General features: G+C 53.2%; 54 protein-coding genes (1 of these 54 running past the window's edge). 29 read left to right on the plus strand and 25 right to left on the minus strand.

What is annotated here, in order from left to right; genetic code table 11:
• Window positions 1–86: 86 nt before the first annotated feature.
• From fusA to rpsL, 3 genes are all read right to left on the minus strand, one after another.
• On the minus strand, window positions 87–2,192 hold the full coding sequence (gene fusA / locus LPB67_RS17965; RefSeq protein ID WP_262838687.1) for an elongation factor G: 2,106 nt from the start codon (window positions 2,190–2,192) through the stop codon (window positions 87–89).
• Window positions 2,193–2,332: 140 nt separating this feature from the next.
• Complete coding sequence (gene rpsG / locus LPB67_RS17970; RefSeq protein ID WP_262838688.1) at window positions 2,333–2,803, minus strand: 30S ribosomal protein S7; 471 nt, start codon at window positions 2,801–2,803, stop codon at window positions 2,333–2,335.
• A 144-nt stretch (window positions 2,804–2,947) separates the two neighbouring features.
• On the minus strand, window positions 2,948–3,331 hold the full coding sequence (gene rpsL, locus LPB67_RS17975) for a 30S ribosomal protein S12 (RefSeq protein WP_110258019.1): 384 nt from the start codon (window positions 3,329–3,331) through the stop codon (window positions 2,948–2,950).
• A gap of 493 nt (window positions 3,332–3,824) precedes the next feature.
• On the opposite strand from rpsL, the gene LPB67_RS17980 reads away from it, so the two are divergent.
• From LPB67_RS17980 to LPB67_RS18035, 12 genes are all read left to right on the plus strand, one after another.
• Window positions 3,825–5,717: a phosphoethanolamine transferase gene (locus tag LPB67_RS17980; RefSeq protein ID WP_262838689.1), complete on the plus strand. Its 1,893-nt coding sequence runs from the start codon at window positions 3,825–3,827 to the stop codon at window positions 5,715–5,717.
• A gap of 96 nt (window positions 5,718–5,813) precedes the next feature.
• Entirely contained in the window at window positions 5,814–6,029 is a 216-nt protein-coding gene (locus LPB67_RS17985; protein WP_262838690.1) for a hypothetical protein, read from the plus strand.
• Window positions 6,030–6,048: 19 nt separating this feature from the next.
• Window positions 6,049–7,179 carry an MlaE family ABC transporter permease gene (locus LPB67_RS17990; RefSeq protein WP_410482761.1) on the plus strand — a complete coding sequence of 377 codons (1,131 nt, stop codon included), beginning with the start codon at window positions 6,049–6,051 and terminating at the stop codon, window positions 7,177–7,179.
• Entirely contained in the window at window positions 7,179–8,024 is an 846-nt protein-coding gene (locus LPB67_RS17995; RefSeq protein ID WP_262838691.1) for an ABC transporter ATP-binding protein, read from the plus strand. The genes LPB67_RS17990 and LPB67_RS17995 overlap by 1 nt, the downstream gene beginning before the upstream one ends.
• Entirely contained in the window at window positions 8,024–8,968 is a 945-nt protein-coding gene (locus LPB67_RS18000; protein ID WP_262838692.1) for an MlaD family protein, read from the plus strand. Before LPB67_RS17995 ends, LPB67_RS18000 begins: the two co-directional genes overlap by 1 nt.
• Window positions 8,969–9,017: 49 nt before the next feature.
• Complete coding sequence (locus LPB67_RS18005; protein WP_262838693.1) at window positions 9,018–9,647, plus strand: PqiC family protein; 630 nt, start codon at window positions 9,018–9,020, stop codon at window positions 9,645–9,647.
• Between the two features lie 22 nt (window positions 9,648–9,669).
• A complete protein-coding gene (locus tag LPB67_RS18010) occupies window positions 9,670–10,839 on the plus strand; it encodes a VanZ family protein (protein WP_316685295.1) in 1,170 nt (389 codons plus the stop codon).
• Between the two features lie 90 nt (window positions 10,840–10,929).
• Window positions 10,930–11,247 carry a (2Fe-2S) ferredoxin domain-containing protein gene (locus LPB67_RS18015; RefSeq protein ID WP_262838694.1) on the plus strand — a complete coding sequence of 106 codons (318 nt, stop codon included), beginning with the start codon at window positions 10,930–10,932 and terminating at the stop codon, window positions 11,245–11,247.
• 2 nt (window positions 11,248–11,249) lie between these two features.
• Window positions 11,250–11,903 carry an alpha/beta hydrolase gene (locus tag LPB67_RS18020; RefSeq protein ID WP_262838695.1) on the plus strand — a complete coding sequence of 218 codons (654 nt, stop codon included), beginning with the start codon at window positions 11,250–11,252 and terminating at the stop codon, window positions 11,901–11,903.
• Between the two features lie 36 nt (window positions 11,904–11,939).
• Window positions 11,940–13,109, plus strand: coding sequence for a D-alanyl-D-alanine carboxypeptidase family protein (locus LPB67_RS18025; RefSeq protein WP_262838696.1), 1,170 nt, complete (start codon window positions 11,940–11,942; stop codon window positions 13,107–13,109).
• A 275-nt stretch (window positions 13,110–13,384) separates the two neighbouring features.
• Window positions 13,385–14,230 carry a D-amino acid aminotransferase gene (locus tag LPB67_RS18030; protein WP_262838697.1) on the plus strand — a complete coding sequence of 282 codons (846 nt, stop codon included), beginning with the start codon at window positions 13,385–13,387 and terminating at the stop codon, window positions 14,228–14,230.
• 17 nt (window positions 14,231–14,247) lie between these two features.
• Window positions 14,248–14,538, plus strand: coding sequence for a DUF493 family protein (locus LPB67_RS18035; protein WP_262838698.1), 291 nt, complete (start codon window positions 14,248–14,250; stop codon window positions 14,536–14,538).
• Window positions 14,539–14,677: 139 nt separating this feature from the next.
• On the opposite strand, the gene gcvA is transcribed toward LPB67_RS18035, so the two are convergent.
• Entirely contained in the window at window positions 14,678–15,562 is an 885-nt protein-coding gene (gcvA, locus tag LPB67_RS18040) for a transcriptional regulator GcvA (RefSeq protein WP_262838699.1), read from the minus strand.
• 220 nt (window positions 15,563–15,782) lie between these two features.
• Between gcvA and LPB67_RS18045 the strand changes: the two genes are divergently transcribed.
• Genes LPB67_RS18045 through lipA form a run of 3 tightly spaced genes read left to right on the plus strand, consistent with a single transcriptional unit; the run spans window position 15,783 to window position 17,845 of the window.
• Complete coding sequence (locus LPB67_RS18045; protein ID WP_262838700.1) at window positions 15,783–16,121, plus strand: DUF2917 domain-containing protein; 339 nt, start codon at window positions 15,783–15,785, stop codon at window positions 16,119–16,121.
• Between the two features lie 59 nt (window positions 16,122–16,180).
• The gene (gene lipB / locus LPB67_RS18050; protein ID WP_262838701.1) at window positions 16,181–16,852 is read left to right on the plus strand and encodes a lipoyl(octanoyl) transferase LipB; all 672 of its coding nucleotides are present in this window, start codon (window positions 16,181–16,183) and stop codon (window positions 16,850–16,852) included.
• 12 nt (window positions 16,853–16,864) lie between these two features.
• A complete protein-coding gene (gene lipA / locus LPB67_RS18055) occupies window positions 16,865–17,845 on the plus strand; it encodes a lipoyl synthase (protein ID WP_262838702.1) in 981 nt (326 codons plus the stop codon).
• 644 nt (window positions 17,846–18,489) lie between these two features.
• Here lipA and LPB67_RS18060 read toward each other — a convergent pair.
• The 4 genes from LPB67_RS18060 to LPB67_RS18075 all read right to left on the minus strand — a co-directional run bounded on the left by LPB67_RS18060 (window position 18,490) and on the right by LPB67_RS18075 (window position 20,627).
• The gene (locus LPB67_RS18060; protein ID WP_262838755.1) at window positions 18,490–19,287 is read right to left on the minus strand and encodes a sulfite exporter TauE/SafE family protein; all 798 of its coding nucleotides are present in this window, start codon (window positions 19,285–19,287) and stop codon (window positions 18,490–18,492) included.
• A 55-nt stretch (window positions 19,288–19,342) separates the two neighbouring features.
• Window positions 19,343–19,759: a DUF6691 family protein gene (locus LPB67_RS18065; RefSeq protein WP_262838704.1), complete on the minus strand. Its 417-nt coding sequence runs from the start codon at window positions 19,757–19,759 to the stop codon at window positions 19,343–19,345.
• Window positions 19,759–20,208, minus strand: a complete 450-nt coding sequence (locus tag LPB67_RS18070) for a YeeE/YedE family protein (RefSeq protein WP_262838705.1) — start codon at window positions 20,206–20,208, stop codon at window positions 19,759–19,761. Before LPB67_RS18070 ends, LPB67_RS18065 begins: the two co-directional genes overlap by 1 nt.
• A 104-nt stretch (window positions 20,209–20,312) precedes the next feature.
• Window positions 20,313–20,627 carry an ArsR/SmtB family transcription factor gene (locus LPB67_RS18075; RefSeq protein ID WP_262838706.1) on the minus strand — a complete coding sequence of 105 codons (315 nt, stop codon included), beginning with the start codon at window positions 20,625–20,627 and terminating at the stop codon, window positions 20,313–20,315.
• A 90-nt stretch (window positions 20,628–20,717) separates the two neighbouring features.
• Here LPB67_RS18075 and LPB67_RS18080 point away from each other — a divergent pair, with 90 nt between their 5' ends.
• Window positions 20,718–21,578 carry an MBL fold metallo-hydrolase gene (locus LPB67_RS18080; RefSeq protein ID WP_262838756.1) on the plus strand — a complete coding sequence of 287 codons (861 nt, stop codon included), beginning with the start codon at window positions 20,718–20,720 and terminating at the stop codon, window positions 21,576–21,578.
• Between the two features lie 35 nt (window positions 21,579–21,613).
• On the opposite strand, the gene LPB67_RS18085 is transcribed toward LPB67_RS18080, so the two are convergent.
• Entirely contained in the window at window positions 21,614–22,915 is a 1,302-nt protein-coding gene (locus LPB67_RS18085; RefSeq protein ID WP_262838757.1) for a hemolysin family protein, read from the minus strand.
• A 191-nt stretch (window positions 22,916–23,106) separates the two neighbouring features.
• Here LPB67_RS18085 and LPB67_RS18090 point away from each other — a divergent pair, with 191 nt between their 5' ends.
• From LPB67_RS18090 to LPB67_RS18105, 4 genes are all read left to right on the plus strand, one after another.
• Entirely contained in the window at window positions 23,107–25,155 is a 2,049-nt protein-coding gene (locus LPB67_RS18090; protein ID WP_262838707.1) for a site-specific recombinase, read from the plus strand.
• Between the two features lie 32 nt (window positions 25,156–25,187).
• A complete protein-coding gene (locus LPB67_RS18095) occupies window positions 25,188–25,961 on the plus strand; it encodes a hypothetical protein (RefSeq protein WP_262838708.1) in 774 nt (257 codons plus the stop codon).
• Window positions 25,962–26,122: 161 nt separating this feature from the next.
• Window positions 26,123–27,118 (plus strand): tetratricopeptide repeat protein, encoded by a 996-nt coding sequence (locus tag LPB67_RS18100; protein WP_262838709.1) that lies wholly within the window; start codon window positions 26,123–26,125, stop codon window positions 27,116–27,118.
• Between the two features lie 826 nt (window positions 27,119–27,944).
• Complete coding sequence (locus tag LPB67_RS18105; protein WP_262838710.1) at window positions 27,945–30,764, plus strand: Ig-like domain-containing protein; 2,820 nt, start codon at window positions 27,945–27,947, stop codon at window positions 30,762–30,764.
• A 113-nt stretch (window positions 30,765–30,877) separates the two neighbouring features.
• Here the strand turns inward: LPB67_RS18105 and LPB67_RS18110 are convergent, their stop codons facing one another.
• Window positions 30,878–31,717 carry a phytanoyl-CoA dioxygenase family protein gene (locus LPB67_RS18110; protein ID WP_262838711.1) on the minus strand — a complete coding sequence of 280 codons (840 nt, stop codon included), beginning with the start codon at window positions 31,715–31,717 and terminating at the stop codon, window positions 30,878–30,880.
• A gap of 333 nt (window positions 31,718–32,050) precedes the next feature.
• Here LPB67_RS18110 and LPB67_RS18115 point away from each other — a divergent pair, with 333 nt between their 5' ends.
• On the plus strand, window positions 32,051–33,172 hold the full coding sequence (locus tag LPB67_RS18115; RefSeq protein WP_262838712.1) for a beta-ketoacyl-ACP synthase III: 1,122 nt from the start codon (window positions 32,051–32,053) through the stop codon (window positions 33,170–33,172).
• 251 nt (window positions 33,173–33,423) lie between these two features.
• Here LPB67_RS18115 and LPB67_RS18120 read toward each other — a convergent pair whose 3' ends face one another.
• Complete coding sequence (locus tag LPB67_RS18120) at window positions 33,424–34,800, minus strand: family 43 glycosylhydrolase (protein ID WP_262838713.1); 1,377 nt, start codon at window positions 34,798–34,800, stop codon at window positions 33,424–33,426.
• Between the two features lie 595 nt (window positions 34,801–35,395).
• Between LPB67_RS18120 and LPB67_RS18125 the strand changes: the two genes are divergently transcribed.
• Window positions 35,396–36,205 carry a GAF domain-containing protein gene (locus LPB67_RS18125; protein WP_262838714.1) on the plus strand — a complete coding sequence of 270 codons (810 nt, stop codon included), beginning with the start codon at window positions 35,396–35,398 and terminating at the stop codon, window positions 36,203–36,205.
• Between the two features lie 74 nt (window positions 36,206–36,279).
• Window positions 36,280–39,840 carry an EAL domain-containing protein gene (locus LPB67_RS18130; RefSeq protein WP_262838715.1) on the plus strand — a complete coding sequence of 1,187 codons (3,561 nt, stop codon included), beginning with the start codon at window positions 36,280–36,282 and terminating at the stop codon, window positions 39,838–39,840.
• 29 nt (window positions 39,841–39,869) lie between these two features.
• Here LPB67_RS18130 and LPB67_RS18135 read toward each other — a convergent pair whose 3' ends face one another.
• Window positions 39,870–40,391: a TlpA disulfide reductase family protein gene (locus LPB67_RS18135; RefSeq protein ID WP_262838716.1), complete on the minus strand. Its 522-nt coding sequence runs from the start codon at window positions 40,389–40,391 to the stop codon at window positions 39,870–39,872.
• A gap of 111 nt (window positions 40,392–40,502) precedes the next feature.
• Between LPB67_RS18135 and LPB67_RS18140 the strand changes: the two genes are divergently transcribed.
• Window positions 40,503–41,693, plus strand: a complete 1,191-nt coding sequence (locus tag LPB67_RS18140; RefSeq protein WP_262838758.1) for an MFS transporter — start codon at window positions 40,503–40,505, stop codon at window positions 41,691–41,693.
• 6 nt (window positions 41,694–41,699) lie between these two features.
• Here the strand turns inward: LPB67_RS18140 and LPB67_RS18145 are convergent, their stop codons facing one another.
• Window positions 41,700–42,143, minus strand: coding sequence for an Lrp/AsnC family transcriptional regulator (locus LPB67_RS18145; RefSeq protein WP_262838717.1), 444 nt, complete (start codon window positions 42,141–42,143; stop codon window positions 41,700–41,702).
• Window positions 42,144–42,272: 129 nt separating this feature from the next.
• Between LPB67_RS18145 and lysA the strand changes: the two genes are divergently transcribed.
• Window positions 42,273–43,517: a diaminopimelate decarboxylase gene (lysA, locus tag LPB67_RS18150; protein ID WP_262838718.1), complete on the plus strand. Its 1,245-nt coding sequence runs from the start codon at window positions 42,273–42,275 to the stop codon at window positions 43,515–43,517.
• Between the two features lie 73 nt (window positions 43,518–43,590).
• Here the strand turns inward: lysA and LPB67_RS18155 are convergent, their stop codons facing one another.
• Both LPB67_RS18155 and LPB67_RS18160 read right to left on the minus strand, forming a co-directional pair.
• Entirely contained in the window at window positions 43,591–44,013 is a 423-nt protein-coding gene (locus LPB67_RS18155; protein ID WP_262838719.1) for a GNAT family N-acetyltransferase, read from the minus strand.
• 81 nt (window positions 44,014–44,094) lie between these two features.
• On the minus strand, window positions 44,095–44,847 hold the full coding sequence (locus LPB67_RS18160) for a phytanoyl-CoA dioxygenase family protein (protein ID WP_262838720.1): 753 nt from the start codon (window positions 44,845–44,847) through the stop codon (window positions 44,095–44,097).
• 202 nt (window positions 44,848–45,049) lie between these two features.
• On the opposite strand from LPB67_RS18160, the gene LPB67_RS18165 reads away from it, so the two are divergent.
• Window positions 45,050–46,264, plus strand: coding sequence for a 6-phosphofructokinase (locus tag LPB67_RS18165; RefSeq protein WP_262838721.1), 1,215 nt, complete (start codon window positions 45,050–45,052; stop codon window positions 46,262–46,264).
• A gap of 34 nt (window positions 46,265–46,298) precedes the next feature.
• Window positions 46,299–46,946, plus strand: coding sequence for a YcbK family protein (locus LPB67_RS18170; RefSeq protein ID WP_262838722.1), 648 nt, complete (start codon window positions 46,299–46,301; stop codon window positions 46,944–46,946).
• Between the two features lie 18 nt (window positions 46,947–46,964).
• Here the strand turns inward: LPB67_RS18170 and LPB67_RS18175 are convergent, their stop codons facing one another.
• Window positions 46,965–48,083 carry a DUF1624 domain-containing protein gene (locus LPB67_RS18175; protein WP_262838723.1) on the minus strand — a complete coding sequence of 373 codons (1,119 nt, stop codon included), beginning with the start codon at window positions 48,081–48,083 and terminating at the stop codon, window positions 46,965–46,967.
• Window positions 48,084–48,277: 194 nt separating this feature from the next.
• On the opposite strand from LPB67_RS18175, the gene LPB67_RS18180 reads away from it, so the two are divergent.
• Complete coding sequence (locus LPB67_RS18180; RefSeq protein ID WP_262838724.1) at window positions 48,278–49,342, plus strand: 3-deoxy-7-phosphoheptulonate synthase; 1,065 nt, start codon at window positions 48,278–48,280, stop codon at window positions 49,340–49,342.
• A 150-nt stretch (window positions 49,343–49,492) separates the two neighbouring features.
• On the opposite strand, the gene LPB67_RS18185 is transcribed toward LPB67_RS18180, so the two are convergent.
• The 8 genes from LPB67_RS18185 to LPB67_RS18220 form a co-directional block, all read right to left on the minus strand.
• Complete coding sequence (locus tag LPB67_RS18185; RefSeq protein ID WP_262838725.1) at window positions 49,493–49,906, minus strand: DUF6157 family protein; 414 nt, start codon at window positions 49,904–49,906, stop codon at window positions 49,493–49,495.
• Between the two features lie 169 nt (window positions 49,907–50,075).
• Window positions 50,076–50,654 (minus strand): hypothetical protein, encoded by a 579-nt coding sequence (locus tag LPB67_RS18190; RefSeq protein ID WP_262838726.1) that lies wholly within the window; start codon window positions 50,652–50,654, stop codon window positions 50,076–50,078.
• A gap of 474 nt (window positions 50,655–51,128) precedes the next feature.
• Complete coding sequence (locus LPB67_RS18195) at window positions 51,129–51,596, minus strand: hypothetical protein (protein ID WP_262838727.1); 468 nt, start codon at window positions 51,594–51,596, stop codon at window positions 51,129–51,131.
• Between the two features lie 417 nt (window positions 51,597–52,013).
• The gene (locus LPB67_RS18200; RefSeq protein ID WP_262838728.1) at window positions 52,014–52,376 is read right to left on the minus strand and encodes a GFA family protein; all 363 of its coding nucleotides are present in this window, start codon (window positions 52,374–52,376) and stop codon (window positions 52,014–52,016) included.
• 35 nt (window positions 52,377–52,411) lie between these two features.
• Window positions 52,412–52,846, minus strand: coding sequence for a GNAT family N-acetyltransferase (locus LPB67_RS18205; RefSeq protein WP_262838729.1), 435 nt, complete (start codon window positions 52,844–52,846; stop codon window positions 52,412–52,414).
• A 124-nt stretch (window positions 52,847–52,970) separates the two neighbouring features.
• On the minus strand, window positions 52,971–53,378 hold the full coding sequence (locus LPB67_RS18210; protein ID WP_262838730.1) for a DoxX family protein: 408 nt from the start codon (window positions 53,376–53,378) through the stop codon (window positions 52,971–52,973).
• Window positions 53,379–53,432: 54 nt separating this feature from the next.
• Window positions 53,433–54,332, minus strand: coding sequence for a pirin family protein (locus tag LPB67_RS18215; RefSeq protein ID WP_262838731.1), 900 nt, complete (start codon window positions 54,330–54,332; stop codon window positions 53,433–53,435).
• A 45-nt stretch (window positions 54,333–54,377) separates the two neighbouring features.
• Window positions 54,378–54,989 carry an FMN-dependent NADH-azoreductase gene (locus LPB67_RS18220; protein ID WP_262838732.1) on the minus strand — a complete coding sequence of 204 codons (612 nt, stop codon included), beginning with the start codon at window positions 54,987–54,989 and terminating at the stop codon, window positions 54,378–54,380.
• 160 nt (window positions 54,990–55,149) lie between these two features.
• Here LPB67_RS18220 and LPB67_RS18225 point away from each other — a divergent pair, with 160 nt between their 5' ends.
• Complete coding sequence (locus LPB67_RS18225) at window positions 55,150–56,100, plus strand: LysR family transcriptional regulator (protein ID WP_262838733.1); 951 nt, start codon at window positions 55,150–55,152, stop codon at window positions 56,098–56,100.
• Between the two features lie 65 nt (window positions 56,101–56,165).
• On the opposite strand, the gene LPB67_RS18230 is transcribed toward LPB67_RS18225, so the two are convergent.
• Window positions 56,166–57,671, minus strand: the 3' portion of a protein-coding gene (locus LPB67_RS18230) for an alpha-amylase family glycosyl hydrolase (RefSeq protein ID WP_262838734.1). 372 nt of this gene lie beyond the right edge of the window; the window shows 1,506 of its 1,878 coding nt (coding positions 373–1,878); its start codon lies off the right edge, out of view — the gene reads right to left on this strand; its stop codon occupies window positions 56,166–56,168.

Consider the following 57,671-nt stretch of genomic DNA (forward strand, 5'->3'; position numbering starts at 1 on the left):
TTCTTCCTTCAAAAAGAACGATTTATCAATAATGCGCCCACCTCGGCATGAGGCGGGCTTTTCAGATACTTACTTATTCAGCTAAATTACTTCGCTTTTGCCGTCACGATTGCATCGATAACGTTTTTCGGCGCTTCGGAGTAGTGCTTGAATTCCATCGTGTAAGTTGCACGACCTTGCGTTGCAGAACGCAGGGAAGTCGAGTAACCGAACATTTCGGACAAAGGCACTTCCGCCTTGATGATCTTACCGCCACCACCAGGGATCTCGTCCATACCTTGCACCATACCGCGACGTGAAGACAAATCACCCATCACTGTACCAGCATAGTCTTCCGGCGTTTCCACCTCAACCGCCATCATAGGCTCCAGGATGACTGGACTGGCTTTACGGCAACCATCTTTAAACGCCATCGAACCCGCCATACGGAAAGCGTTTTCGTTGGAGTCGACGTCATGGTAAGAACCGAAGAACAGGGTTACTTTAACGTCAACCACTGGGTAGCCAGCCAATACGCCGGATGCCAGCGTTTCGATAACGCCTTTTTCTACCGCAGGGATGTATTCACGAGGAACAGTACCGCCCTTGATCGCGTCAACGAATTCAAAGCCCTTGCCTGGTTCTTGCGGTTCGATCTTCAGAACAACGTGACCATACTGACCGCGACCACCGGATTGCTTAACGAACTTACCTTCGATCTCTTCGCAAGTCTTGCGAATAGTTTCGCGGTAGGCAACCTGTGGTTTACCAACAGTCGCTTCCACGCCGAATTCGCGCTTCATGCGGTCAACGATAATTTCCAGATGCAGCTCGCCCATACCACCGATGATGGTCTGTCCGGACTCTTCATCTGTCTTCACGCGGAAAGACGGATCTTCCTGCGCCAGACGGTTCAATGCCAGACCCATTTTTTCCTGGTCAGCCTTAGTCTTAGGCTCAACTGCCTGAGAAATAACCGGCTCAGGGAAAACCATGCGTTCCAGAGTGATGATGGAAGCTGGATCGCACAAGGTTTCACCGGTAGTCGCCTCTTTCAAACCAACAGCCGCAGCGATATCGCCGGCGTGCACTTCTTTAATTTCTTCACGCTGGTTGGCATGCATCTGCAAAATACGACCGAGACGCTCTTTCTTGTTCTTGTTCGGGTTGTAGACTGTATCGCCCGACTTGATCATACCGGAGTACACACGGAAGAAGATCAATTGGCCAACGAACGGATCCGTCATGATCTTGAACGCCAAAGCGGAGAACTTCTCAGTATCTTCTGCTTTACGTGTAGTTGGCTCATCATCTTCATCCAGACCGGACACTGGTGGAATATCCACTGGTGATGGCAGGTATTCAATAACGGCGTCCAACATGGCTTGTACACCCTTGTTTTTAAACGCAGTACCGCACAGCATAGGCACGATTTCAGCAGCGATCGTACGAGCACGGATAGCCGCCTTGATCTCGACTTCGGACAAATCGCCTTCTTCCAGGTATTTGTTCATCAGATCTTCATTGGCTTCGGCCGCAGCTTCCACCATTTTTTCACGCCACTCAGCCGCTTGCGCTTGCAATTCAGCAGGAATCTCACGGTAGTCGAATTTCATACCCTGAGATGCGTCATCCCAATAGATTGCCTTCATCTTGACCAGATCGACCACACCGAGGAAGTTCTCTTCCGCGCCGATAGGGATTTGCATCAAGATTGGGTTAGCCTTCAGGCGCGCGCGCATTTGCTCGTACACCTTGAAGAAGTTCGCACCGGTACGATCCATCTTGTTGACGAACGCCAGACGTGGAACCTTGTACTTGTTAGCCTGACGCCATACAGTTTCAGACTGCGGCTGCACACCACCTACCGCACAGTAAACCATGCAGGCGCCATCCAATACACGCATGGAACGCTCAACTTCAATCGTGAAGTCGACGTGACCTGGCGTATCAATAATATTGATGTGATGCTCAGGGAAATTGTTCGCCATGCCTTTCCAGAAGCATGTCGTTGCAGCAGAGGTAATGGTAATACCGCGTTCCTGCTCTTGCTCCATCCAGTCCATGGTAGCCGCGCCATCATGCACTTCACCGATTTTGTGGTTTACACCGGTATAGAACAAAACGCGCTCAGTTGTCGTCGTTTTACCAGCATCAATGTGAGCCGAAATACCGATATTGCGGTAGCGCTCAATGGGGGTCTTACGGGCCATAGCTAATCCTAAATCTTTTAATGGACAAAACCGAGCGCAATTTTTCGTGAAAATTACGCCCGGCCTGATTCAAAATACTTGCCAGAACTGCTGCATTAATCACAACTCCGATCAAGCACAACAGCTCCCTACTCTTACTCTTAGAAACGGAAGTGGGAGAAAGCTTTATTCGCTTCTGCCATACGATGCACTTCATCGCGCTTCTTCATTGCGCCGCCGCGGCCTTCTGCTGCTTCCAGCAATTCGCCACCCAAACGTTGCGGCATCGATTTTTCGCTGCGCTTGTTAGCAGCTTCACGCAACCAACGCATGGACAAGGCCAGACGACGAACTGGTCGAACTTCAACCGGCACCTGGTAGTTAGCACCGCCAACACGGCGCGATTTAACTTCAACCAGTGGCTTAGCGTTGTTGATTGCCAGCGCAAATACTTCCAATGGATCCTTACCAGATTTTTGCTGGATGTGATCGAATGCACCGTAGATAATGCCTTCAGCAACAGACTTCTTGCCGGACAACATCAATACGTTAACAAATTTTGCAACTTCTACATTGCCGAACTTTGGGTCCGGCAGAATGTCCCGTTTCGGGACTTCACGACGACGTGGCATTTCAATTCCTTTCAATCTTCAGTTGAGCATCGAGCAACAATTCACTCCACGCTCGCGGCAAGCCATCATAACCCGCCACTTACTCGACCCATTCGGGACCGACACTGATCCGTAATAGCTTACGGAGATTAAATTACGAGATTATTACTTCTTAACAGCCTTAGCACGCTTCGCACCGTATTTGGAACGAGCTTGCTTACGGTCTTTAACGCCTTGAGTATCCAAAGCACCGCGAACCATATGGTAACGAACACCCGGTAAATCCTTTACACGACCACCGCGCAGCAATACCACGCTATGTTCCTGCAAGTTATGACCTTCACCGCCGATGTACGAAATCACTTCGAAACCGTTAGTCAGACGTACTTTGGCAACCTTACGCAAAGCCGAGTTAGGCTTTTTTGGGGTTGTAGTATAAACACGGGTACATACGCCGCGTTTTTGCGGGCTGTTTTCCAGCGCCGGAGATTTGCTCTTGACACGTGCAGAAACACGTGGCTGGCGAATCAGTTGATTGATGGTTGGCATCGCTCTTAATTCCAACAAAATACAACGTTAAAACACAATCCCGGAAACGGTTGCCCGGGGACTTAAATCCATTTTTATGCCCCAATGATGCAGGACAAGCCCGATTCTTTACTTAGTATGCCGACCACATTTTGTGAGAAAACGTGCAAGCCATAGACCATCCAAAATCGAGAACTCGCAAGTTTAAACCCTAAACAATAAGACTGTCAATCTGTTTGTTTTGCAGGAAGCTGCTGGCAAATCAAGCAGTTACGCGCGTCAGCGACGGAGTGGGGCTTATAGAATAGATGGTTTGAGGAGGATTGCAAGGAGAAACATCGGGCATTATTTGAACAAATCCGTGTCAAAAATTTCGTAACAATACCCGGGCAAAACGCACCGGACAGCATAAATCATTTATATTGACGCGCTCTATTCGTCTTTGACCGGCACCAAGGTCGCTAAACAGCTTCATTTCAGCTTCATTTACCAGACCGTCACACTCAGGATCGCTATGCCGTTGTTGCAGCCTGCTGCCTTATTTATTCTGGTCAGCTACTTTTTATTGTCCGCACTACCCTTCTTCCCCATCTTGTTGGGCAAGCCGGTTGAGCAAGCCTGGCACATCATTACCCTGGAATTGCTCACCTGGCTGGGAGTCTGGTCGCTCTGCAAACGGCCGCGCTGGTTTCACTGGTTATTGCTGCCGGCCTTTTTCGCGGTTCCGACTGAATTGTATTTGCGCCTGTTTTTTGGACAAGGTATTTCTACCCACCATTTAGGCATCATTGCCGAAACCAGCCCTAAAGAAGCCCTGGAGTTTCTCGGCAACAAAGTCTGGCTGCTCCTGATCGTTTTAATCGCCGTCGTTGCATGGTGGTGGAGCCTACTCGCACTCAGCAAGCGCACTAAAACGCTGGACTGGACGCACAGCTCACGCTGGCTGGCGATGCTGGTCATCCTGTCCGGCCTGGCCGTCTGGGTCTACGGACAGCAAATTGGCATCAAGCCTGTGCCAGCGAAAACCAGCGCAAGTGCCGGCTCAAACACAGCCGACGCGTCAGAAGACAGTAAAGAAGAGGAAACTGGCGAAGATAACGCCTCAGCACCAGCGTCGCCCGCACCGCAGGCATCCACCTACGTCGGTAAACAATGGGCAAAATTATTGCCGCAACTCCCCAAGCTAGCGCATTGGGCGGCGCTTCCTTACGACGAAGAACTCTTTGCCCGTACCTGGCCTTTTGGTCTGGTTGTGCGCGGCATCGATTTTTGGAACGAGCGCAGCTACCTGTCGCAGCTCGCCGACAAAAGCAGCGAATTCGAGTTCAAAGCCTACCAGACCGGCGATCAGAGCCAACCGCAGATCGTGGTGGTGGTAATCGGCGAATCTTCGCGCTATGACCGCTGGAGCCTGAACGGCTACGAGCGCGACACCAATCCCCTGCTCAAGCTGGAAAGCAATCTGGTCAGCTTCAGCGATGTCGTGACGGCGGTTGCCGCCACCCGCCTGTCGGTACCTATCATCGTTTCGCGCAAACCGGCGGCGCAAAGCCTGAAGGCAGGATTCTCCGAAAAATCCTTCATCAGCGCCTTTAAGGAAGCAGGCTTTAAAACTTTCTGGCTATCGAATCAGATGAGCTTCGGTCAATTTGATACGCCGACCTCGGTATTTGCCAAAGAAGCCGACGTAACGCAATTCCTGAATCTGGGCGGCTTTACCAATAGCTCGAATTTTGATCAGATCCTACTGGAACCGATGAGCAACGCCATGCGCGATGCGGCGCCGAAAAAACTGATCGTGCTACATACGCTGGGCAACCATTGGAACTACAGCCATCGCCATCCCAAAGAATATGATCACTGGAAGCCATCCCTGTTCGGCATTGCCAATCCCGCCTATACCGACCTGAAAAACAAGCAGGCGCTGAATAACAGCTACGACAATTCCATTCTGTACACCGACTGGCTACTGTCCGAGGTGATACAAAAACTCAAGGCCAGCGAACAGGTGACGTCGATGCTGTACGTCTCGGATCACGGACAGACCTTGTATGACGGCACCTGCAACCTCGCCTTTCATGGACATAACACCCAGTACGAATTCCATATCCCGGCTTTCATGTGGTATTCCGATGCCTATCAGGCACAGCATCCGGAAAAAATCCGTCAGCTACGCAAACATCAGAACGCCAAACTATCGACAGAAAACGTGTTCCATTCGCTGCTCGATCTGGCCGACATTCACTATCCGGGCGAGCGTCTGGAGTGGAGTTTTTTAAACGCCAGATGGCAACGTCATATCCGCTACGTCGACAGTTATGGCTGGACGAATTACGACAACGCGACCTTCAAAGGCGATTGCCGCGAAGTGATGGACAAAAAAACGCCTATGTCACAAGAAAAATAGGGAGTATCCATATAGAGCCATCTAGTCCGCTTGATTTAACTGGATGTTTTATATAAACATCGGTGTACTGAATACCAGTATATTTATCATCCCTCAATGCCATCGCAACATACAACGCCGATTGCATTCAATCTGGATAGCAATCGGTGTGCCGGTATGCGCCGGATTTCGTTCGTTGAATTTTTTAAAGCTGGCAATCCATACAAAAAGTCCGGCAACTACAGTCGTGCAGTGATCCTCGTGCAAACCCATGTGCAATTTTGCGCGATTTATTCCGGCATTATTTACAGCATCATTTACCGCACTACCTAATCTCCCTTACACTGGGGCCATGCCTCGCGAGACACTTCCTGCCCTGACCATACAATCGACTTCACCTGTCACTATTCGCCTGACGGGTGCATGGCGCGCCCACACCTTGAGCGACCGTCAGACCATGCAAACGATCAGCCAGCAATTGCACGAGCTGTGTTCGCCGCTCAATCGCGAACTGCATTGGGATCTCAGCAGCATCAGCGCGCTCGACCATATAGGCGCGCAATTGCTGTGGCAAGCCTGGGGCAAGCTGCGCCCTGCACAGTTAGCGCTGCAACCCTGCCATGAAGGTTTGCTGGTCAGGCTGGAAGAAGTCAGCAAACTCGCCGTCCCACGACCGCCCAAAGAACGGCTGACCCGCGTGATGCGGCTGGGGGTCATCATGCTGGGCTTTTTTGAGCATGTGATCGGCCTGATCGCGTTGCTCGGTCAATTGATGCTGGATTTGTTGCGCTTCGCCCGTCATCCGCTCAAAGGCCCGTGGAAAGAAATTTCTGCGAATCTGTATCGCACCGGCTTTCAGGCACTCGGCATTACGGCCCTGGTCGGCGTCTTGATCGGGATCGTACTGTCGTATTTGTCGGCGCAACAATTGCGCACCTTTGGCGGCGACCTGTATATCGTGAATATTCTCGGCATGAGTATCGTCCGCGAGCTAGGCCCTTTACTGGCGGCGATTCTGGTGGCCGGTCGCTCCGGCTCGGCAATTACGGCCCAGCTTGGCGTCATGCGGGTCACCGAAGAACTCGATGCGATGCGGGTCATGGGTATACCGCATGGTTTCCGCCTGATCATGCCCAGGGTATTGGCGCTCGCCATCGCCATGCCTTTACTGGTGATCTGGACCGATGTCATGGCACTGACCGGCGGCATGCTCGCTGCGCAATACCGACTGGGCATGTCGCCGGAATTTTTCCTGCATAAATTGCCGGAGGCCGTCGCGCTGGTAAATTATTGGATAGGCTTATTGAAGGGCGTGACTTTCGGCATCCTGATCGCGCTGGTCGGCTGTCATTTTGGCCTGCGTGTCAAGCCGAATACCGAGAGCCTGGGACAAGGCACCACCAGCTCAGTCGTCATCTCGATTACCATCGTGATCATTGCCGATGCGGTATTCGCCATTCTGTTCAGCCAGGTGGGCTATTGATGGATAAAGTCATTACCAGCTATGCAGCACCGGGAGCCGCGGCAGCCGATAATGCGCATCCCGTCATCGATATTCAGGGATTGCGCACCCAGTTCGGCCGGGCCGTGGTGCACGACAATCTGCAACTCCAGGTCAGGCAGGGCGAAATCCTGTCGATCGTCGGCGGTTCGGGGTCGGGTAAAACCGTCTTGATGCGCCAGATGCTGGGGCTGGAAAAACCAAGCCGCGGCAGCATCAGGGTATTCGACGAAGACATTCACGCGCCAACAGCCGACAACCTGGATTTCCTGCGACGCCGCTCCGGCATGCTGTTCCAGAATGGCGCTTTGTATTCGGCGCTGACGGTGTTCGATAATGTCGCACAGCCGATGCGCGAAATGGGTACCTTGTCCGAGAGCCTGATTGCCGACATGGTGTATTTAAAATTACATATGTCGGGAATCGCTTTTGAACACGCGCGCAAAATGCCGTCCGATTTATCCGGCGGCATGGTCAAGCGGATTGCGCTGGCCCGCGCGCTGGCTCTCGATCCCGAATTATTGTTTTTGGATGAGCCGACTGCCGGACTGGATCCGGATCGTTCTGACAGCTTCGTCAGCCTGATCCAGGCGCTGCATCAACAATTGAATCTGACCGTCGTCATGGTGACGCATGATCTGGACACCCTATTCGCCCTGTCGAACCGGATCGCGGTACTCGCAGAAAAGAAAGTCGTCACTATCGGTGCACCGCAGGAAGTCGTGCAATTCCAACACCCGTTTATCGAAAAATTCTTCCTCGGCGGTCGCGGCATCCGCGCCATGGAAGTCTTTGCGCCTGCAGGCGCTGAAGGAGTAACACCGTAATGGAAAACCGATCACATGCTTTGATGGCGGGCTTTTTCACCATTGCCTTGCTGGTGCTGAGCACGGTATTTGCGCTCTGGCTGGGCAAGGACAAAATCAAACGCACACCGTATGAGATTGCCACCAAACTGTCAGTCGCAGGACTCAATGTACAAGCGGCGGTGCGCTACAAAGGGATCAAGGTCGGCAATGTCAGCAGCATCAATTTCGATCCGGCGGTGCAAGGTCAGATTTTGCTGGAAATCGACGTGGTCAGCGACACCCCGGTCACACCCGACACCTATGCTACCCTGGCTTACCAGGGTGTCACAGGGATCGCTTATGTACAGCTTGACGAGGACAATGTGCATGCGCCGCACGGCGCTTTAATTGCAGCGAACGGCGATGCGCCGGTACGCATCCCGCTCAGGCCGGGCATGCTGCAAAATTTAGAGGAGCGCGGCATGGCGATCCTGAAACAAACCGAAGAACTCACCGCGCGCATCAACACCCTGCTTGATCCGGACCATCAAAAAGCCGTTACCAGCGCCATCGAGAATATCGGCAAAGCGGCGGCGGCGTGGCAAATGGTACCGGACAGACTCAGCCCGACCCTGGATAAGTTGCCGGCGCTGGCTGAGCAAACCCAAAGCACGCTGGCCGCCGTCAAAGCACTGTCAGGCGACGCCAGCAAACTCAGCAATAACCTGAACCAGTTCGCTACCAGCATGCAAGCCGCCGATGGCCCTCTGGCGAAACTGAACAATTCGGTGGAGCAGATCAGCACCAGTGTCAGCCAGGACACCTTACCAAAAATCAATGCGGTAACCAGCGATGCGCGCAGCAGCTTACGCGCTATCAACCGCACCACGGATGCGCTGAACGAGCGTCCGCAAAGCCTGTTGTTTGGCAATCCGGCTATACCGCCGGGTCCGGGTGAGAGCGGATTCGCCCCATCCCGATAAGCAACACAGTTATGCTCAATTACGTTACGCCTGTAACCAAGGAATTGTTATGAAGCATCGAAATATTACCTGCCTGTTAAGCCTGATCTCCTGCACCCTGCTGTTACAAGCCTGTGCCAGCCAGGTGCCGGTCAAGCAAAGCTACGATTTTGGAGCGATGCCGGCAAGCGGATCAAGCGTGCCATCCAGCAGTCCATCGTCACCTGCTCAGGCGAATTTTGCGATCAGTCTGGCTGACATCAACGCGCCAGGCTCGCTCGATAGCAATGCCATGCTGTACCGCCTCGAATACGACAATGCCCAGCAAGCGCGCCCGTATTCTCAGCACCGCTGGAGTATGCCGCCCGCGCAATTGCTGACCCAGCGCTTAAAAGCCCGCATCGCCGAGGCCGGCGGCAGCGTGGTATCGGCGCGCGATGGCGTCGGCAATTTACCGCTGCTGCAAATCGATCTCGATGAATTTTCACAAGTATTTTCATCCAGTTCGGCAAGTGCCGCGCAAATACAGATCCGCGCGACGGTCGTCAAAGGACGTTCGCTGCTGGCCCAGCGCAGCTTTGCCCGGCAGATTGCGGCACCGGGCGCGGATGCGCCGGGCGGCGCCAAGGCCATGGTGATCGCCAGCGATGCCATGATCGCCGACCTGCTGGCCTGGCTGCATACCCTGCCGCTACGCTAGTCACTGCAATCATCAGATATCGATGTCCATGCCGATGGAAGAGCCGAACACCATTCACAGTCCCGAAGCATCGCTCGACGACCTGCTCGCCGAACGACCAGCCTCGCCGTTCGCCAGGGCGGCGCTACTGGCCTATGTATTCCTGATCGTGTATGCCAGCCTGTATCCGTTTTCCGGCTGGCAGAACGATAATCTGGCAGCCTTATCTGATTTGATCCGGCAATGGCCGCGCTACTGGACGGCCTTCGATGCACTGACCAATGTGCTGGGTTATATCCCGCTCGGGATGTTGATCGTGTTTGCGCTGTACCCGGTGTGCCGCCGCAGTTTCTCGGTGGCGATCGCCTCTGTTGCGGGTGCCCTGTTATCCGCCAGCATGGAGATTACTCAATATTTCTTACCCAGCCGGGTGACCTCATTATTGGATTTCCTGACCAATGCAGGGGGCGCGCTGATCGGTGCGCTGATCGGTGCGCTGATGATCCCGCTGCTGCTGGAAAAAGGTCGCCTGCGGCTGCTGCGAAAACGCTGGCTGTATAACGAGGCCACCAGGGAAATCCTGGTGCTCGGTCTATGGCCGATGGCGCAAATTTATCCGCAAGCGTATTTATTCGGGCTGGGGCAGATCCTGCCGATACTGTCGTTCTGGATTAATGATTTTTTTGATATATCGATTGATCTCGGCAGTTTCCTGATCAATGACATGGACCTGAGCCCCGAGCAGTTTTTGCTGGCGGAGACGATTATTACGGCATGCGGCTGCACCGGTGCCGTCTTGATTTCGCTGTCTATCCTGAGTCGCCATGCGCCGAAAGTCCGGCTGGCGGGATTACTGTTAGCCGCAGCGATTTGCGCCAAGGCGCTGGCAAGCGCCATCCTGTTTAAACCCGAATTCGCCTTCTCCTGGCTGACCCCCGGCGCCCAGGGCGGCCTGGTGATCGCGCTCATCATGCTGTACGGCTTTTCGTTCGCACCGCATCATGTACAGCGTCGCCTGGCAATCCTGATGCTATCGATCAGTTTGATCGTCGTGAATCTGATTCCTATCAACCCCTACTTCATCGTCACCTTGCAAACCTGGGTGCAAGGGAAGTTCCTGAACTTCAATGGGGCAGCGCAATTTTTGTCCTTGCTGTGGCCATTTCTGATGCTGTGGATCTTGCTGAATAAAAAATTACCGGATCGCAAGTAGAGCGATTTTTTTCTCCAGCAAGTACCAGTCAACGTCTGAACAGGCGCTAGCGTGTATCATACTGGCTCACTTCAGACACACTGACCCATCATGGCTGACACTCCCTATTTTGAAAAACACGTGTTTTTTTGCATGAACCAACGTGAGGACGGCCGCCCTTGCTGCATGGATCGCGGCGCGCAGGCAGCCCAGGAACACGCGAAAAAGCGTATCAAACAACTCGACCTGAACGGTCACGGCAAAATCCGCATCAACAAGGCGGGTTGCCTGGATCGCTGCGAAGAAGGCCCGGTCATGGTGATCTACCCGCAAGGCACCTGGTACACCTTTATCGATCAATCCGATATCGACGAAATTATCGAAGTCGATCTGGTCGGCGGCGGCACCGTCGAGCGCCTGAAAATCTGACGATGAACGCCCACACGGAACACTTCATGATCGCGGGCGCAGTTGGCCAGCTCGAATGCGCCCTCGATCTGCCCGAGCCAGAACAATTTGCGCTACCACGCGGACTGGCGCTGGTCGCCCATCCGCATCCGCTGTTCGGCGGCAGCATGGATAACAAGATAGCGCAGACGCTGGCACGCGCCTTCGTCGCGCTGGGCTATGTCTCGGTCCGCATGAACTTCCGCGGCGTCGGCAAATCCGAAGGGGTACATGATCACGGTGCCGGCGAAACGGATGACATGGGACTGCTGCTCACGCACATGCGTCAACGCTACCCCGAACTGCCGCTGGCACTGGGCGGTTTTTCTTTCGGCACCTTTGTACAGTCGCAATTACAGCAAAGACTGACAGCGCAAGGCACTCCCGCAGAGCGGCTCGCCCTGGTCGGCACCGCGGCCGGCAAATGGCCCCTGCCCGAGGTTCCCGCGAATACCATCCTGATTCATGGCGAACTCGATGAGACGATTCCGCTGCAAGCCGTGTTCGACTGGGCGCGTCCGCAGGATATTCCTGTCATCGTGATCCCGGGCGCCGATCATTTTTTTCACCGCAAGCTGCAACATATCAAAAATTATGTGGTCAACTTGTGGGATAAACCCGAGATCAATTCAATTTAGCAATTCAACTTCTGCATTTAAATGAATACCGAATCAATGAAAAAATTCTTCGCATCACTACTCAGCATCGGCACCCTTGCTGCCAGCCTTCTCAGCAGCGATATCGCTACTGCGCAAAGCCTGCTGCCAGCGCCGACGATCGCCGCCAAATCCTGGCTCTTGCTCGACGCCACCAGCAATCAGGTCATCGCCTCGCAAGACCCGGGCTTGCGTATAGAACCGGCATCGCTGACCAAGATCATGACGGCCTACCTGGTGTTCTCAGCGATCAAAGACAAAAAACTCGATCTGAACCAGAGCGTGAATGTCTCCACCCGCGCATGGAAGGTCGATGCCAGCAGCTCCAAGATGTTTATCGAACCGAACAAACCCGTCACCATCAATGAATTGCTGTACGGCCTGATCGTCCAGTCCGGTAACGACGCAGCGGTTGCGCTGGCAGAAGCGGTGGCCGGCAGCGAAGAGGCATTCGTCGTGCAGATGAATCGCGAAGCCGATCGCATCGGCCTGAAATCTACCCATTTTGCCAATTCGCACGGCTTGCCCAGCCCGGAAAACTATTCCACTGCACAAGATTTATCCCTATTGGCCGCACGTCTGATCGCCGATCATCCTGAGTTTTATAAAACCTATTACTCGACCAAGAGCTATACCTACAACAAAATCACCCAGCCCAACCGTAATCGCCTATTGTGGCTGGATCCAACCGTCGATGGCATGAAAACCGGCCACACCGAAGCCGCAGGATATTGCCTGGTCTCGTCGTCGGTCCGCCCCAACGGCAGCGGCCAGCGCCGCCTGATTTCTGTGGTCACCGGCACCGCCAGCGACCAGGTACGCGCGCAAGAAAGCCTGAAATTATTGAACTGGGGCTTCCTCAATTTTGATACCCTCAAACTCTACGAAAAAGGCCAGGCCATCGCCACGCCGGAAATCTGGAAAGGCACCCAAGCCCAGATCAAAATCGGCTTCAACCGCGATCTGTATGTCACCCTGCCAAAAGGTGCGGCTGCCAAGTTAAAACCGGCATTGGAACGCAAAGACCCGCTGGTCGCCCCGCTTGCCCTGAATGACAAAGTAGGCACGGTAAAAATGATGTTGGATGGCAAACCCATCGCGGAATTTCCGGTACTCGCACTCGAGCAAGTCGCGCAAGCCAGCATCTTCGGACGTGCCTGGGATTCGCTGCGATTATTGTTTAAGTAATCCTGATACCACAATAGAAACGGGGCTGAGCCCCGTTTTTTTATTCTGCAAACACTTTACGAACTACTGAAATACGCTCACCAACATCGGCTTATTTGATGGTGAGGGATTGAATTGCCGGGGGTGAATGCAAACTGTTTTATCCAATCTCCACTGGTTTATGTTTAGTTTATCTACTTTAAATTAAATTCATTCCTTATTTGCATAACCTTGCATCAGCTTCTGTGTGAGAATTTATGCATCGTCTTTTTCATCACTAACCATCCCATCACATCATGAACGATCCCCTTGTTTACCTGAACGGCAGCCTGACACCACTCTCCGAAGCCAAGATCCCGGTACTCGATCGCGGCTTTATTTTTGGCGACGGTGTCTATGAAGTGATTCCGGTGTATGGGCGCAAGATGTTTCGCGCCGATCAGCATCTGGCGCGGCTGTTCCGTAGTCTGGCGTCTATCGGTATTCCAAATCCGCATGACAAGGCCGGCTGGCTGGCGTTGATTGCGCAGGTCATGGATGCGCATCCTGCCGACGATCAGATGGTGTACTTGCAAGTCACGCGTGGCGTGGCGAAGCGGGCGCATGCGTTTCCGCAAGAGATGGTGCCGACCGTGTTCATCATGACCAATCCGATTGTCTTGCCATCCGACGAAGTGCGCGCCAAAGGGGTGGTTTGCGTCTCGATGGAAGACAAGCGCTGGTTGCGTTGCGAGATCAAATCGATCTCTTTGCTGGGCAATGTGCTGGCGGCGCAAAACGCGGCTGAACAGGGTGCGACCGAGAGCATCCAGTTCCGCGACGGCTTGTTGACCGAGGCGTCGGCATCGAACGTCTGGATCGTCAAAGACGGCGTGCTGGCGGCCCCCCCCAAAGACAATCTGATTTTGGAAGGCATCCGTTACGGCCTGATCGAAGACTTGTGCGCCGCCAATGGCATTCCGCTGCAAGCCCGTAAAATCACGCGGGAAGAAGTGTTCGCTGCCGATGAGGTGTTATTGTCTTCGGCGACCAAAGAAGTGCTTGCGGTCGTCAAGTTAGACGAGCAGACTATTGGAAACGGCGCGCCCGGCCCCATCTACCAGAAACTGTATGCGGCCTATCAATTGAGCAAAGCCGCTTAATTTTCTGATTTATTACTATGTCCAACCAAATCCTCCCCCCTGTCGATCCTGCTGAAAGCCTGATCGAGTATCCCAGCGACTTCCCTATCAAGATCATGGGGGCGATGCATGACGCTTTTGCGCAAACGATCCTGGAAGTGGTGGTGACGCATGATCCGACTTTCCATGCCGGCAAGATGGAGTTGCGCCCCTCATCCAAGGGCAATTATCTGGCGATCACCGTCACGATCGTTGCGACCAGCCGCGAGCAACTGGATAATTTATATCGCGAGTTGTCCGGTCATCCCATGGTTAAAATGGTGCTGTAACCGTCACGGCATCCACCCATACTCCCACCCAGTATAAAAACAGCCCGCTCGCAGATAGTGCGGAGCGGGCTGTTTTTATAGAAGGACATAGGGGAGTATCTGTTCGACAGCAAAGTTATGCAAAATTTGTACGACGCACTTACTTGCCGATTTCTTCCAGTAGCCACGCCCGGAACGCCTTGACCTGGGGCTTCTCCATCGCATGCGCTGCATACACCAGGTGATAGGACACCGGACTCGGTATCGAGATATCAAACAAACGCACCAATGATCCGTTTTCAATATCCGACCGCACAATCGCATGGCGCCCCAGCGCGATCCCCTGCCCATCGACGGCGGCTCGCGACAAAATCGAGGCATCCTGAAAAACCAGCCCACTGGTCGGCTCCTCATTATCCAGGCCCGCCGCACGGAACCACGGCTCCCACGGCTCTTCATCACAGCGTAGCAAATGCGATGTCGCCAATTCGGCTGGCGTTTGAGGCAGTTGCCCACCGTGATAGTGGGGACTCACCACAGGGTAATAATAATCGCCCATCAAGAGTTCGCTGACCAGGCCGGGATAATTGCCAAGGCCGAAACGGATGCCGATATCGATCGATTCGCGGTTGAAATCCGCCAGCTGATTGCTCGACTGCAAACTCACTTCCAGGTCGGGGTAATGCTCGATAAAGCGCCCCAGGCGCGGCGACAACCAGCGCGCTGCAAACGAGGGCAAGGCCGTGATCGCCAGACGCGGCTGCTGTTGCCGCACTTTCAGCAATTCGGCAGCCTTGGCGATCTCGCCCAAGGCCGTGCGTATGGTATTGGCGAATTGCTCGCCGTCCGGCGTAATCGCGATGCGCTTGCCGTGGCGGATGAACAAGGCGACACCCAGCTCCTCCTCCAAGGCCCTGACCTGATGACTGATCGCACCGTGGGTCAGATGCACTTCATCGGCAGCCCGTGAAAAATTCTGATGCCGTGCCGCCGCCTCAAACGCGCGTAGCGCCGCTAAATTCGGCAAGCGTCGAAACTCACTCATATCGCCTTCATCCCGATGATCAATTTCGATTGGTTTTGCATCAAATCCATTGTCAGATAATTTATATGTGAATTAAATTAGCAAGAGACTCAAAAATTACTCGTTTTGCAGATGCTATTTAAGCACCTACAATGCTTTCATCGCAGCGCAATAAATGATTTTCACTCTCTAATAATCACAACAACGCTGATTTTAATGCAATAAAACAAGGAGTCTTGAAATGATAAATAATTTCGCAAACCCATCTTACACCATTCCATCCGGCGAGACCGTTTCCGGCACATTAGCGCAAGCACGCCGTATCGAGATCGCCTGTGGTCGCGTCTGGCTGACCATTGCCGGCGAGGAACATGACTTCTGGCTGTCGGCCGGCGATTCAGTCAATCTCCCGGCCAACCGTCTGATCGTGATCGAATCCGATCAGCAAGCCAGTTTGATTGAATTGTCCGACGTAGTCGAATTGACGACTGGCGCACCAGCCAACCAGCATGCATCCCTGAACGTCGCTCGCTACCTGCAAAAATTGTCGCAAAAACTGCGCGACCAGGTATTTGCCTGATTCACAGCATTCGCTGCAATGGCGAACGAGCGGGGTGCAAAATGCTACACTAGCGCCCTATGTTAGAAACCTCAGAAACCAGTCGGCCCTCCGCCGCGCTGCGGATCGTCCGCCGCGGTAGGGAAGATTATCAAACCAGCTTCGATGCCATGCGCGCCTTTACCGATGCGCGCAGCGCCGATACGCCAAATGAATTCTGGATTGTGGAACATCCACCGGTGTTTACCCTGGGCCTGGGCGCGGACCAGTCGCATGTTCTGGCAGCCCACCATATCCCCGTAGTACAAACTGATCGCGGCGGTGAAGTTACTTATCACGGCCCCGGCCAGGCCGTGATTTATCTGCTGATGGATCTGCGCCGCAGCCATCCCAAGGCACGCCTGTTTGCACGCGAATTCGTCAACAAAATAGAACAAGCCGTGATCGACACGCTGGCAGCGTATAATCTGGCTGGCGAGCGCAAGGCAGGTGCGCCCGGCATCTATGTCAGCGAGGGCGAATTTGCCGGCGCCAAAATCGCCGCGCTGGGCCTCAAAGTCCGCGGCAATGGCTGCACCTATCATGGCGTTTCATTGAATGTCGAGATGGACCTGACGCCGTTTTCCTGGATCAATCCTTGCGGCTATGCGGGTCTGGCCACCGTCGATATGACAACCCTGGGGGCGACAGCAGCACTGGCCGATGTCCAGCATACCCTCGCTCAACATTTGCAAGATCTTTTGACTTCGTAATTACTCAGCACCATGACAACCGAAAACACACCCGTCTCCGCAACTGCTTCCAGCCCAGCTTACGATCCGACCGAGAAACAAAAAGGCGCCAGCAAAACTGCGCGCATCCCGATCAAGATCGTACCGATGGAGCGCCTGCCGAAGCCAGACTGGATCCGTGTTAAAGCCGGTTCGCCCACCACCCGTTTTTACGAAATCAAAGACATCCTGCGCGCCAATAATCTGGTGACCGTCTGCGAAGAAGCATCCTGCCCGAATATCGGCGAATGCTTCGGCAAAGGTACGGCGACCTTCATGATCATGGGCGACAAATGCACGCGCCGCTGCCCGTTCTGCGACGTCGGTCACGGCCGCCCCGACCCGCTTGACGTCAACGAGCCGCTGAACCTGGCGAAAACCATCGCCGCACTCAAGCTCAGTTACGTCGTGATCACCTCGGTTGATCGCGACGATCTGCGCGATGGCGGCGCCGCGCATTTTGCGGAATGCATCACCAAGATCCGCGAACTGTCGCCGTCAACCCGCATCGAAATCCTGACCCCGGATTTCCGTGGCCGCATGGACCGTGCGCTAGAGATTTTGAATCTGGCACCGCCGGACGTGATGAACCACAATCTCGAAACCGCACCGCGCCTCTACAAAGAAGCCCGTCCGGGTTCCGATTATGAATACTCACTGAATCTGCTCAAGCGTTTTAAAGAACAGCATCCAAACACCCCGACCAAATCCGGCATCATGGTCGGCCTCGGCGAAACCGACGAAGAAATTCTGCAAGTCATGCGCGACATGCGCGCCCACAATGTCGACATGCTGACCATCGGCCAATACCTGGCACCCAGCGGCCACCATTTACCGGTGCGCCGTTATGTACACCCGGATGTGTTCAAGATGTTTGAAGAAGAAGCCTACAAAATGGGTTTCGCACATGCTGCGGTCGGTGCAATGGTTCGTTCGAGTTACCATGCAGATCAGCAGGCACATGGCATCGGTTGATGTGTGAACGACCAGTAAATAATGAGACAAATCAGTAAATGGTGAGATAAATCATTGGGTGTTTTTTAAAGCGATAACGCATTGCCGTTTTAAATCAACAACTTCCGACTATTTGATAACGCATCGAATAGGAAACTCCACACCAAAGCGTGCATGTCCAGCATATAGATGAAAAGTATGCCGGAAGGATTGAAAAATCTGTCTCGCGATTTACTGAATTTTTTCTCACGAGCTATTGAAGAATTAACGACCAAAAGGGACGATTTGTCTCATTTACTCCTGAATGTTCACATAAATTGGATACTGAGAAAAAAATAAAAATCATCCGGATTTTGATGACTGTCGGGATCACGCCTTTTGCTTTATTCATGACACTTATAATTGTTCAAGTTATTCTGTTCGGCGGCGGGGACAGCTTGCTCCCTGTTATTGTGGCTGCAGCTTGTTATCTATGTTCTTGCGTAATCTTGATCCCGAGTCTTTTTTGGCATTTTTTATTAACTTTGCGAGATCAACATTCAACAACTCACCGAATGTCCCTCCTTAGAAACATCTCATTGTTAACTCTTGCAACGCCATTTATTCTTGTAATATTCGTGCACCTTTACCACTGGAAGCTGTTTGTTTGAGTCTGGATAACGAGACTAAACCGTCGCAACCCGATAAGCGAAGTTCAGCGCGACCAATACCAATAAAGCGGCGAACGCCCTCTGTATCGTATCCTCGCGCAGATGCCGGGCGATCTGTCGCCCTGCCAGCATGCCGAGCGCAGAGCTGACCATGAAAAACGCCGTGAACTCCAGCGGGATCACGGCACCATGCAAGACAGCGCTGCCGACACCCGCGCTGCCAACCAGGGCAATCACCAGTAAAGAAGTTGCCACCGCGCCGTGCATGCTGACATTGGTATAGCGGCGCAGCATCGGCACGATCACGAATCCGCCACCGACACCTAATAGTCCGGTGATAAAACCCGCAACGCCGCCGATGCTTGCGATCACCACGCTGGTCGTTAAAGTCCAGTCAAATCGCCCCGTCGCCGTATTGATACACAACAGCGCTGGCGCATTCGACGTTGGTGCAGTGACAGGTGCGGAGCCATTGATCAGACGCACGGCGACGACCAGCAGGATCCCGGCGAACACAGCCATCAGCCAGGTTTGCGATAATTGATGCGCCACCAGGACGCCGGCTGAAGTCAGCGGCATGCCGACCAGCGCCATGATGATCGCGGCGCGATACCGTACCAGCTTTTTACGAAACCCCTCTACCGCGCCGACCAGCGCACCCGCAGTGACTGCCAACAAAGCCACGGGCATCGCTTGCTGCATCTGCCATCCCATCGCCTCGACCAGCGCAGGAACGGCGATGATGCCGCCGCCAGCGCCGGTCAAGCCCATCACCGCGCCGACGACCAGACCTATGATTAAGGCAAACAGGATGCTCATTTTTTGACTCGGTTATACCGCATTAGGATGGCGAAAAAATAGTGTCCGGCTAGGTGCGCCTGCGTTCCAACCAGTTGAACAAGCTCATGCCGGCGACCATCGCGACCACGAAAACTGCGCCCTTCAATACGCCTGCGCCCAGCAGCACAATTGCCGGCCCCGGACAAATCCCGGCCAGGCCCCAGCCCGCGCCGAATAGCACACTGCCGATCACCAGACGACGATCAATCAAACGGCTGGCCGGGATCATCAAGGGCAAACCCAGCAACGATTTTTGCCAGGTACGCACGATGGCAAACGCCCCACCTGCTACCAAGATCGCACCCGCCATTACCAATCCCAACGACGGATCCCAACTGCCGGCCACATCAAGAAAACCCAGTACTTTGGCCGGATCGGCCATTCCTGCGACAATCAGACCGACGCCAAAAATCAATCCGGCAATCAAGGCAAAAAGTATCGTCATCATGCCGCTCCCGTCATACGCAGGACAAGATGCCGCACCAGATACACCACCAGAAAACCCGATCCCATAAAAGTCGCCGTCGCCACCAGCGAACGCACAGAAAAACGCGACAAGCCGCAGACGCCGTGGCCGCTGGTACAACCCGAGCCATAGCGCGTGCCGACGCCGACCAACAAACCCGCGACCACCAGGGTCAGCCAATCCGCATCGACCGTCACCGCCGGCAATCGGGCAAACCAGCGTAACAGGAGCGGCGCCAGCAACAGGCCTGCCACAAACGCAGCGCGCCATTGCCAGTCGCGGCGCACAGGCTGCAATAGCCCCGCCAAGATCCCGCTGATGCCGGCGATCCGCCCATTAAAGCTCATCAACAAGGCCGCTGCCAGGCCGATCAAGGCACCGCCGGCAAGCGCAGTCCAGGGTGTAAAAACTTGCCATGCAATCGTCATCAGAATTTCTCCGCCATTACATACTCCCAATCAAATTTCATAAAACCGGCTTAGAACCGCTTTATTCATTGCGGATTAAAAATATACTCCATCCTGTATTGCAATTACTCAGGGCAATACAAGGAATACATCAGCTCTAAAAGATGCAAGACCTTGGGATCCGCCACCGAGTAGTAAATACGCTTGCCATCGCGTCGCGTATCGACCAGTCCCTCGGCACGCAACACGCCCAGTTGCTGCGACAAACTAGGTTGATGCAGGTCCAGCAGTTCTTCCAGCTCGCTGACCGATTTTTCGCCCTGGCTGAGCTGACACAGCAAGAGCAGGCGATCCTCGTTCGCCAGTGCACGCAAGGTGCTGGTAGCGGCTTGTGCCGCGCTGCGCATTTGCGCAATATCAATGAGTTGGTCGGTTGCCATAAGAATTAAACACAATTTATTTGACTACATTCTATATTTTGATATTATGTAAGTCAATATATTATTATTGAGTAGAATATGAAAGCCCCAATGAAAGCGCAGATACAAGCCTTCTTTGATCGAATCACCTGCACGGTCAGTTATGTCGTGTTCGATACGGATGGCGGACGCGCCGCCGTGATCGATAGCGTGCTGAATTACGACCACAAATCCGGCCGTACCAGCACCGCTTCGGCCGACCAGATCCTGCAATTTATCCGCGACCATCAATTGCAGCTCGACTGGATTTTAGAAACCCACGCGCACGCCGATCACCTGTCCGCCGCGCATTATCTGCAAGAAAAAATCGGCGGCAAAATCGCGATCGGGGCGCATATCAATCAAGTGCAAAAAGTATTCAAGGGATTGTTTAATCTCGAATCGAGTTTCGCGATTGACGGTTCGCAGTTCGATTATTTATTTGCCGAAGATGAGGAATTCCAGATCGGCAGCCTGACCGCCAAAGCCTGGTTCGTGCCGGGTCACACGCCTGCTGACATGGCTTACCAGATCGGCGATGCGGTCTTTGTCGGCGACACTTTATTCATGCCTGACGTGGGCACTGCGCGCTGCGACTTCCCGGGCGGCGATGCCCATTTGCTGTATCAGTCGATCAAGAAATTGTTGGCGCTGCCCGAACCGACCAGGCTGTTTATGTGTCACGATTACCCGCCGGATGAACGCGCTGCGCAATGGATGTGCACCGTCGCCGACCAGCGCAAGCAGAATATCCATGTGCATGATGGCGTCAGCGAAACCGCTTTCATTGCGATGCGCACCAAGCGCGATGCCAGCCTTGAGATGCCGCTGCTGATTTTGCCATCGGTGCAAGTGAATATTCGTGCCGGCGCGTTACCGCCGGCAGAAGACAACGGGGTACGGTATTTAAAAATTCCGCTGAACGGCATTTAAGGCGAATGCAGTGAACTGATCGTATGCCAATCTGCTCAGAGATTTTGTTTGGGATGAATGCGCACCAGGACAATACGCGGGCCGTTCATTTTTTTGACCACGGCATCAAAACGCTCGAATTCGATTTTTTGCCCCTCGGTCGGCAGATCACCGAGCGTATGCATGATCAATCCGCCGATCGATTCGACCTCTTCGCTATCGAGATCAATACCCAGAGCGATGCCGAGCGTGAACAAAGGCAAACTCCCTTTGCCCATCAAGGTACCGTCATCCAGAACGACCCAATCGTTTTCATTTAAACGGAATTCATCGCGAATCTGGCCGACCAGGGCACCGAGTAAATTATCCAGTGTCAAAAAGCCCAGCGGCTTGCTTTCTTTGTAGCCGACAATCGCAAAATGCGGTGCGCCTTTACGGAAGCGACGGAATAATTCGAGTGCTGGCATGGTCGGCGGAACAAACTCAACCTGACGCAAATGATCGCTTAAATCATCGAGCGTTTTGCCGCTCTGCTGCGCTAAAAATAAATCTTTCAGATGCAACATACCGAGTACCGTCTCGCCATCGGCATCGAGATAAGGATAGCGGCTGAAACGATTGCGGTACGCGGTTTCCATATTCTCCGCCAGGCTTTGGTCCTTATGCATGGCGACCACTTCGCTGAACGGACGCATCAGATCGGATACTTCCAGGTCGCCGAAATCCAGCATCTGCGCCATGATGCCCCACTCATCGGGGGTCAGTTTTTTGCTGCCATGACTGCCACGCAAAATCAGCTTGAGCTCATCCGGTGAATAATGCGCATCAGTGCCGTGAGAGGCATCCAGACCCAGCCATTTCAAGACTTTATTCGCACTGAAATTCAGCGTCCAGATCGCCGGATACATGATCCAGTAAAACCCATACAGCGCCGGTGCGGTCCATAATGAAACGCGCTCAGGCATGCGGATTGCCATCGATTTCGGCGCCAGCTCGCCTACCACGATATGCAAAAATGAGATCACAAAGAAAGCGAAAAAGAAGGCTATGCCGTGTATCAACTCTAGCGAAGTCACTCCCAGCGTGACCAGTAAAGGCTCCAGCAGCCGGGCAAACGCAGGCTCACCGATCCAGCCCAGCCCCAGAGACGCCAGTGTAATGCCGAGTTGACAGGCAGAAAGATAGGCATCCAGATGTTGATGCACCGTGCCCAGCAAGCGTCCGCGTACACCGCCTGTTTTGGCAATGCTGCGAACCCGCGTCTGACGCAATTTCACCAGACCAAATTCAGCCGCCACGAAAAAACCATTTAATACCACCAAAAACAGCGCGGCAATCACCAGCAAAAGGTTATTCAACACACACTTTCTATGAACGGACAAGCCGATACTGTAGTCGAAAATTGACTATTTGCACATTGTGGATGGAACTAATCGCCATTGTCCTGGATCGCACCCAACCCATGTATTCCCATATACCGCCCACAATGAATGTCAAATTGACATAAAATCGGACCAAGCTCCTTCGTCCGAAGGAACAGGAGAACATATTGTCTATTGATAGCACCCTCAGTCATATCGTCGAAGCCAGGTTGCAAGATCCAGAATATCGCGACATCCATTTATTACGCGAGCTGATCGCCAGCTTGCGCCCTACCCATCATCGTAAGATCGAACAGGCCACCGATAACATTCGCGCCCTGTGCTACGTGCTGCGCCAGCATCCGGCCTGGTCAAGAGAATTAAGGGAATACATTGCTTGCGTCCTGACGACACGTAAAACCGTGCACTTGTTAACCGACACCGGCATCACGCAAAACGTCGGCTTCTGGACAGCCGCGTCGCAGCGGATAGCAGAAAAATTTTTGCCGCCGCTGGTGAACGACGACTACATCAAAGATGTGTTCGGACAACTGTTTGATCGGAATACGGACCATCATTGGGTCGATGGTGTCGCTGACACGGTCTGGCTGGATTTGTTCAAATGCCTGGGGTTTAAGGTCAGCAATCCGCGCACTACCTATGCAGCACTGACGCAAGAAGTGCTGAGCGCCATCCAGGTTTTGTCCTACCGCATCACGACGATCGGACTGGAAGCCGAACTGGTCAGGAACTATCCCGACATAGAAAAATTCGAATCGCCATTCCTGCGTCAGAACGATGCCATCAACGACTATGTGACGCAATACAGCAACTGGCTGATCGACAAAAAGAGCGAGCGTGAAGATAGCCTGCATATTGAAGTCCTGCTCACGCAGTGCGAAGAAGTCGTGCAAAAAATCCGCAAGGTAGCCGCACTGCAAGGGGTTTCTGTCAGTCTGACCCGCCTGCTATTGCGCCTGACACAAAGTATCCGCCGTCTCAGAACCATGCTGGGTTTATTGGATTCGCGCAGCTCAGGAGAGGCAAGCGAAATTGGCGTGGGCTTATTAAAAGAATTGGTATTGGCGGACAATAAGCGCAGCAGTATTCGCGATCTGATCCAGACCAACACGGAGTTACTGTCGCTGCAAATGACCGAGCGCGCCGGCAAAAGCGGTGAACACTATGTCACCAGCAATCGCAGCGAATGGCTGGCCATGATGCGTTCCGCGCTGGGGGCGGGATTTATCGTCGGCTTTATGGCGACCATCAAAATCCTGTTCGGCAAGCTGATCTTGGCGCCGTTTGGCTACGCGGTTTTGTATAGCTTGAATTATTCGTTCGGCTTCATGCTGGTGCATGTCTTGCACATGACGATTGCGACCAAGCAGCCCGCCATGACGGCCGCCCTGATCGCCAAATCGATCGACCAGGGCAAACAGAAACTCGATGAGCTGGTCGAACTGATCGTCCGGGTTTTACGTTCGCAATTTATTGCAATTATCGGCAACGTCGCCCTCGCGATACCGACCGCCTATGCGATTGCCTGGGCCTGGTATGCGATCCACGGTCAGCATCTGGTAACGCCGGACAAGGCCCATCATTTGCTGGAGGATATCGATCCTTTTCATAGTCTGGCATTGCCGCATGCAGCGATTGCCGGCGTCTGCCTGTTTTTATCGGGACTGATTTCGGGTTATTACGATAATAAGGCGAGCTATTCGAATATCCCGGCGCGTCTGCGTCAATTAAGCTGGCTCAGGAAACTATTGGGCGAACAGCGCCTGCAGCGCACCACCGATTATATTGGGGACAATCTCGGCGCACTGGCAGGTAATTTTTTCTTTGGCGTAATGCTTGGCACGATAGGTCAGCTCGGTGCATTTTTCGGTTTGCCGATTGATATCCGGCATATCACTTTTTCCAGCGCGAACTTTGCCTTTGCACTGGTCGGCCTCGATCAGGTGATGTCATGGCAAGTCGTCGCGACCTCGCTGGGCGGAATTATCCTGATCGGTCTGGTGAACCTGGGGGTCAGCTTCAGCCTGGCGATGATGGTGGCATTGCGCTCCAGACGAGTGAGTTTTGGTCGCGGCAATACGCTCAACAGATTACTCTGGCGACGCTTCATTAGCGGCACCAGGGACTTTTTCCTGCCCCCGAAAGATCTGCCGGTTGAGACGCCGGAAGCTGCGGCGACTTCAACTGAAAAAGCGAATGACAAGCCATCTCACTAACATTAATCTCAACAACTATCAGGACTGATCGAATGGAAATTTTGTATCGAATCGATGCGTGGAAAATCGCTCTCACCTTGTTGATTTTTTTATTTTTCGTGATTGAGTTGAGTTACCGGCTTGGTACCCGCAGCGATCCGCTCGCGTACGAAAAATCAAGCTCGGTATTTTCTACCTTGATGGGTGCTGCGCTGGCGCTACTTGGTCTGTTGCTGGCCTTTTCCTTTGCGATGGCATCGGCCAGATACGACTTGCGCAAGGGCGTCATCCTCAAGGAAGCGAATGCCATCGGCACCACCTATCTGCGCAGTGATTTGCTCGAACCTGCAGTAAGAGAGCAAGTCAAAAGTAAGTTAAAGCGTTACGCAGAAGTCAGGCTGGCCGCACATCAAGCCGGCATCGATTCCCAAAAACAGCAAGAAGTGAGTCAATCCACCGGCAAATTGCAAGACGAGATCTGGGCCATTGCCAGTAGCGAATTACGCCGCGAACGACAAATTAATAATTCCCTGTTTGTACAGGCACTCAATGACATGATCGATGTCAGTACCGAACAAAACGATGCACATGAAAATCATGTTCCAGAGTCGGTGTTCTGGCTACTTTTTATCTCAGCCTTACTCACTGCCGCGCTCAGCGGTTATGCCTGCGGCGCAATCGGCAACCGCAATCTGATGGCGACCAGTGTTTTCGCGCTGTTAGTCGCCTTGGTTATTTTTTCTATCATTGATCTGGACAGACCGCAGCGCGGCCTGATTCAAGTCACTCAGCATCCTATGCAACTCTTGCTGAACGGCATGCACTGAATAGTCAAAACGTATTGATGATGAAATAAAGTCAACCATGACTGACCCTGATACGTTAATCACGGACCACTGCCATAACAATGGATGGTATCGGCCTCCCTGTTTTCCCCCTGTTTCTGATTCATCAGTTTGTTCTAATTCCAACTATAGGAGCAGCATCCATGCCATTGCCTTACTCCACTTTGAATCGCGGCAGCCTTGCATTCGCGATTGCACTGATCGCCTCTCAAAGCGCATTCGCCAACGACTACAGTGCGCTGTTCAAAGCAAAGAAATATGATGAAGTGGAACATCTCGCCAGCACCAGGTTGCATGCAGAACCGAACAATGCGGATGCACTGATTGCAAAGATCGATCTGATCTTAATGGAAGGCAAAGAAAATCGCCTCGACGACGCCAGCAAGCTCGCTGAACAATGTATCAGCGCCAATCCAGGCAATTCGGAATGCCAGACATCGCTAGGTAATGTGCTCGGCACCAAGGCGATGATGGGCGGCATCATGTCGGCGATCGGTTACGCAAGCAAAATCCGCGATGCTTTTAAAAAAGCGGTTGAGCTGGATCCTAAAAATTTCGCCGCACGCGATGGTTTGCTGCAGTACTACCTGCAGGCACCCAGCATTGCCGGCGGCGGCAAAGGCAAGGCGCAAAATCTGATCGACGATACCGCCAAGATCAATGCCGCAGCCAGCACGCTGATGCAAGCCAAACTCGATTTGTCCGAGGAAAAATTCTCGCGCGCCGAATCCTCTGCGCTATCGGTGAATGTCGCGGGCTCTGAGGTGCTCGGCGATATGCAGCGCGGGGTATTGCAAAATATCGGCGGATTGTATGTGCAGCAAAAAAAATACGCCGATGCTTCACGTATTTTCCAGGAAATTCAACAACGCTTTCCGGATAAAGATACCGGTACTTACGGCATGGCGCGAACGCTGCAAGAACAGGGCTTGTATAAAGATGCCTTAAGTTATTTTGAAAAAGCCCTGGCTGTCGAAACCCATGCTCACACTTACTACCGGATCGCCCAATGCTGGCAAGCGGTCAGCGACAAAGTCAAGGCAATCACGACATTTGAAAAAGCCCTGAATTTCAAGCCGCAACTGCCAAAACGCATGAAAGAAGATGCCGAAGCGCAGTTAAAAACGCTGCGTAGCTAAGGCCGGTTTCATCACTGTTTTACTCAAGTAAAATTGTCGTCGCCACCCCGCCAGGTGTGGCGACGATTCCATCATCGTCAAGTTCACCGGCAGTTTGCAAGGTATGCAGCCGGTTACGAATTTCACCCGTCACTCACCCGACAACGACTCATTTGCGCTCCGTCTAGATGACAGCTCACAGAACTGCGCAGCGCTCCGCCAAATCGCTCCGAATAAATAATTTAAACGATTTTTGTATTTTTTAACGATAAATTGGCGGCGATTACCCACAGATAACAGTCATTGACATGTCATAAATTTGTGCATCCCGGCCAAACGTTTGAAATTTGCAACAGTATTTAACATTTTTCCTTAAAAAAAACACAAATTCTTGACTTGCTTAATTAGACATCAGTTAATACGCAAACGTTTGCGCAAGCGATTGCCTATTTGGATGAAAATTGCCTTTGAGCTGCAGCAAAGAAGTTAGCCTATCCATACGCCGTCACAGTCTTATCAAACAAACGTTGTTAACACGCTGCTTCTGGTGAAGCTCGTCATGAAGTCGCAATGCAATTCATAGGGCTTCGTCATGACAGTCGATCTGAACTATCTATAGCGCGTTATGACTACCGATTAATCGGTATTGGCCTGTCACTCCGGCAAAAGGAGTGCAGCCAAGGACAAGAAAAGTCTGCTACGGGATCTGTTCTTCTCTCCCACATGCGGCATCGATCTTGTTGCAGTTTTCAGCAGTGAACTTGCTTCAGATTTACCCGTATAGAAACAAAATCAGTCCGGCCCATTCCGGATCTATTTATAAATCGCTTTCAGGGAGAAACAATTCATGCAACACCCAACCCACAGCAGCAAACTAAAAACGCTGGCATATCACCTCAGTCTGGTATGCGCGCTCGGACTCGGCACTGGCTGCACTGCCTATGCATCGATTGCCGACCATCACGAATTTGAAGCGACCTTGCACGTGCCATTTCGTGCCGATCCGGCAGTCCGCACCGGCAATGAATCGCGCTACTTTACGATGGAATTCGACTTCCCTCTGCTGCAAACAGAGCAGTCCGTCACCTGGCGCCTGGAACTGGTCGCGCCGGACGGCAAGGTGGTCGATCGCTGGTATGGCGTAGAAAAATTATTGAAGCAAGCCGTCACCGCCAAAGTCTTGTGGGCCGGTCGCCGCTTCGGCAGCGCCAGTATGGCCGATGGCATCTATCAAGTCCGATTGACCGCAACGGCGAACGATACCGCGAAATTATCCGCGCTCGCATCAGGCGCCACCATGCCGGAAAAAATTGTCGAAAATGTTCTGCTCAAGGGCAAATCGGAAATCATCACGCAAAACTGGCCTATGTTGGTCGGCACTAAAGCCGCACCGGTCATGCCCAACTTCGTGGCTTTACCAACCAAGGCTAAAGCGCCGCTGACATCCGCAACGGCAACGGGCATTACGACCAGAAGCGTCAGCGCCACGACCCGCCAATTCGCGGCCGCTCCGAATGCGTTGCCATACACGGTGTACTTCGGCAATCTGCATAGCCAGACCAATCACAGCGATGGCGGCGGTCCACTGAGCACCTGCACCGGCGCGCAAAATCCGCAATCTGCGGCACTCGGCCCAACGGATGCGTATCAATATGCAATGAACCGTGGCCTGGATTTTTTGATGACCTCGGAACATAACCACATGTACGACGGCTCTGCCAGCACCAATCTGTCCGCCAATCCGGCTACCGCTAAAAATCTCTTCCAATCCGGTTTGACGGCTGCCGCCAGCTTCAATTCAGCGCATCCGAATTTCCTCGGTATTTATGGTCTGGAGTGGGGTGTCATCAGCAATGGCGGTCATCTGAATATTTTCAATACCAATGAATTGCTGGAATGGGAATACAACAGCAGCAATCAACTCATCGGCGATACCTATACCGCAAAAAGCGATTACGCGGCACTGTACACGCTGATGCGTTCACGCGGCTGGATCGGTCAATTCAATCATCCTGCAACCAGCGGTCAATTCATTGCGGGCGGCGTCGATCTTGGCTACACCGCCGATGGCGATCAGGCGATGGTCTTGTGTGAAGTCTTGAACACTTCCGCATTTTCCAGCAATACTACCGAAACGGAGACCGGCCGCAGCAGTTATGAAGATGCCTGCAAAAAAGCCCTGGAAGCCGGTTACCATGTGGCCTTCAGTACCGATCAGGACAATCACTGCGCCAACTGGGGGGCGTCCTACACCAACCGTACCGGCGTCTTATTGCCCAATGGCAGCGCACTCAACAGCGCGAACTTTATCGATGCATTAAAAGCGCGCCGCGTATTTGCGACCATGGATAAAAATTCCCAGTTGGTGCTGACCGCCAACGGTCACATCATGGGTGAGCGTTTCTCGAATAGCGGCAGCCTCAACCTGGTCGCCAACTTCAGCAGCAGCACCGGGCGTAGCGCGACCACCGTCGAGGTGTACGAAGGCGTACCTGGCCGCAATGGCACAGTGAGCTTGCTTTCCAGCACGGCCACGACGACCATCACACCCGCCGTCGGCGAGCATTTTTACTATGCCAAAATCACCCAGGATGACGGCAATATCCTGTGGTCGGCACCGGTCTGGGTCACGCAGACGACCGGCACGGTGGATACGACCCCACCGACCGTCAGCGCATCAGAAAGCGGCAACTCCGGCACCATCACGCTGGCAGCGACTGCCAGTGATAATGTCGGTGTGACCAAGGTCGAGTTCTATGTTGATAACCTGTTGAAAGGTACGGCAAGCAGCGCACCATATAGCCTGGCGCTGAACTCCACGACCTTGACTAACGGCACGCATGCCTTGGTTGCCAAGGCGTATGACGCGGCCAATAATGTGGGCACCTCCAGCGCCGTCAGCTTCAGCGTGAGTAACGCCACCACTGACACCATCCCGCCGACCGTCAGCGCATCAGAAAGCGGTAGCAGCGGCAATATCACCCTGTCTGCCACAGCCAGCGATAACGTCGGCGTGACCAAGGTCGAGTTCTATGTCGATGGCAGCTTGCAAGGCACCAGCACGACTGCACCTTATTCCATGAGCCTGGCATCGACTACCCTGAGCAATGGCACGCACAGCCTGATAGCCAAAGCTTACGACGCAGCGAATAATATCGGCACCTCCAGCGCCGTCAGCTTCACTGTCAATAACACGACTGCCACGCAATTGATACTCAACGGCGGCTTTGAAAGCGCCAGCGCATCGTGGACGGCCAGCAGCGGCGTCATCAGTTCCGATACGACTCAGGCATCCCATGCAGGGGCATATAAGGCATGGCTGGATGGCTACGGCGCGACGCATACCGATACGCTGTACCAGCAAGTCACGATCCCGGCTGCCAGCACCTCGGCAACCCTGAGTTTCTGGTTGAAAATCGTCTCGAACGAAACCACCACGACCCAGACCTATGACACTTTGCAGGTACAAGTACGCAACAGCAGCAATAGCGTACTCGCGACATTGGCAACTTACTCGAACTTGAACAAAGGCAGCTCTTACCTTAACAAGACTTTCGATCTGAGTGCCTACAAAGGCCAGACTATCCGCATCTATTTCCTCGGCGTAGAAAATTCAAGCAAAACGACCTCCTTCCTGATCGATGATGTCAGCCTGATTGCCCAATAATTTCAGGAATCCTATCAGCCCGGCGCTACACCGGGCTGATGCTGAACAGAAAAACAAGCCGCCCGTGTTGTCCACATTGGCGGCTTTGTTTTTAACCCAGGCTATTTGCGAGTTTAGCGAAAACCCCTGACCGGAAAACCGGCACTACGCTGTATCCAATTCTTCGGCGAATACACCGTGCGTCCATCCGTCACATGCAAGGTATATGCATGGCGCGATACAGGCGAGCGATTCGGCGCGCTGTAATGCGGCAGCAAACCGTGAAAGCACACCAGGCTGCCGGCTTTGACTTCCAGCGGCACCGCGGTGCTGTCGTCGGGCCAAGGCGTTGCATCTAACTTCTCGACGCGCACCTGATCGCCTTCGCGGATAAAGCGTTCGCGTAATGGCGTGCGATGGCCGCCCGGTTCCGCCCATAGACAACCGTTTTCCAGCGAAGCATCCTCCAGCGCAAACCAGAAAGTCGTGACGCTGATCGGCGTGGTATCGAAATACGTCGCATCCTGGTGCCAGCGCACCTCCCCACCGATGCCAGGCTGCTTGAAGATATACATTGACTGCCATATCTGCGGCTCTGCCAGTCCGATATCCTGCGCGACCCGGGCAAGTTTTTCATCGCGTGAAAATGCGATAAATACCGGATCGATGTCATGCAATGCGTGTCCGATTTTATTGATCGATAAAGACTTCGCCTGCTTCAGTTCGCCATCGGCACCAAACGCCTCTTCCTCAAAAAAACAATGCACCTTATCGGCCGATTGCAAAAAATAATCGTCGGTGGATTTTTCCTGTTCCTGAGTGGTAAAAATCGACCGGCTTTGCGCCGGATCAAACGCATCCACGATCAAACCGGCCCGCTCGCGCAGGGCAGCGATCTCTGCCGGCGATTTAAAATCCGGCAATACCACATAACCGTCCCGGACAAATTGCTCTTTTTGCGCTGCGCTCAACATGATTTTCTCCTCTGCGATCATTGATAAAAATAGCGGGAACAGACTATGTTCTGCCATCAAGTTTGCCACAGCCGGCCCATTTTCTGGCGACAACGGCCAGATTGACATAAGCCACGTGCGCTGGCATCAGCGACCTCTGATACCGCACATCAGTATTTTAGCGATGCCAGGAAATTGCCCGCGTCACCTGAGTGGCGCTCAGCCCCCTGAGAAAAAATTCAGCCATCAAAGAAGGCGTCAAATTCATTGAACATCACCAATATTGTGTAAAATTGGGCGGCATCGTCGCGCATTTTTTTGCTGCGGCCTCCTTATTACAAGAAAGACATCGAGATGAATACAGTCGTCATCAGCGGCACCGGTTTATTTACCCCATCGCTCTCCATCAGCAACGAAGAACTCATCGCCAGCTTCAACGCCTACGTCAATCAGTTCAATACCCAAAACGCCGCAGCGATCGCCAGCGGCGAAGTCGTCGCACTCGAAGAATCCAGCGTCGGCTTCATCGAAAAAGCCTCAGGCATCAAATCGCGTTTCGTCATCGACAAAGAAGGCGTACTCGACATCAATCGCATGGTGCCGCGCATCCCGGAACGCAGCGACGAGGAACCGTCGGTCATGTGCGAAATGGCCGTGGCTGCGGCTACCCAAGCCTTACAACGCGCTGGCCGCACTGCCGCCGATGTGGATGCCGTGATCTGCGCCGCCAGCAATATGCAGCGCGGTTATCCGGCGATGGCAGTCGAAATTCAAAATGCGCTGGGCATCGAGGGTTTCGGCTACGACATCAACGTCGCCTGTTCGTCAGCAACCTTCGGCATCCAGGCCGCCGTCACCGCGATCCAGAGCGGGCAAGCACGGGCCGTCCTGGTGGTGAATCCGGAAATCACCAGCGGCCACCTGAACTGGCGCGACCGCGACAGCCACTTCATCTTCGGCGATGCCTGCACCGCGATCTTACTCGAGCGCGCCGACCTCGCTACGTCCGACTATCAATTTGACATCGTCGGCCTGAAGCTGAAGACGCAATTCTCCAATAACATCCGCAATAACTTCGGTTTCTTAAACCGCGCCGATGAATCCGGTATCGGCAAGCCGGACAAACTGTTCCGCCAGCAAGGCCGTAAAGTATTCAAAGAAGTCTGCCCGATGGCAGCCGCCACCATCACCGCCACGGTACAAGAAGCCGGCATCCAGATCCCCGATGTCCAGCGCTTCTGGCTGCATCAGGCCAACCTCAACATGAACCTGCTGATCGCCCGCATGATCCTCGGCCGCGACGCCACACCGGACGAATCGCCGACGATCCTCGACACCTACGCCAACACCTCATCGGCAGGCTCCATCATCGCCTTCCACAAGCATCAGGCCGATTTAGCCAAAGGCGCAGTCGGCGTGATCTGCTCGTTTGGTGCGGGTTATTCGATCGGTTGCGTGGTGGTGAAAAAACGCTGAATTTAAAATAAGGTATGCCCAGCCCGCACTATCCATGCGGGTTTCCAGCCTATCACCTTGGAAACCCGCATGAATAGTGCGGGCTGGAAATAGTCGTTTAATTTTTTATCACTGATAGCCAACCGGAAAATAAGGCAATTCAACTAGACACACTGTCCCTACTGACTCCCAAAGCACCGGTATGCAGAGCGAGTTGCCTAAAAAATGCCGCATACTCGCAATGAGCCGATGCGGCATTTTAATAACTGCAATTACTTCAACCGTACCATGCTCCACTGCTGATTGGCAGCGCCGGTCGGATTCCATTGAATGACTCTGGCGCCATTCGCTGTGCTCAGGTTCAATACATCGAGCGGCAGGCCGCTCAGGTTAGATTCGATCAGGTAAAAACCTGCGCTGCCGGTAAAGTTCCACTTTTGGCCATTGCCGCCCCAGTACGGCCATTGCGCGATGCTCGCACCAGCCGTGGCGGCATTGCCATAGACGTCGAGACTTTGCAGGCTGTTGGCGTTGATCATGCTGTAGTAGCCGGTGCCTTGGTTGATCACATACCATTGCTGATTTTTTGTGCCGGAATAGGTGTACTGCTCAGCCAGATACACCGGGTTGCCATTGATCGTGGTGGCGTTGGTGTCGATGGTCAGGTCCTTGCCGCTATGACGTGCGGTGAAACGGTACAGGCCATCGCTGACACCGCCGCAACTGGCGACAGAAAAATTGCGCGTGAGGTTAGGCCAGCCGCCGCTGTAGGTCATTTTCAGCAAATCCAATTTGGCGTTACCGCCGTCATTCAGATCGTAGTAGTGTGTGGAGACGTAGTTGCAACCATTGTCTTTCAACACGCCGATGTGGCCAGGGCCTTTGTATTTGCCATCGACATTCGGCAAGGCAATACGGGTATCGGTGTACGGTCCGGTGACACTGGTGGAGCGCGATACTTCAATGTAATACGTGCTGTTCACGCCCTGGCAGCATTTGCCGCGATTCACAAACAGGTAGTAGTAATCGCCGTTACGGGTGATATACGGCGCCTCCATATCGGAGCCGCCACCGCCCAGGATGTGGGTCACGCCGGATGCCAGCTTGCCTGTGCTTTGGTTGATTTCAGCAACACCGATACCACCGAAGAAGGATCCGTAAGACAGGTAAATTTTACCGTTGTGATCGCGGAATACGGCAGGATCAATCGCGTTGATTTCGGCACTGCCGCCATACGATTCGACCACGATACCGAGATCAGTCCAGCCCGGATTTTTCAGCGAGGCCGATCTTGCCACGCCGATCGCCGAGACCGAGCTGCCAAAGCTCGAAACCGAATAATAAATATAGTAATAGCCATTCATATGGATCACATCGGGGGCCCAGAACGAGCCACCGAAATTGGGAATCTTGTTCTTGATCCAGGCTGGATAGGTGCTGAATACGGGACCCGGTCCGCCCGTCCAGCTAGTCAGATCTTTCGATGTCGAATACCAGATGCCGGTGCCGGTGGTGAAGTTAAAGTAAGTATCCTCATCTTTGGTAATGGTGCCGGGGTCGTGGGCATTTTGCAGGCCGGACAGGTCGATCGCGGATGCGCAGTCGACGAAGAATGCAAGGCATATGCATGCCATGAATTTAAAAAACATAGTCTCACCTTATCAATTTTTATTGGAGGATTTGTATTTGTGTTGTTTTTTATTGGGTATATCGGGATAGAAAAAAGTAGATAGTTAGGTCCTTTGTGATGGTCTGAGCGAAGAGAATGATAGGTCGGGCAAGTGATGCCCGCTCTCCATCTTAGGACTCTGCATAAATCCGGCCAATCACTTTTTTATCGCTACCGATATCCATTCCGGTATCCGTTCCGGAATGACGGATCGATATCGCGCAAGACCTGCGGCAATCGTCAAAAATGGCCGTCACCACCTAAACGTAGAGTAGCAAGCAACTCAATGGACGCTAAGGCAACAAGATATTCAATGCGCGCTTCCGCACTTATCGCGCCTTTGAAGAGAATCTGTCCTTTACATCAAAATCGCGGGCGACTGTGTTAGTCTCGAATAGATCCAAGAGTTTTCGGCCCTGTCACTATCGATACCTACAATCCGCCTGAAAATCGATACCTTATTAGTAGGATGTTTTCTTGCCCCGCCCGATCTGACAAACCTTGACTACGGGTTTCTGGTCAGTAAAAATCAGGACATATTGGTTGGACAATTCATGATTGAGGTAGAACCCACAATGAATTCAGATGCAACCACTGCGTGGGAACAAAGCCGGCTTGACGAATTGCGCAAGTACGCGATTCTCGATACAAAAGATACAAAAGATACAAAAGCCGACCCGGCCTTAGACCGGATCACCCAATTGGCCGCAACGATCTGCCAGACTCCGATTGCTGCGATTACGTTCATTGACGAACAGCATGAGTGGTATAAATCTGTGTACGGCGCGCATTATATGGCACAAGATCGCGCGCTTGCTCCAGGAAATCTGGTCGTCAAAGACCGGTCGTTCGTGATGATATCCCACCTGTCGCAACGGCTGCGCTATACCGACAAAGTGCAGATTGACCCGGCTAATTCCTGCGTATTCTATGCTGCGGTGCCTTTGCTGTCAGAAAATGGCCTGCCCTTGGGCACACTGGCAGTTCATGATTTTGTGACGCGTCAACTTACCCAGCCGCAGCAAAATGCATTAGTCACTTTGGCCGAGCAAGTGATGACGCATATCGAGCTAGACCAGCAACGACAAGCACATCAGCGGTTAACCAAGGATCTCGCCCACCTCAACTTAGCCTTATTCAAACAGGCCGAAGAGCGGCATCAGCATGCACAATCTTTAATCGCCATTGCGAGCGATACTGCACGCATAGCCGGTTGGGCAATCCGATTGCCGGAACAGGAATTAATCTGGCCTGAAGAGGCGGCCCAGCTGCATGAAATGCCGAAGGCTTATCATCAGCCCACTCTGGAGGAAGTATTTGCCTATTCTGTGCCAGAATATCGTCACATCGTGAGGTCAGCGTATCAGCGATGGCACACCGTTTGACGAAGAATTGCAGATTCTTATTGATAGAGGACGCAGGATTTGGGTCAGAATAATGGGCCGTGCAGTAAAAAATCATGAGGGGGCAAATTATGCGCGTCCAAGGTTCGCTGCAAGATATTGATTCGCAAAAACGGGCGGAGCAAGACAGACTGCAAACGATCGCCCGGCTCGAGCGCATCGCTGACAGGGTGCCCGGTTTAATCTATGAGTTTCGCTTACGTCCGGATGGCACTAGCTGCGTTCCCTATGCGAACGACTATATTCGCACCATCTTCAAGTTAACCCCGGACGCGGTACTGGAAGACGCGTCTCCTGCGCTGAATATGGTTCATCAGGACGATATGGAGGCTTTTCAGGACTCGATACAGTGGTCCGCCAAGCATTTTTTACCCTGGAGCCATGAATTCCGCATTCAACACGAGGATGGTCAGATAGTTTGGTTGAGCGGCAATGCCACCATACAAAAAGAGGCCGATGGCTCAGTGCTGTGGCATGGATTTATCACCGACATTACCGAATCCCGCAGCTCCCAGGAACAGCTAAAGCTGCTGGAAACCAGCGTCTCGCGACTCAACGACATTGTGATGATCACGGAAGCCGAACCTTGGGACGAACCGGGACCGCGGATTTTGTTTGTCAACGATGCTTTCGAAAAAAAAACCGGCTACCGGCGTGAAGAAGTCATAGGAAAGTCACCCCGGCTGCTGCAAGGCATTAATACCCAAAGACTTGAATTGGCGCGGATCAGAGCAGCGATGCAACAGTGGGAACCGGTTCGGGCTGAACTGATTAACTACACTAAAACCGGTGAGGAGTATTGGGTCGAGCTGGATATTATTCCGGTTGCGGATGCGAAAGGCCGGTTCACCCACTGGATCTCGGTGGAACGGGATATCACGCAGCGTAAGCAGGCAGAACTGGATCTCTCCAGATTAAACCGGGCCTTGATGCTGCGCAGTGCGCTGAGTCAATATGTGATCGACTCTTCCAGCGAACCAGATTTGCTGGAAAAAGTATGTAGCCTGGCAATCGATGTCGGCGGTTACTGTTTGGCCTGGGTCGGCTATAAACGTGAGGACGCCTATAAGTCCATTCAGCCGGTGGTCGCGGTTGGCGCATCGAAAGATTATATCTATGGGATCAAACTAAGCTGGTCTGAGCAGGTGCCCGAGGGATGCGGCCCCGCCGGCAGAACTGCGCGTAGCGGGCTACCGGTCATATGTGAAGATTTCACTAAAGACAGTTCCTTTGCTCCCTGGGTCAAAAGAGCGCATGCTTTTAACTTGAGCGGAGTAGTGACCTTGCCGCTCACTCACCAGAATAAAACCTTCGGCGTGCTGAGTTTATTTTTACAGGATGTGCGCAGTCTGGCGCCGGAAGAGGTCAATCTGCTGCATGCATTGGCAGACGATCTGGCCTTCGGCGTCATGATGATCAGAGCGCGCAATGAGCAGCAGCGCGTGCAGTCGGCGGTACTGAAAGTCGCGGCAAGTATTCCGATTGGTACGGATACCCGATTTTTTGAACAACTGGCTTCTAATATGGCCGATGCAGTCAGCGCCGATTGTGCATTTTTGTCACGGATTTTGCCCGATCTGCCGCTGACCGCGCGCAGTTTAGGTGCGGTTCTCGACGGGAAAATCATGCCTAATTTTGATTATCCGGTGCACGGATCGCCCTGCGAAAATTTATTAAGTGACCAGGAATGTGTGATCAATGAAGGCTTAAGCCAGCTATTTCCGGATGCTGCTTTCCTGCAATCTTTAGGCGCGCAAGCGTATATCGGTCGTAATTTATTCGATGCCGCCGGAGCATCCATAGGATTCATTGTCTTATTATTCCGCCAGCCTCTGGCAGACTCCGGATTCATCACATCGACACTCAAAATATTCGCCACCCGCGCCGCTGCGGAACTGGAGCGTCAATCAGCTGATCAGCAGATTCGGCAGCAAGCCTCGCTCCTGGATAAAGCCCAGGACGCGATCATCGTGCGCAACCTCGATCATGTCATTACGTTCTGGAATAACAGTGCGGAACGTCTGTACGGCTGGACCGCTGCCGAAGCCATTCAAAACCGTATTGACCAGTTGCTGTATGACGACCCTACCGATTTTTACCGTGCGACGAGTCACTTAATACAACACGGTGAATGGAGCGGTGAGATCCATCAAAAGAAAAAAGACGGCAGTATTTTAGTCGTTGAAGGTCATTGGACTCTGGTGCGCGATGAGCAGGACCAACCCCAATCCATCCTGGCAATCAACACCGACATTACCGCGCGCAAATTAGCCGAAAATGCGATTCAACAACTGGCATTTTACGATCCTCTGACTAAATTGCCGAACCGCCAATTGCTGATTGACCGCCTAAAACAAGCGATTGCAGTGAGTGCGCGCCATAAAAAAATGAGCGCCGTATTATTTATTGATCTTGATAATTTTAAAACGCTCAACGATACACTGGGCCACGATTTTGGCGATCTGCTGTTACAAGAAGTGGCGCGGCGTCTGACCTTGTGCGTCAGGGATACCGATACGGTCGCCAGATTGGGCGGCGACGAGTTTGTTGTAATGCTAGTGGACCTGAACGAGCACTTGTGGCATGCCGCAGATGAGGCAAAAATTGTCGTCGAAAAAATTCTCAGAAAACTAAATGAGCCCTACCATCTATCGGATCATGAGATCTGCAGCACTCCCAGCATCGGGGTGACGCTCATCGACGATCATGAGCACAGCGTGGAAGATGTCTTGAAGCAAGCCGATCTCGCCATGTACCAATCTAAAGCGGCAGGTAGAAATACCTTCTGTTTTTTCGACGCCGCCATGCAGCGCGAGATCATCCACAAAGTTGCGTTGGAATCAGATTTAAGAAAAGCCTTGCAGCACCGGGAATTTCGGCTTTATTACCAACCGCAGGTCGATCATACAGGGCGCGTGATCGGTGCCGAGGCACTGATACGCTGGATCCATCCTGAGCGCGGCATGGTGGGACCGGCGCTTTTTATTCCGGTAGCGGAAGAAACCCGGCTGATAGTACAAATCGGCAGATGGGTATTGGAAGTGGCATGCGCCCAGATTGCCGCATGGTCCAGACAAGCGGAGACCAGCCACCTGAGCCTGGCTGTGAATGTCAGTGCGCATCAGTTCCATCAACCCGATTTTGTACAGCAGGTGCTGCAAGTTCTGGCGCATTCCGGTGCCGATCCTAAAAAACTCAAAATTGAGCTGACGGAGAGTCTGCTGGTGAATAACGTAGACGATATTATCGAAAAGATGTCGGCACTCAAATCCAAAGGGGTCGGCTTCTCGCTGGACGACTTTGGGACTGGCTACTCTTCGTTGTCTTACTTAAAACGGCTGCCGCTGGATCAACTCAAAATTGACCAATCGTTCGTCAGGGATATTTTGACCGATTCAAACGACGCATCGATTGCCACCACCATTATTGCACTGGCTAAAAGTTTAGGTCTGGGCGTGATTGCCGAGGGGGTAGAAAAAGAAGAGCAAAGAGACTTTTTGAGAAGGAACGGTTGTCCTGAGTACCAAGGTTTTTTATACAGCAAAGCGATACCCATCGATGAGTTTCAGATTTATCTGCAGCAATCCAACCTGGCCAGCGCCAATTTGATCATTTAATTTTTGTGGGGAGTACCCAAGAAAAACGCTCAGGTCGCCAGCGCTTTTTCCAATAAGGCATGGAGTTCTGCAAACGAGGGTTCACCGACATAGCGTTTTAAGATATTGCCCTGCTTGTCGATGACATAGGTGGTCGGCGTCAGTTTGACGTCGCCAAATGCTTTGGCTAATTTGCCTTCGGGATCCAGCGCGACTTGAAACGGTAACTGACGCGTCTCGGTATAGTTCAGCACATAATTCGGCGGATCGTAACTCATCGCCACGGCGACATATTCCAGGCCTTGCTGATGGTATTTATTGTAGGTCTGTATCATGCGCGGCATTTCGGCGACGCAAGTCGCGCACGAGGTGGCCCAGAAATTCACCATCACGACCTTGCCACGCAGACTCTGCGTACTGATTTTGTCGCCCTTGAGGTTGACGAAAGTCACATCGGGAACCGGCGCTTTATTCGATAGTGATTGATAAAACAAGATCGCCAGTGTGATCAATGCCGTTATGGCAATGATAGAAAAAATCTTGAATTTATGAGGTGAAGCTGGGGCTAGCATAAGGAATCCACTGGGTGCGACTATCGTAGGCCGCTATTATACGACCGATACCCGATGCTCGTCGCCGACGAAGCATTCATGAGTATGGGGCAAGACCTAACCAAGGACGCCATGAGCACGCTTAAAAATCATCCGCCCGCGATTCCGCGCGCCATCTGGGTACTCGGCTTCGTCAGTATGCTGATGGATATTTCATCCGAAATGATCCACAGCCTGCTGCCGATGTTCATGGTGGGGACGCTGGGCATCAGTGTATTCGCGGTGGGATTGATTGATGGCCTGGCAGAATCGGCCACCCTGATCGTCAAGGTATTTTCGGGCGCCTTAAGCGATCGTCTGGGCAAACGTAAGGGCCTGGCTATCTTCGGTTATGGCCTGAGCGCATTCACCAAGCCCTTGTTTGCGCTGTCGCAGGGCATGGGTTTACTGCTGACCGCAAGGCTGATGGACAGGATAGGCAAAGGCATACGCGGTGCGCCGCGCGATGCCCTGATTGCCGATATCACCCCCGCGGAAATACGCGGCGCGGCATTTGGCCTGCGCCAGACTTTAGATACGGTAGGGGCGGTAGCCGGACCGTTGCTGGCAACGGTGCTGATGCTACTGTGGGCGAACGATTACCGCCGTGTATTCTGGCTGGCCGTGATACCCGGATTGCTGGCAACTCTCCTGTTGATTATCGGCATCAGGGAGCCGAAAGCGACGGCTACGCACGTCATTAGCAACCCTATCAGCCGGGCAAATCTGCGGCGGCTCGGTACAGCGTATTGGTGGGTCGTGATTGTCGGCGGCGTATTTACACTGGCGCGTTTCAGCGAAACCTTCCTGATCTTGCGGGCACAGCAGTTGGCAATCCCGGTGGCCTGGGTGCCGATGATCATGGTCGCCATGAATCTGGTGTATGCCGCATCGGCCTATCCGTTTGGCAAGCTGTCCGATCGCATCTCGCATGGCAGCCTGCTGGCGATGGGATTGGTCGTGCTGATTGCCTCGGATCTGATCTTGGCGAGCAGCACCGGTTGGATAGGCTTGTTTGCCGGTGTCGCGCTGTGGGGCATCCATATGGGCATGACGCAAGGCTTGCTGGCAAGCATGGTGGCCGCCAGCGCACCGGCAAATTTACGCGGCACGGCATTTGGATTTTTTAATCTGATCAGCGGATTTGGTTTGCTGGCAGCGAGCGTGGTGGCAGGTTTGCTGTGGGATCAGTTGGGTGCGGCATTTACTTTTTATGCCGGTGCTGGATTCGCGCTGCTGACCTTCATCGGTGTGCTGATATTTCCGGCGAAATATCAGGCTTAAGCGTCATTACGCTGGCGCAGAAATCGTTTTGCCTGAGACATGCGTAGTCAACACAATCGCGGTCGATGTAGAACCGAAGGCATTGAGCTGATTGATAATTTGCTGCAGGTGTTCAACATCGGTCGCCAGCACCCGCATCACCGCGCCGTCTTCACCGGTCACGGTATAGCAATCGATAATCTCGGGACAGTCCGCCACATACTGTGCGTAAGGGCGGCCCTGCTGCGTTGACAGGCGTATCATCGCGGTGATCTGGTAGCCCAGCGCCTTGGGATTGATCTCGGCGCGATACGAGCGGATGACCTGCGCGCTCTCCAGCCGCTTGATGCGTTCGGACACCGCGGGCTGGCTCAGATGCACTTGCCGGCCGATCTCGGCATGCGACATACGGGCATCCTGTTGCAAGAGTTGCAGGATTTTACGGTCGAAATTATCGATTTTCGGATTCATAAGTATTTAGTAGAAAATTCAAGGCAATCCTATGGTCTATCCTGTATTTGCTTATTGAATGCTATTCGCCACAATAAAATTGCTTGTTACATTATAGGTAGTTTTCAACCTTACGCCAGCAGAGAAATCATGATCACCAATCAGCAGATCGCCCACATCGCCGAGCAATTCCAGACGCCATGCTGGGCCTATGACGCCACCGTCATCCGTCAGCAAATCGCGCGCCTGCGCCAATTCGATGTGATCCGCTTTGCGCAAAAAGCGTCGAGCAATATCCACCTGTTGCGATTAATGCGCGAAGAAGGCGTGATGGTCGACTCGGTCTCGCTCGGCGAAGTCGAACGCGCACTGGCGGCAGGCTATGCGCCGAATGCGCAGGCGGGCGGCCTTGCGCATGCGCCTATCGTCTTCACGGCCGACCTGCTCGACCGGCATGCCCTGCAGCGGGTAGTTGAGCTGACTATCCCGGTCAACTGCGGCTCGCCGCAAATGCTGGAACAACTGGGCCAGGCGCATCCCGGCCATCCGGTCTGGCTGCGCATCAATCCCGGCTTTGGTCATGGCCATAGCCGCAAGACCAATACCGGCGGAGAACAAAGCAAGCACGGCATCTGGTTTGAGCATCTGGGCGCGAGCCTGGCCATCATCGAACAATATCAGCTGACCCTGGTCGGCCTGCACATGCACATCGGTTCCGGCGTCGATTACGATCATTTGCAAAGCGTCTGCGATGCGATGATCCAGCAAGTCAAAACCTGCGGGCGTGACCTGTCGGCAATTTCGATTGGCGGCGGCTTATCGATTCCGTATCGCGATGGCGAAGCGGTGGTCGATACCGAACATTATTTCCAGATCTGGGATAAAGCGCGTCAAGAGATCGAAGCGCATCTGGGGCACCGGATCAGCATGGAGATCGAGCCTGGCCGCTTCCTGGTTGCGCAATCGGGCATCCTGATTTCGGAACTGCGTGCGCAAAAACAAGTCGGGAATAATTTTTTCGCGCTGGTCGATGCCGGCTTCAACGATCTAGCACGCCCTGCGATGTACGGCAGCTATCACCGCATCAGCACGCATGCGGCCGACGGCACGCCGCACACCGGCGCTGTGCGGCCGACGGTAGTGGCGGGGCCTTTATGCGAATCCGGCGATGTGTTCACCCAGGAAGATGGCGGCGTCGTGACGACGCAAGATTTACCTGCATGCGCGATCGGCGATCTGTTCGTGTTTCACGATACCGGCGCTTACGGCGCCAGCATGTCCTCGAACTACAATTCGCGCCCGCTGATCCCCGAGATCCTGGTGGACGGCGAACAGATCAGGCAAATCCGCCGTCGCCAGACGATAGACGAATTAATCGCGCTGGAGCAAATCTGATCAAATAAATTTCAAATCCGATCCCGCACTATCCATGCGGCTTGTGGCGTGTTTTCCTGCTGCAGGCCGTATTTTACTTAGGTCTTCGCAATGCCATGCCAACTGAGGCGGGCGCCGTAAGTACGAAGCCAAATTGCGCATACAAATCTTGCGCTTTACCATCGGCGATCAGGCTGATGTAAGCGCTGGAAGGCGCATGCGCATCGAGGTATTGCCTGATCTCTTGCATGATGAGTTTGCCCAGGCCTTTGCCCTGATGTTCGGGTAATACAGCAATATCCACGATCTGATAAAAACAACCGCCATCGCCTATCACCCGTCCCATGCCGATAGCCAGACCATCATGCATGATCTGCACGGCAAACAAGCTTGCCGGCAGGCCGCGCGTCGCGGCCTCAGTGGTTTTGCCGCTTAAACCAGCGGACAGGCGCAAATGCTGGTAGGTCGCCACGGAGGGGATATCGTGTTTGACCTGATAAGAATGAGTTGATGTCATAGAAGCAGAGTAGTAAAAATAGTTACGCAGGATTTACGCAATATAAAATATTTCTTCGAGGTAGCTGACATCCGGCTCCGCTCACAGAACGATGTCGTCGACACTGGCCGAGCGCGATCCGGGAAGCGCTGGATTGTCGGCGGCCCGATACGTGGTCACGAATGAAAACTTGGTCTGCCGGGTCTGATTGCAACCAGCCGCATGAAACAAATTGCTATGGAATAGCAGCACATCGCCTTGCTGCAAAATCACCGGACGCGCTTGCGCTAACAGGCTTTGATTGGCCGGGCTATCAGCACGCAAAAATTGCGCAGTATCGAGTTGCGCTGCCTCGATAGACATGCGATGCGAACCCGGGATTACCAAGAGGCAACCGTTTTCCACGGTTTCATTGCGTAAGGCCAGCCAGGCGGAAATCAGCTCGGCACGCTGAAAACTCCAGTAGCGGCTATCTCTATGCCATCCAGTGAGACTGGAAAATCGCGGCTGTTTGGTCATGATGCAATTGTGATGCGCCTGCACCAGGCATAATTCGTCGCCGAGCAGCTGGCGTAAAGGCTGCGTCAATGCGGCGCCAGTCGCCCAGCCCCTCAGCGTCTCGCTGCGTGAGACCGCCTGCAGCAAGCGCCTTGCAGTCAAGCCGCCTTCGGCATCGCGCGAGGCCGGCGCGCCGGGGTAACGGGTGTCGGCTTCGTATTCAATCGGTGCGACATCATCGTCTAATTGCTGTTGCGCGAAAGCGATGATGGCTTCACACATGGCCGCATCGACCTGCGCCGGCAGAACCAGGTAGCCGTCGTCGTGGAATTGTTGTCGTTGTTCACAAGAAAGCATGGCAATCCATCATAAAGTGAGGGCTTCATTGTGCCACGGGGCGCAAGCGGGCTGACAGATACAGTTAGCTGGAAACGCAGCGGAACAGTGTCAGGCAAAGCGGATTGACGCGCAGACAGAAAACTACTTGCCGCTCTCTGGCAGCGATGGCAAGATAGACTCCGTTTGGCAAATACGCACACTCGCACACGAGGAGATCAGCATGGCATCCGGCAAGATTCTAGTGGCACAAGGCGGCGGCCCGACCACCGTCATCAATCAATCGCTGGTCGGCGTGGTGCTGGAGGCGCGGCGTTTCAAGCAAATCGAGCGCATCTATGGCGCCCGCCACGGGGTACGCGGGATTATCGATGAAGACTTCGTCGACCTGACGCAAGAGACCAGCCACAACCTCGAATTGGTCGCCAGCACGCCCTCCTCCGCCTTAGGCTCCACCCGCGACAAACCCGATGCTGCGTATTGCCAGAAGATTTTTAAAGTCTTGCAGGCGCATGAGATCGAGCACTTCTTTTATATCGGCGGCAATGACTCGTCCGATACCGTGCGCATCGTCAGCCTGGAAGCGCAAAAAGCCGCTTATCCGCTACGCTGCATCCATATTCCCAAGACCATCGATAATGACCTGGTCGGCAATGACCATACCCCGGGCTTCCCGTCCGCCGCCCGCTTTGTCGCGCAGGCATTCGCCGGTGCGAATCTGGATAATGCCGCGCTGCCGGGCGTGTATGTCGGCGTGGTCATGGGACGGCATGCGGGCTTCTTGACTGCCGCCGCAGCGCTGGGAAAAAAATTCCCGGATGATGGTCCGCACCTGATTTATCTGCCTGAACGCGACTTCAGTATCGAGCGCTTTTTAGCCGATGTGAAACACGCTTATACGCAATATGGACGTTGCGTCGTTGCGGTATCGGAAGGTATCCACGATGCCTCGGGCACACCGATCTTAAGCCTGCTATCCAAGGAACTCGAGCATGACGCGCATGGCAATGTGCAGTTGTCCGGCACTGGCGCGCTCGCCGATTTACTCTGCGAAGAAATCAAATCGAAGCTCAACATCAAGCGCGTCCGCGGCGACACCTTCGGCTATCTGCAACGCTCGTTTATCGGCTGCGTCTCCGATGTCGACCAGCGCGAAGCACGTGAGGTCGGCGAAAAAGCCGTGCAGTTCGCGCTGTGGGGACAGCGCGACGGCTCCGTCGCGATTAAGCGCACCGGTTTTTATTCCGTCGATTATGAGCTGCTGCCGCTGGCAGCCGTCGCCGGTAAAACCCGCGTGATGGAGGATGAGTTCATCTCGCCGGCTGGCACCGATGTGACCGATGCATTCCGGTTGTATTTGCGCCCTTTGCTGGGATCCGGTATGCCCGATGCGTTCCGGCTGCGTTATAGCAAAGTCGATAAAGTGCTGAACAAATAACTCTCGCCGCTTACTCATTTTTATACAAAAAAACATGCAATCACGCCGTGGCTTACTCAAAAAAACACTGATGCTGACTGCGGCCGGGCTGATGCTCGGCACCCGACCGCTGATCGGTCTGGCTGACGATAGAAGCAAAGAAAAACCGCATGAGCTGGAGCCGCCGCCGGACCTGTTCGACTCGCAGGCGCTGGATATTGAGTTTTGGGTCAAGCCGCGCACCATCGATCTGATACGCCCGGCCAGCGGTGAGCGTACCAGGCTGCTGTACTGGAAAGACGGCGAAGTCCAGAGTTCGGCATATGAACAGCTCTGCCATATCCTGCGCGACGTGAATGGTAAGAAGACCGCGCCCATCGATCCCAAATTAATTGAAACCCTCTGGGCGACCCAGGCCTTTATCGCCCGCTTCGGGATGGTCAAGCCGCTGGAAGTTTTATCCGGTTATCGCACACCGGAATCGAATCAGCGCCTGATCGAGGAAGGTATCCCGGCAGCCAGAAAATCCCTGCACCTGGAAGGTCGCGCTGCCGATATCCGGATCGCACAACTACACGAAGAAGCGCTGGGGGAATTGATCCGCAGCTTCCGCCAGGGCGGCGTCGGCTTCTATTACCGCCCCAGTGCGAAGGGCGGCTGGATACATACGGATACCGGCTTACAAAGAAGCTGGAAGGGTTAGCTTTTTTAAAGCGGTTGACTAACTCGGATTGCGACGCCAGATCGCCCAGCGTTGCGTAATACCGTACATCAGAACCAGGATAACAAACCACGCGAAATAACAAACCAGTAGCGAGGCCTGATAAGCGGCAGGCCCGATTTGTTTGCCCGCTTCAAACTGCACCTGAGCGCCATACAGGGTCTGCATCGTGACCCAGCTCAAGGCATGGATCAATGCCACATGCACACAATAAAAGAATAAAGGGTGGCTGCCGAACAAGGACAGCACCGGCACTTCGTGTTTGACGCGCTTGTCCAGGAATGCCAGCAAAGCGAGACTGATGCTCAAGGTCACGCACAGATACAACAGCGACGGCGGATATTTTTGCAGCTTCAAAAACGACATCAGGCTGCGCATCCAGCCGCCCTCCTGCATCGTCCAGGCCTCAGGATCGCCGTACCAGTTACCGCTACGCAGCAGGACGAACATCAGCATCAATCCCATCGCAGCGATCCACAAATTGCGTTGTCGCTCGGCAGGCGCTTGCAAAAACCAGGGACCTATTCCGTAGCCCGCTGCCATCAAGCCTATCCACGGCATCAGCGGATACAGTACAAACACGCCAAAATGCTCCCCCATCGCAATCCAGCCGCCTTGATGCCACAGCGTCATCCATAAGTCAGGGTCGGGATGATGAAATGGATCGAGTAAATTATGCGGCAACAGCAAAGCTGCGGCGATCAGCACAATCAGCGGGCGCGGCAAAAAGATCAAGCCCGCCAGACTCATCATCCCCACGCCGAGCACCCAGATCACTTGCAACATGATGTGGTCGAGTCCGAATTGCCAGCTGAAATTAATCCAGGTCAGCTCCAGCACGATCAGCATCGCGCCGCGGCTCAGCAGATAACGCGCCATTGACGCTCGATCAAATTTCCGGGAGCGTAAAAATGCCGAAACACCCGCCAGCAAGACAAAGGTCGGCGCACATAAATGGGTAATCCAGCGGGTGAAAAACCATCCTGCTGAAGTCTGCGTCAGATCCATCGGGTTAAATGGCGTCGGCGTGAAAAAATCGCGCACATGGTCCAGCGCCATCAAGGCAATCACCAGGCCACGCAATACATCGATGGCAAGCACACGACTCTCGGTTTTCATCAAAGCTCCACGAATAAAATGATCGTCAGGAAAATTTGCAGATTGCCAAGCCTACGTTACCCGGTAAAAATGGTCAATAAGATCACTTTTTCATGGATGCCATCCGGATTTGTGCAAGGCACAAAATTTGAGCCATAATGTGCCATTCTCTTTTCATACTCACGCTCCATTTCCATTACTTAAATTTAAGCGCTATGACGAATCAGATCTTAGAAAATATCAACGTTACCTCATTTGAGAGCATGCCGACCCCCGAAGATTTGCATGCGCGCTTGCCTCTGAGCGACTTGGCCGCCGCGGTCGTGACCAAAGGCCGCGAAGACTTGCGCAATATCCTGGAACGTAAAGACCAGCGGCTGTTCGTCGTGGTCGGCCCTTGTTCCATTCACGACCCGCTTGCCGGGCTCGATTACGCGCGCCGCCTGCAAGCCTTGCAAGAAGAAGTCAAAGACGAATTGCTCCTCGTGATGCGTGTGTATTTTGAAAAACCGCGCACCACGACCGGCTGGAAAGGTTATATCAACGATCCGGATATGGACGATTCTTTCCGCGTCGATCAGGGTATGGAGAAGGCGCGTCAATTTTTGCTGGATGTCTGCGAACTCGGCTTGCCAACCGGCACCGAAGCACTGGACCCGATCTCGCCTCAATATCTGGGCGACCTGATCGCCTGGACCGCGATCGGCGCACGCACCACAGAATCGCAAACCCACCGTGAAATGTCGTCCGGCTTATCAACCCCGGTCGGTTTTAAAAACGGTACGGATGGCGATATCAGTATCGCCATCAATGCGATATTGTCGGCATCGCATCCGCATTCCTTCCTCGGGCTGAACGGGCAAGGCCGCGTATCGATCGTCCGCACCAGCGGCAACCCGCATGGCCATGTCGTCTTACGCGGCGGCGATGGTCGCCCGAATTACGATACGGTGTCCGTCGCGATGGCGGAACAAGCGCTGACCAAGGCCAAGCTGCCGGCGAACATCGTGGTCGATTGCTCCCATGCGAATAGCTACAAAAAACCAGAGCTGCAAACCCTGGTGATGGCCGATGTGATTAACCAGGTTGTGAATGGCAATACGGCCCTGGTCGGTGTGATGATCGAATCGAATATCGTGGCAGGCAATCAGCCGATACCCGATGATTTATCGCAGCTCAAGTATGGCTGTTCAGTGACCGATGCCTGTGTGGATTGGGCGACTACTGAGACCATGATACGCGATGCCGCATCAAAACTACGCACGCGTAAAGTCGCATAATCTTCGCCAGGCGATCTGCGTAAAAACGACAAAGACGGGCTCGCAACGCACCGTCTTTTTTTGTTTCTACACCTGGCAAAATCTCAAGGATCAAGCCATCTGCCCTAGCATTGTTTTGATTTTGATTGCCTGCTCAATTTGTCATGCAAATTATTCCCGCTTGCTGCGCATCGCCCGCGTCTGCGCAATCGCCTTATCCTCAAGCAAGCGCTGATACTCCATACTTTCCACGGGGATCAAAGCCACCTTGCCGCTGGCATTGAAATGCAATCCCCATCCGTAAGATTTTGCCAAGGGTGAGGCGCGCATGCATGCCATCGGTTTAGAAAAAAACTCTTGCCAGAGCTGCTCGCGTTTATCTTGCACTACCTCAACCGGCAACTCACGTCTTTGCACATGCACGGCAAACTGCACCTCTTCTTGAGTGAGTTTATAAGGCTTGGCCGAAATGAGTTCGTATTCTAGTAGCGCGATAGATTTCTTCCCAGCCCGCGCTGGCGGCACGGCACCGTGATCCACTTTGGCATCGGCCGCAACCGCAATAAACGTATTGTAGTAATTCATATCGCCTCGTTATCTGTACAAGTTGCAATCCGACCTGACATGGTGTTTCAGATCAAGTCGGAACTGATGCAACTAAACATAGGATGCGTAACGTAGAAGTGAGGGGCGGCCGGGGCGAAGCGTAGGAAACCACAAGCGCAGCTTGTGGCCGTCCCTCTCGACTTCCGGGTTAGGCATCTTTTGGGGCCTTGAGTGCAATCGCCAAATTGCCAATATTTTTGTTAAGAATAGGTTTTGAAATACGAAGAATAAGAGACTCGACGTGCTTTGGGAAATCATTCCATTTCACGGCTCCGACATCGTATGCTGATATGTACTTAACGATTTTAGTTCTAAATTTAGGAGCGCTCTTGATACCTTTAGGAAATGCAATGTGCACTGACCTGTTGATGGCGGAAAAAATTTCAGGAACAAGCTTTGTGGCCTTGCCTAGATATATAAGATTCCCCATCGAATCGTAAAAAGCATAAATACCTGGGTCGTTCGCATGTTCGCCGAGCATGCTCTTTAACTGAGTTTGAATTGCCTTGCCTGAGTCGAATTCCGCAAACTCGACAATAACCTTAAACTCTGGAACAAAAGCGCACTGTATTAGATATTCAATCGTGCTCTTTCTTGGCTCCCTTGTTCCATGCAGCCATTGATTGATTTGGTTTTTTGTGTAACCAGATCGATCTGCCGCATTTTCAATCTTGCCTGAGTAAAACTCCTGGATAACATAAGTGAGAACTTCAGATCTTTTGGTCATAAAAATGCTCTAGTCGTGGAATGAAGTCGGTTGATCGGAGTGCCTAACGCCAAAGATGACCGGCACGCTTGCGTGACAGTGTCGATCAACATGTTAAAACCGAAAATGTAGGTCGCCATTCTTGATTACCTCGCTTACGGGCAAGTCTGGATTTAGAAAATACTCGGGCTCTTTGTTGCTGCAGTAGGGGCTGCTTACCTGGACGATCTCCGTTTTGCCTGCGGCGCCCATCATAACTGTGTGCGTCGAAGAATATTGGAGAAAGCCTTTTTCAATTACTCGCTTCACTAGATCGCGAAGAGAGTCGTTTGGGCCAATCTCAAACACCATTTCAAGTGGCCCCATTTGGTCGTCTTGAGCGCAGCATGCTTCTCTTGATATTTCAATGCGCATATGAGTTTTAAAGTAGAGCTACCCGGATCAACGGCTTCATCGTTGATTCCGAGTTACGCGACATGTTATGGGTGCGCATATTCAGGGCGCTTTCTTTTTGGCTTGACCGAAAGACGGGGGTGCCGCCAGGGTTGGGGCTTCCAATGGTGGCACTGACTTTTGCTGTGGCGGCGTACTTGAATGCGTCAGTGGTTCTGCTCTTAGTTCGGCCCGGATGGCCGTCGCGGTTTGTACAAATGCTGTGATGAGTGCAGCGACTGCAAGTGCAATGACCCACCGCTGGATTTTTGCGTTGCTCTCGTTCAGGTCGGTAATGTGGCAGTGGAGTTCAACAACATGAGATTGGAGGTTTCCAATGTGTGAGCGGAGTAAATGGGTGCGAACGGTTTCACAAAGCTGCGGGTACTCATGCGCGCCGAAATGCGCAAACGCTTGTGAATGGCAGAGAGCAGCGGCGTAATTCTCAAGCTCTGCGCTAGACGACGACGCAAGTCCATCTCTGTTGGCTTGTTGGCGCAGATGGTCAAGAACGCTAATAATGTCATTCATTTACGAAACCCATAACTTCAAATAGGATGAAAAAAATTCCGCCTAACCTGGCGGTCCGTCCGCCTATCCTGGCGAGGTCGTTCGTAACTGTTGCTCTGCGCCGCTTTCCTCAATCTACTGTACAAATTACAGTATTAAATAAGCAGGAAAGGCAAACAGCTCCTTGAGCGCCTCGCGTGTCACTTCCGAATCCAGTTCCAGACAAGCAAAGTTGCTTATCCGCGTTAAAAATTGCATTCGTGATAAGCACTAAAGCTTACCCACAGAAGAAGCCTATGTCTACTGGATCCGATGGTATGTCCACGTTGCCCCTATGCAGACGTTCAAAAAAATCATGTAACTGGCTCGTAAGGGCACAACTGCGACAGTCATGATCTGACACATCCTGTTAGAACGAGTCACAACCTGTACACCTTATCAAAGCATGCTTGACCCTTTTGCCAGGCGTACAGGAATTGCTTCAGGATCAAATCCGTCCAGACAAAAAACATTAATTCCCAGATGGTCCGGCGTCACACGTTTGCGGTGGAATGGATAGATGCCGCAGACTTTGCAGAAAAAATGCCTTGCGGTCTTGCTATGAAATTGGTATTCGGTCAAAAAATCTTCGCCCGCCAACAGGGTAAATTGACTCTCATGCACTTTGACCATGAGCGCATTTTTCTTGCGGCAAATAGAACAATCACATTGCGTTAATTCGGGGAAATCTGTCGTAATCTCAAATCGCACTGCGCCGCAGTGACAACTGCCTTGATAGGTGTGCATGGGGCGATGATTCATTCATTTTCCCTGGTCAAAGATAGTTTGATTCATATTCATACTAGCGATCGATTCATCGTGTAAATGACTTCAATATCATTTTTCATCTCGCCACGCGTCCAGCCCTGCAGGCCATAAAAACGGTCTGCGCGGGTATCTGGTTGCGTACCTAATTTGATTTGGTCTGCACCACGCTGGAATAGCCAGTCAGCAGCGAGCTTCAGTAGGTTTTTACCGATACCGTGACCTTCTAATTGCGGCAAAACAAATAGCGCCCAGATCGAATTATCTGCGGACGCGGCGTAGGAAAAACCGACTACTTGCTGATCCCTCTCTGCTACCCAACCATGCCCCAGCTTATCCAGATAGTCGACACACATCGCTGGCGTAACGGCATTGGGATTGGATAAGACATTTTCTTTGACGGCGAAGCGGATTTCCATAATGACTGATATATCGTCGATGGTGGCTTCTCTGTATGTAATCGACATATATTGAGTCTATTGAGTTTAAAAAAAATCAAACAATAAGCTGTTCTGCACAATAAAGCAAAAATCCCTTGGACAGCGAATGCTATTCAAGGGATTCTTATATCCAACCGACTATTTGTCTGTCTTATTTTTTACCAGTGCCATCCAGGCTTAAAGCGCCGCTGCCGTTCACGATCACCAATAACAGGCCGCCCATCATCGAGATATTTTTCATGAAATGGATCATCTGGTTCTGTGCCTGATCTGCGGGAACGCCCCAGAAGTTATGAAAGATCACGGCGGCGGATGCGGTAAATACCAGCATTGCAGCGGCGGCCCAACGTGCTTTCCAGCCCAGGATAACTGCGATTCCGCCACCCAGTTCCACAACGATTGCAGCGATCGCCGCCAGTTGCGGCAAAGGCAGACCCTTGCTGGCGATGTAGCCCACAGTACCTTCGAAACCGGCAATTTTGCCGGCGCCTGAGGCGACAAAAATAAGGGAAATTAATAGTCGGCCGACCAATGGGCCAAAACGATTGAGTGCGTCCATGATTACTCCATTTAAAAGATACAGCGTTGATTTATATTGCGTCAGATAAACAAACTACGCGGTCAGCCGTCCCGCCCTGAAATCATTGATGGCCTGGAAAATCTCTGCCTGACTATTCATGACAAACGGTCCGTACTGCACGATCGTTTCCCGTAAAGGCTGTCCGGCAATCAGCAAGGCGCGGCTGGGTCCATGTGCCCGCAGCGTCACGCCATCACTCTCCGCTTCATTGCGTAAAATCGCCATGCGTTGTTGCGGTACTGCTTTTTCACCTATCTGTACTTCACCGCGATAGACATACACAAATGTATTCATGCTGGCTGCCATCGCTTGTGAAAATACCGCGCCGTCTGCCAGATGCAGATCCAGATATAAGGGTTCGGTGATCTCGCGTTGCACTGCGCCCTTGACGCCATGACTGGCACCCGCGATCACACGCACCGTCACACCTTCCGGCGTGGTGAATTGCGGAATGCTGCCGCTCTGAATATCTTTGTACCAGGGCGCCATCATCTTATCCTTGGCGCTCAGATTCAGCCAGAGCTGAAAACCTTCCATGCGGCCGTCTTCCTGCTCCGGTAATTCAGAATGGATCACACCGCGACCGGCCGTCATCCATTGCACGCCACCGTTTTGCAGCAAGCCTTGATTGCCTGCGCTGTCATGATGGCGCATGCGGCCTGTCAGCATATAAGTGATGGTCTCAAAGCCGCGATGCGGATGATCGGGGAAGCCGCCGATGTAATCTTGCGGATCGTCAGTCCCAAAAGCATCCAGCATCAGGTAGGGATCAAGCCGGTATTGCAAGCCCTGCGTCAATACCCGTGTCAGCTTGACGCCATCACCGTCCGAGGTCGCTTGTCCCAGCACCAATTGTTCGACCGACCGTGACTGCGTGACGATTTCCTGTTGCAGTGTGTTGCTTGCTACTGTATCGCGTGTTGCTGTTGTCATGATGGACTCCTTTATCTAGTCTGATGAAGACCGCGCCGACACGGCTTATGCCGCTAAGGCTAAATCAATTTGTGCAATCTGTTCACGGGCAGAACTCAGCGCCGCCTGCTCGGCATCCGGGCCCATCGCCAAACCTTCGGCAAAAATAAACTGTACATCCGTCATTCCCAAAAAGCCGAGGAAAGTTGTTAAATACGGTGTTTGCGTATCGTTCGGGGTATTCCGGTACAAGCCGCCGCGGGTCAAGACGACGATCACTTTTTTACCCGTCAACAAACCTTCGGGGCCGTTCGCGGTATAGCGGAACGTCACTTGCGCACGGGAAATCGCATCGATCCAGTTTTTCAGCTGCGCTGACACGCCGAAGTTATACATAGGCACGGCGAGAACCACCGTATCCGCTGCCTGTATCTCGGCGATCAGTGCGTCATCCAAAGCGACGCGTGCGGCTTGTTCCGGCGTACGTTGTTCGGCAGGCGTGAACAAGGCGCTTAATGCGGCACCGTCCAGAGCCGGATGCGGTGTGTCGCCCAAATCACGTACGGTCAGCGTTGCGTCGGGAGCGGCGGCGTGCAAGCGTGCGACCACGGTATTTGCCAGATTGCTGGAATGAGAAGCTGAAGCACGGACGCTGGAGTTAATTTGCAAGATGTTCATGATGTAATTCCTTTGGTTTAGTTTGCTTTGTTCGTTTGTTCGCGGTTTTGCGATGAAGTCACTTTATACGTTCCGAAATCAAAGCAGAAGACCATAAAATGGATATGATTATCCCATTGGTGGCACAATAACCTTGATCAAAACAACATCTGGAGCGCCTATGCAACTCGAAGCCAATGATTTATTGCTGTTTGCCCGGGTCGTGGACGAAGGCAGTTTCAGCCGGGCGGCAGAACGTCTGGGACTGCCGAAATCGACCTTGTCACGCCGGATCACGGAACTGGAATCGCAATTAGGTGAGCGCTTGCTGCTGCGGACAACCCGCAAACTCAGCGTGACGGATTTTGGTCATGCAGTGTTATTGCATGCGCATCAGGTCACGGCGGAGGTCGAATCGGCGATGGCACTTGCGCAGCACCGGCAGATACAACCGAGCGGCCGCTTGCGCGTCTCGATGCCGAATGATTTTGCGAATGATGTGCTGGCGAATCTGCTGGCTGAGTTCATCGCCAGATATCCGGCGATCGCGCTGGAACTCGATCTGTCGGCACGGCGCGTCGATCTGATCGGGGAAAATTTTGATGTGGCGATCCGGGTCGGCGAGTTGGCCGACGATGCGACGCTGGCGGCCCGGCGGCTCGCCGTGTTTACGGTGGGTCTGTATGCAGCACCGGGCTATTTGCAAAAGCGCGGCACCCCGTATGAGCCGGAAGCGCTGATGGAGCACGATAGTCTGCGTATCTTGACCCGCAGCGGCGAGCCGGAAATCTGGTCGCTCAGTCGTGGCGCAGAAAACTGGCGCGGCTCACCGCCGGCCCGCGCCACCGCGAATTCGCCGGAAACCCTGATCCGCCTGGCACGTTCCGGTGTCGGCATTACGATGCTGTCAGATTATTTTGCGGAACAACTGGTCAAAACCGGGGAGCTGGTACAAGTGCTGGGAGACTGGACTTTACCGTCGATCAAGGTATCGGCAGTGTTTCCGGGACGACGTCTGATGCCTGCCAGAACCCGCGTTTTTCTGGATGCACTGGAAGCCCAGTTCGCCGGGCCGCAATGCCAGGCGATTGAAGCACAAGTAAGCCTGAGAAAAAAACAGTCGCGACCTTAGGACCTGCTAACTTCCAAATTAAGGTCGCGACTGTGAACTGGATTTAATGCGCTAACAATGCAAGTTTAAAATTTGAAACTACCCGCATCCAATACCAGCATCGCAGCGCCGCAAGCCGGTGTCACCGCCTCGCGATTGCCGCTGCCGGTCGCTTGATTACTCTCCCAGACATCGGCGACGGCACCGTGCTTCATGAACTTATACTGAATCGCCGTCGATGGCGGGAGTTGTATGATGCGCGACCAGGGCACATTCGCTCCGCTACCCTCTATCGTCATGCTGGTGGTCGGCGTCCAGTTGCTGAGTTCATTGCGATTACCAACCACATAGACGTTTTGACCGACAACCGTATTCGCATTGGCTACGCGGAATTTCACGTCCACGGTCGTACAGGTAGCGCCCGTCACTTTCTGGTTGAGGTACAGGGCAACTGCCGGCACAGTGGCGCCGCCATTGGCGACAATACTCAGCGCCGCTATGCCATCGCTGCCGATGGTCACACTATCGCCGGTACACGCCGTTTTGGCCGCATTCAATTGACCGTGCACGACATTGCAATAGGTGCCCGCCGGCAAGCCGGTTTGCAGCGATGGATTCCATGCAGAGTACTCATTATTGATTGCGACAAAACCGACCGCGCCGCGACTGAATGCGATCTGGTTGATGGTACCGTTGGTGAAATTGGCGACTCCCTGACCAGAGGTCGCGGCGCGGAAGGCTACCATGTTGGCGATGTCGGACCAGCGGTGAATAAAGTCCCAATCGACATTGATTTTGGGATTGCCGCTGGCATCATAAGGACTCGCAGCAGGTGCGTTCTGGTCTTTATTGCTGAAGCGAAAACCCGAATGCACCTGCGCATGGCCATACGGCCAGGCCAGCATGAAGATATTCGCCAGGTCGTAGCGTTTGGTGCCTTGCGTATCGTTGGTGACGCCGGTGAAATTGCTGGCATTCATCGAGTCGCCGCTGCGCTCGGTATCCCAGTTATTCACGAACACCGTGGCCTTGGGGCTATCGACAAACCCCCAGGTGCCGCCCCAGTTACCCGGCGTGCCCATGTAGGCGCGGATTTGCGACAACTGATTGCCGTTCGTCGAGCGGAAGGTCTCGCGCATGGCGGTGGCAAACTTGAATTCGTTAATCGTTCCCGAAGGGAAGTAGTCTGCGCGATTCACGGTAGCGTCGGAAATAATTTCCTGGGTGACCCACACTGGTTCGCCGGCAGCCGTCGTGCTTGAAACGCTTGTCACGAACGCTTGCAAATCCGTTGGCTGCATGTGCTTGGCAGCATCGAAGCGGAAGCCATCCACCCCCATGCCGAGCAGCTTATTCAGATAATTTTTGACTTGTCCCCGCACATACGTGCCTTCGGTCTGCAAATCGGGCAAGCCGACCAGCCGGCAAAACATCACGTTGTAGCGATTGTTGTTGTAATCGCTGGGGGCGATGTCGCAGGCCGGATGAAAATCGCTGGCGCTGAAGTAGGGATATTGCAAGGTAGCGGAATTCCAGGTCGAACCATCGGTCGCGGTACCCGATCCCGCCGCCATGTGATTCACCACCACATC

Origin of the sequence: Undibacterium sp. Jales W-56 (assembly GCF_025548535.1) — a bacterium.
GTDB lineage: Bacteria > Pseudomonadota > Gammaproteobacteria > Burkholderiales > Burkholderiaceae_D > Undibacterium.

What these genes read in the sequence shown, in the direction of transcription:
- rpsG (WP_262838688.1), bottom strand. Translation starts at nt 2,803, where the DNA reads ATGCCACGTCGTCGTGAAGTCCCGAAACGGGACATTCTGCCGGACCCA.
- LPB67_RS17985 (WP_262838690.1), top strand. Translation starts at nt 5,814, where the DNA reads ATGCCATCGCAACATACAACGCCGATTGCATTCAATCTGGATAGCAAT.
- LPB67_RS18210 (WP_262838730.1), bottom strand. Translation starts at nt 53,378, where the DNA reads ATGGACGCACTCAATCGTTTTGGCCCATTGGTCGGCCGACTATTAATT.
- LPB67_RS18130 (WP_262838715.1), top strand. Translation starts at nt 36,280, where the DNA reads ATGAGGGGGCAAATTATGCGCGTCCAAGGTTCGCTGCAAGATATTGAT.
- lipB (WP_262838701.1), top strand. Translation starts at nt 16,181, where the DNA reads ATGTTAGAAACCTCAGAAACCAGTCGGCCCTCCGCCGCGCTGCGGATC.
- gcvA (WP_262838699.1), bottom strand. Translation starts at nt 15,562, where the DNA reads ATGAGTGAGTTTCGACGCTTGCCGAATTTAGCGGCGCTACGCGCGTTT.
- LPB67_RS18115 (WP_262838712.1), top strand. Translation starts at nt 32,051, where the DNA reads ATGAATACAGTCGTCATCAGCGGCACCGGTTTATTTACCCCATCGCTC.
- LPB67_RS18200 (WP_262838728.1), bottom strand. Translation starts at nt 52,376, where the DNA reads ATGAATCATCGCCCCATGCACACCTATCAAGGCAGTTGTCACTGCGGC.
- LPB67_RS18020 (WP_262838695.1), top strand. Translation starts at nt 11,250, where the DNA reads ATGAACGCCCACACGGAACACTTCATGATCGCGGGCGCAGTTGGCCAG.
- LPB67_RS18015 (WP_262838694.1), top strand. Translation starts at nt 10,930, where the DNA reads ATGGCTGACACTCCCTATTTTGAAAAACACGTGTTTTTTTGCATGAAC.
- fusA (WP_262838687.1), bottom strand. Translation starts at nt 2,192, where the DNA reads ATGGCCCGTAAGACCCCCATTGAGCGCTACCGCAATATCGGTATTTCG.
- LPB67_RS17980 (WP_262838689.1), top strand. Translation starts at nt 3,825, where the DNA reads ATGCCGTTGTTGCAGCCTGCTGCCTTATTTATTCTGGTCAGCTACTTT.
- LPB67_RS18030 (WP_262838697.1), top strand. Translation starts at nt 13,385, where the DNA reads ATGAACGATCCCCTTGTTTACCTGAACGGCAGCCTGACACCACTCTCC.
- lipA (WP_262838702.1), top strand. Translation starts at nt 16,865, where the DNA reads ATGACAACCGAAAACACACCCGTCTCCGCAACTGCTTCCAGCCCAGCT.
- LPB67_RS18070 (WP_262838705.1), bottom strand. Translation starts at nt 20,208, where the DNA reads ATGACGATTGCATGGCAAGTTTTTACACCCTGGACTGCGCTTGCCGGC.
- LPB67_RS18145 (WP_262838717.1), bottom strand. Translation starts at nt 42,143, where the DNA reads ATGAATCCGAAAATCGATAATTTCGACCGTAAAATCCTGCAACTCTTG.
- rpsL (WP_110258019.1), bottom strand. Translation starts at nt 3,331, where the DNA reads ATGCCAACCATCAATCAACTGATTCGCCAGCCACGTGTTTCTGCACGT.
- LPB67_RS18140 (WP_262838758.1), top strand. Translation starts at nt 40,503, where the DNA reads ATGAGCACGCTTAAAAATCATCCGCCCGCGATTCCGCGCGCCATCTGG.
- LPB67_RS18080 (WP_262838756.1), top strand. Translation starts at nt 20,718, where the DNA reads ATGAAAGCGCAGATACAAGCCTTCTTTGATCGAATCACCTGCACGGTC.
- LPB67_RS18225 (WP_262838733.1), top strand. Translation starts at nt 55,150, where the DNA reads ATGCAACTCGAAGCCAATGATTTATTGCTGTTTGCCCGGGTCGTGGAC.
- LPB67_RS18105 (WP_262838710.1), top strand. Translation starts at nt 27,945, where the DNA reads ATGCAACACCCAACCCACAGCAGCAAACTAAAAACGCTGGCATATCAC.
- LPB67_RS18220 (WP_262838732.1), bottom strand. Translation starts at nt 54,989, where the DNA reads ATGAACATCTTGCAAATTAACTCCAGCGTCCGTGCTTCAGCTTCTCAT.
- LPB67_RS18215 (WP_262838731.1), bottom strand. Translation starts at nt 54,332, where the DNA reads ATGACAACAGCAACACGCGATACAGTAGCAAGCAACACACTGCAACAG.
- LPB67_RS18205 (WP_262838729.1), bottom strand. Translation starts at nt 52,846, where the DNA reads ATGTCGATTACATACAGAGAAGCCACCATCGACGATATATCAGTCATT.
- LPB67_RS18045 (WP_262838700.1), top strand. Translation starts at nt 15,783, where the DNA reads ATGATAAATAATTTCGCAAACCCATCTTACACCATTCCATCCGGCGAG.
- LPB67_RS18125 (WP_262838714.1), top strand. Translation starts at nt 35,396, where the DNA reads ATGAATTCAGATGCAACCACTGCGTGGGAACAAAGCCGGCTTGACGAA.
- LPB67_RS18180 (WP_262838724.1), top strand. Translation starts at nt 48,278, where the DNA reads ATGACGAATCAGATCTTAGAAAATATCAACGTTACCTCATTTGAGAGC.
- LPB67_RS18005 (WP_262838693.1), top strand. Translation starts at nt 9,018, where the DNA reads ATGAAGCATCGAAATATTACCTGCCTGTTAAGCCTGATCTCCTGCACC.
- LPB67_RS18065 (WP_262838704.1), bottom strand. Translation starts at nt 19,759, where the DNA reads ATGACGATACTTTTTGCCTTGATTGCCGGATTGATTTTTGGCGTCGGT.
- LPB67_RS18185 (WP_262838725.1), bottom strand. Translation starts at nt 49,906, where the DNA reads ATGAATTACTACAATACGTTTATTGCGGTTGCGGCCGATGCCAAAGTG.
- LPB67_RS18095 (WP_262838708.1), top strand. Translation starts at nt 25,188, where the DNA reads ATGGAAATTTTGTATCGAATCGATGCGTGGAAAATCGCTCTCACCTTG.
- LPB67_RS18170 (WP_262838722.1), top strand. Translation starts at nt 46,299, where the DNA reads ATGCAATCACGCCGTGGCTTACTCAAAAAAACACTGATGCTGACTGCG.
- LPB67_RS18120 (WP_262838713.1), bottom strand. Translation starts at nt 34,800, where the DNA reads ATGTTTTTTAAATTCATGGCATGCATATGCCTTGCATTCTTCGTCGAC.
- LPB67_RS18165 (WP_262838721.1), top strand. Translation starts at nt 45,050, where the DNA reads ATGGCATCCGGCAAGATTCTAGTGGCACAAGGCGGCGGCCCGACCACC.
- LPB67_RS18155 (WP_262838719.1), bottom strand. Translation starts at nt 44,013, where the DNA reads ATGACATCAACTCATTCTTATCAGGTCAAACACGATATCCCCTCCGTG.
- LPB67_RS18025 (WP_262838696.1), top strand. Translation starts at nt 11,940, where the DNA reads ATGAAAAAATTCTTCGCATCACTACTCAGCATCGGCACCCTTGCTGCC.
- LPB67_RS17995 (WP_262838691.1), top strand. Translation starts at nt 7,179, where the DNA reads ATGGATAAAGTCATTACCAGCTATGCAGCACCGGGAGCCGCGGCAGCC.
- LPB67_RS18195 (WP_262838727.1), bottom strand. Translation starts at nt 51,596, where the DNA reads ATGAATGACATTATTAGCGTTCTTGACCATCTGCGCCAACAAGCCAAC.
- LPB67_RS17990 (WP_410482761.1), top strand. Translation starts at nt 6,049, where the DNA reads ATGCCTCGCGAGACACTTCCTGCCCTGACCATACAATCGACTTCACCT.
- LPB67_RS18160 (WP_262838720.1), bottom strand. Translation starts at nt 44,847, where the DNA reads ATGCTTTCTTGTGAACAACGACAACAATTCCACGACGACGGCTACCTG.
- LPB67_RS18175 (WP_262838723.1), bottom strand. Translation starts at nt 48,083, where the DNA reads ATGAAAACCGAGAGTCGTGTGCTTGCCATCGATGTATTGCGTGGCCTG.
- LPB67_RS18190 (WP_262838726.1), bottom strand. Translation starts at nt 50,654, where the DNA reads ATGACCAAAAGATCTGAAGTTCTCACTTATGTTATCCAGGAGTTTTAC.
- LPB67_RS18000 (WP_262838692.1), top strand. Translation starts at nt 8,024, where the DNA reads ATGGAAAACCGATCACATGCTTTGATGGCGGGCTTTTTCACCATTGCC.
- LPB67_RS18135 (WP_262838716.1), bottom strand. Translation starts at nt 40,391, where the DNA reads ATGCTAGCCCCAGCTTCACCTCATAAATTCAAGATTTTTTCTATCATT.
- LPB67_RS18100 (WP_262838709.1), top strand. Translation starts at nt 26,123, where the DNA reads ATGCCATTGCCTTACTCCACTTTGAATCGCGGCAGCCTTGCATTCGCG.
- LPB67_RS18010 (WP_316685295.1), top strand. Translation starts at nt 9,670, where the DNA reads ATGTCCATGCCGATGGAAGAGCCGAACACCATTCACAGTCCCGAAGCA.
- LPB67_RS18110 (WP_262838711.1), bottom strand. Translation starts at nt 31,717, where the DNA reads ATGTTGAGCGCAGCGCAAAAAGAGCAATTTGTCCGGGACGGTTATGTG.
- LPB67_RS18075 (WP_262838706.1), bottom strand. Translation starts at nt 20,627, where the DNA reads ATGGCAACCGACCAACTCATTGATATTGCGCAAATGCGCAGCGCGGCA.
- lysA (WP_262838718.1), top strand. Translation starts at nt 42,273, where the DNA reads ATGATCACCAATCAGCAGATCGCCCACATCGCCGAGCAATTCCAGACG.
- LPB67_RS18035 (WP_262838698.1), top strand. Translation starts at nt 14,248, where the DNA reads ATGTCCAACCAAATCCTCCCCCCTGTCGATCCTGCTGAAAGCCTGATC.